Source organism: Pseudooceanicola batsensis HTCC2597 (assembly GCF_000152725.1).
Lineage (GTDB): Bacteria > Pseudomonadota > Alphaproteobacteria > Rhodobacterales > Rhodobacteraceae > Pseudooceanicola > Pseudooceanicola batsensis.
In genome coordinates this window covers 27,009-81,393 of the sequence record NZ_CH724131.1, presented here as the reverse complement: position 1 = coordinate 81,393, position 54,385 = coordinate 27,009, and the positions used below count along the sequence as shown (strand labels likewise).

Genomic DNA, 54,385 nt, shown 5'->3' with positions numbered 1-54,385 from the left:
CCATGTAGCCCGCATGAACCGAGCACATGAAGGCGCAGGTGGCGCCGAATTCGTCGGCCCGGCCGATCCGTCCCGTGGGGTTGGCGTCGTCCCGGGCCTGCGCGGCCTCCTCGACGCTGATCCCCTCGCGCTTGGCGGTGGCCTCGACCAGGGATCTGGCGCGGTCGGTGTCGTGCAGACCGGGCAGGAGGTTGTTGATCCTCACCCCATGCCTGGCCACCTGGCGCGCGGTGCCGGCGACATAGCCCGTCAGCCCGGCGCGGGCCGAATTCGACAGGCCGAGCTGCGCGATCGGCGACCGGACAGAGGCCGAGGTGATGTTGACCACCCTGCCCCATTTCCTCTCGATCATGCCGGGCAGCAGCGTCTTCATCAGCGCGATCGGCGTCAGCATGTTGGCCTCGAGCGCCTGGATGAAATCCTCGCGCTCCCAGTCGGACCACATCCCCGGGGGCGGGCCGCCCGCGTTGTTGACCAGGATGTCGAGAGTTCCCGCGGCGTCGAGAACCTTCGCCCGGCCGTCTTCGGTGGTGATGTCGGCGGCCACGGCGGTGACCTCCACGTCATGCGCGCTGCGGATCTCCTCGGCGGTGGCCTCGAGCGCGTCGGCGCCGCGCGCGTTCAGAACGAGGGACACGCCCGCCTCGGCCAGGGCCATGGCACAACCGCGCCCCAACCCCTTGGACGATGCGCATACCAGCGCGCGCTTGCCTGCAATACCTAGGTCCATATATCCTTCCTCTCGGGCACGGGCGCCCGTTATGCCAATGTTTGCAAGTTGCATGTTATTTCGATTGCCGGCCCGGAACGCAACAATGACGGCAAAACACCCGGGACCCGCCCGGATGCCGCCACAATCGATGCCTAGACATCGGTCCGACCCGCAACGGCCGGAAGATGAAAGGTGCAGGGGACATGATCTCAGCCATCGCGAAACCAAGCGCCTCGGTTCCGGTTTTCCATGCCCGGGACCTGATCTGCGTGCACGGTGCGAACGAGGGCGACGACCTGACCTTCGCACAAGAGCTGACCCCCGACGACGCCTACTGGTTCGCGGACCGGCCGCACAGGCTGCGCCTCGGGATAGAATCCTCGGCCAGCGGCGCGATCACCGTGGGCGAGGATACCGAGACCGGAACGCCCGGCGCCTCGCTGCATCTCGACAGCTGCCTGACGTTCATGTCGCCCGACAGCGCCACGACCGAGGTGCTGGTCCTGGTCGAGGTCGACATGTACGGCGATGCGGCGGCGGTCTACGCCCTGCCCCTCGCGCCGATGACGCCGCGCACCGACTACATGCTGGTCGGGATCGACACGCGCGAGGCTGCGCGCAAGTTCGCCGAGGTCGCCTGCGTCTCGTTCACCCGTGGCACCAAGATCACCATGGCTTCGGGCGCGCAGACGGCGATCGAACGGCTGGCCGTGGGGGATCGCGTCCTGACGCGCGACGACGGACCGCAGGAAATCCGCTGGATCGGCCATTCCACCGTGCGCGCCGTCGGCGATTTTGCCCCGATCTCGATCCGGGCCGGCGCGCTGAACAATGCCAGCGACCTCGTGGTCAGCCCCGATCACCGGCTGTTCATCTATCAGCGCGAGGACGCGATAGGCGCGGGCCGGAAAGAGCTTCTGGTCAAGGCGCGCCACCTCTTGAACGGCGACACGATCACCCAGCAGGACGGCGGTTTCGTGGAATACTACCAACTGCTCTTCGACAAGCACGAGATCATCTATGCCGAAGGTATCGCCGCCGAGACGCTCCTGATCGACACGCGGACCCGCGCGGCGCTGCCTCGCGAACTGGACGAGGTGCTGGCCCGCGCCCTGCCGGGGCACGCGAACGACCTGCATCTCCAGTTCGAGGTTCAGCAGGGCCTGCTGGACAGGCCCGAGACGGCCGAACTGTTGCGCACCGCCTCGCGCCGCGCGGTCGGCCAGTGACGCCCGCGCAACTCCGTTGACGCCGCGTTAGCGGGCCCCTTAACCTCCGGACGGACCATCCCGGAGACGCCGATGACGAATCCCCTTGCCATCTTCGCCCTCATCGCGATGACCGGCGCAGCGGCCGCCGAGGTGGTCCCGCGCGCGGAGCAGACACCCGGCCCGATCTTCGACATGCTCAAGGCCGAGGCGCAAGGCAACGGCGAGGAGATCGACGGGGTGGCCGCATGGGAAATCGACCTCGAGGGCGACGGCACGACGGAATGGCTGGTGCAGCCCGCGCTCTGGACCGGCGGCAATTCGATCTCGGTCCGGACATACCTGTTCGACGGGGCCGATACCGGGTTCGGCACCCATGCGAATATCGGCATGAACCGGTCGCTCAAGCGCGTCGAGCAGGAGGGCCGCACCATCAGCCTCGTTATCTTCGAACTGCTCGAGAACGATCCGCGCTGCTGCCCGTCGGGCGAAAGCACGCGCATCCTGCAGATCGGGGAATGACCGGCCTCATCCCCTGAGCGCGTCGATCAGCTCGTCCTTGCTCATGTCCGACCGCCCGTCGATGTCGAGTTCCTGCGCCCGGTCATAGAGTTCGTCCTTCGTCCAATCCTCGTAGGGTGGCTGCTTGCCCCCCTTCTTCGAGGGGTGCTGGCTGTCGTTCGCCTGCGCGTTGGCGATGCGGGCCGCCTTTTCCTTGGAATAGCCCTCCTTGTCGCGCAGCTCTTCGTAGAGTTCATCGTCCTTGACGCTGTTGGCGTGGTTCTTGGCCATGTCATGCCTCCTTCGATCATCCCCCGGAAAACCCCGAACCCCGCCCGTTCGTTCCGCGGCGCGGCGCCTGTGCCACGGCTCGTCTTGCCGTTTCGCGCGGGGCTGATATATCCGCGCCATGCTCGATACGCCCGCCAACAGGCCCGACCTGCCGCCCGAAATCGCCCGCCGCCGCACCTTTGCGATCATCTCGCATCCGGATGCGGGCAAGACCACGCTGACCGAAAAGTTCCTGCTGTTCGGCGGGGCGATCCAGATGGCCGGACAGGTCCGCGCCAAGGGCGAGGCACGGCGCACGCGGTCCGACTTCATGCAGATGGAAAAGGACCGTGGGATCTCGGTCTCGGCCTCAGCGATGTCCTTCGATTACAGCGACTTCCGCTTCAATCTCGTCGACACGCCCGGTCACTCGGACTTTTCCGAGGACACCTATCGCACGCTGACCGCGGTCGATGCGGCGGTCATGGTCATCGACGGCGCCAAGGGGGTCGAAAGCCAGACCCGGAAGCTGTTCGAGGTCTGCCGCCTGCGCGACCTGCCGATCCTGACCTTCTGCAACAAGATGGACCGGGAAAGCCGCGATACCTTCGACATCATCGACGAGATCCAGGAAAACCTCGCGATCGACGTCACACCGGCCTCGTGGCCGATCGGCGTCGGGTCCGAGTTCCTGGGCTGCTACGACATCCTGCGCGACCGGCTGGAACTGATGGACCGAAAGGACCGCAACAAGGTGGCCGAGTCGATCCGAATCGCCGGACTCGAGGATCCCAAGCTGGCCGAACACGTCCCGCCGCACCTGCTCGACAAACTGGTGGAAGAGGTCGAGATGGCACGGGAACTGCTGCCCAAGCTCGATCCGCAGTCGGTGCTCGAAGGGCACATGACGCCGATCTGGTTCGGCTCGGCCATCAACTCGTTCGGGGTGAAGGAACTGATGGACGGCATCGCCACCTACGGCCCCGTCCCGCAGGTCCAGTCGGCCGAGCCGCGCCAGATCGCGCCCGAGGAAAAGAAGGTCGCGGGATTCGTCTTCAAGGTCCAGGCCAACATGGACCCGAAGCACCGCGACCGGGTGGCCTTTGTCCGCATGGCCTCGGGCCATTTCGAGCGCGGCATGAAGCTGACCCACGTGCGGTCCAAGAAACCGATGACCATCTCCAACCCGGTGATGTTCCTGGCCTCGGACCGCGAACTGGCGGAAGAGGCCTGGGCCGGCGACATCATCGGCATCCCCAACCACGGGCAACTGCGCATCGGCGACACCCTGACCGAGGGCGAGGCGCTGCGCGTCACCGGCATCCCGTCGTTCGCGCCGGAACTGCTGCAATCGTGCCGCGCAGGCGATCCGATGAAGGCCAAGCATCTGGAAAAGGCGCTGATGCAGTTCGCCGAGGAAGGCGCCGCGAAAGTCTTCAAGCCGTCCTTCGGCTCGGGCTTCATCGTCGGGGTGGTCGGCCCGCTCCAGTTCGAGGTGCTGGGCAGCCGGATCGAGATGGAATACGGCCTGCCCGTCCGGTTCGACAGCTCGCAGTTCACCTCGGCGAGGTGGGTCAAGGGAGAGCGGCAAGCTGTTGATAAGTTTGTGAATGCAAACAAGCAGCATATCGCCACCGACCATGATGGCGACGTCGTCTATCTGACGCGCCTGCAATGGGACATCGACCGGGTCGAGCGGGATTATCCCGACGTCACCCTGTCGGCGACCAAGGAAATGATGGTCTGAACGGCCGCGCCCGCGGGCTTGCCAGCGGGCACGCCCCGGGCCAGTCTGCGCGCATGCCGACCCCGTCCGCTTTCCCTGACACGACCTTTCCCGCCCGTGTGGACAAGTCGTGCGGTCCATGGCGGATCAAGACGTTGCCCGGGACAGTTCATACACGCGCCCTGCTCCCTGTGCGGACGGCCGTGCGCAGACGGCCCGCCACATGACGACCTGGGGGCTGGTCTCGACCATCCGCGCGCCCCGGCGCGACGTGCTGGACTTTGCCGCCTGGCACCTGGACCTCGGGGCGCACCGGCTTTTCATCCATCTGGACGAGACGGACCCCGGGACCTTCGCCATCCTCAAGGCACATCCGCGCATCCGGCCCCTCACGACCGACGCCGCCTATTGGGAGGCGACCGGTAAGCCCCGGCCGGAGAAGCACCAGGCCCGTCAGACCCGGAACGCGACCCGGACCTACAGGCGGCGGGCGGACGTGGACTGGCTGGGTCACATCGACGTGGACGAGTTCCTGATCCCCGACGCACCGGTGGAAACCCTTCTGGCCGCGCTGCCCGCCGATTGCCACGTGGCCCGCCTGCGCCCGATGGAGGCGCTCGCTCCGGACGCCCCGGGCGCGGATCACTGGAATTTCAAGATGCTGACGCTCGACCGGAAGGCTCGGCGGCAGCAGGCGCCGGTGATCTGGCCGACCTATGGTCCCTACCTCGACGGCGGCTTCCTGAGCCATGTCGCCGGCAAGATCCTGGTCCGGACCGGCCTGCCCGGCGCGGAATTCCGCATCCACAACATCCTCACGGAACTCGGAGAGAACCCCGGCGCCGTTGAACTTTCCACCCTGGCCCTTGCCCATCTGCATGCGACCGACTGGGCGCAATGGCGCGCGCACTACCGCTTCCGGCACGAACGCGGGTCATACCGGGCGGGGCTGAAACCGAACCGCCCCGTCGATCAGGGGGGCCTGTCGATGCACGATCTTCTGGCGACAATCGAGGCCAAGGGCGGCGAGCCCGCGCTCCGGCACTTTTTCGACGAGGTGTGCGCGGCAACGCCGGGGCATCTCGACCGGCTGGCGCGAGACGGTCTGCTGCGCCGCGTCAAGCTGCCACTCGACGCGGTCAGGGAAAAACACTTTCCCGGGGCGCTGGCCAGCGCATAGCCGTTACATATTTGACCCGACTGCATTTTTCGGGTATGCCCCTTGTCAATTGGACCGATCTGAACTGCTTCAGAGCCACCCGGGCAAGCCGGTCCATCAGCCGCGCGGGCCCAGACGTGTCCGCAAACCACGGATACGCATGACAAAATTTACCGACCTGAATCTGGACCCCAAGGTCCTGCAAGCCATTGCCGACGCCGGCTACGAATCGCCGACGCCGATCCAGCAGGGCGCCATTCCCCCCGCTCTCGAGGGGCGCGACGTCCTCGGGATCGCGCAGACCGGCACCGGCAAGACAGCCAGCTTCACGCTGCCGATGATCACGCTGCTGTCCAAGGGCCGTGCCCGGGCGCGGATGCCGCGCAGTCTGGTGCTGGCCCCGACGCGGGAACTCGCGGCGCAAGTCGCCGAGAATTTCGACACTTACACGAAACACCTCAAGCTGACCAAGGCGCTGCTGATCGGTGGCGTCAGCTTCAAGGAACAGGACGCCCTGATCGACCGCGGCGTCGATGTTCTGATCGCGACGCCCGGCCGGCTGCTTGACCATTTCGAACGTGGAAAGCTTTTGCTGACCGGCGTGCAGATCATGGTGGTGGACGAAGCCGACCGCATGCTCGACATGGGCTTTATTCCTGATATCGAACGGATATTCAGCCTTACGCCGTTCACCCGCCAGACGCTTTTCTTCTCGGCCACGATGGCGCCCGAGATCGAGAGAATTACCAATACCTTCCTTTCGGGCCCCGCCCGCGTCGAAGTCGCCCGGCAGGCCACGGCCAGCGAGACGATCGAACAGGGCGTGGTGATGTTCAAGGGCTCCCGCCGGGATCGCGAGGGATCGGAAAAACGGCAGGTCCTGCGCGACCTGATCGACCGCGAGGGCGAGGACTGTCGCAACGCCATCATCTTCTGCAACCGCAAGACAGATGTGGATGTGACCGCCAAGTCACTGAAAAAGTACGGCTTCGACGCAGCGCCGATCCATGGCGATCTGGAACAATCGCAGCGCACCAAGACGCTCGAAGGGTTCCGCGACGGGTCGCTGCGCTTTCTCGTGGCCTCCGATGTGGCCGCGCGCGGCCTCGATATCCCGAACGTGAGCCACGTCTTCAATTTCGACGTCCCCTCTCATGCCGAGGATTACGTGCACCGGATCGGCCGCACCGGCCGCGCCGGCCGGTCGGGCAAGGCGATCATGATCTGCGTTCCGCGCGACGAAAAGAACCTCGCCGACATCGAATCGCTGATCGAAAAGACCATTCCGCGGATCGACCTGCCGAATGCACCGGCCGCCAAGCCCGAGGGCGACGCGCCGGAGAAGGCCGACAAGCCCAAGCGGACCCGCAGCCGCGGCAAGCCCAAGACCGATACCGCCGAGGCCGAGGCCGCCGAGACCCCCACCAGGGATGACGTACCTACCGAGGTGCCCGCGCCGCAGCAGAAGGCCCGGGGCGGCCGCCGCGGACGCGAGGACGAGTCCAAGGTGGTCGGCATGGGCGATCACATGCCCAGCTTCATCGCCCTCAGCTTTGCGGAACGTCGCACCGGCTGATCCGGTGTCCTTGCCCGCCTTCAGCTTATCGTAAGGTTTTGATGTCAGATCGGCTCCATCCCACCCGGATGGAGCCGTTTTCGTGCCGCTGGAATATTCGACCACCCCCCGCTCCCGGCGGCGCTTCGACCGCTGTTCCGTCGATCTGCTCGGCACGGCGGTGTTCCCGGACCGGTCGATCCTGGTCCGGGTTCTCGATCTGTCGCTCTTCGGGGCGCGGATCGAGATGCCGCTGCACGCCTGCGCCTACGAGCTGTCCGGGCTGGGCGATTTGCGGATCGATCACGTTCTGCTGCTTCGCGTCCGGTGGCGATGGTCGCACGGCCGGCAGATCGGGCTTGAGTTCCAGTCCCCCGCCCTGGTGCGCGACGGCATCCTGCACCTGATGCGCACGGCCGGGTCGATCAGGTCAGCCGGCTGACGACGATGGTGACCTCGGGTTTCTTGCCGATCTCGTTCTGGGCGGTCTGGCGCACCGTGCGGCGCAGCGCCTCCTCGATCTTGTCGTCATCCGTCATGGTCGCCGTCCCGGCGCGGTTCAGGAACTGGCTCAGGTCCTCCTCGAGCACGTCCTGAAGCGGTGCGCGGGACCGGCCGATCTCGGGCAGGCCCATCAGGTCGCACCACGGCTCGCCCAGGGGCTCGTCCTCTTCGTCCAGCACGACCGTCACGGTCACATGCCCGTTCAGCGCCATGCGGATACGGTCGCGCACGATGCCGTCCAGCGCGCCGATCTGCACCGATCCGTCCAGATAGGTCCGCCCGGTCTCGACATAGTCCACGATCTCGGGCGCATTGCCGGAGAGCGAGACCATGGTGCCGTTCACCGCGAGGATGCCCTTACGGCGGTTCCGGTCGGCCAGCTTGGCGTGTTCGCGCAGATGCCGGTGCTCGCCGTGCATCGGGACGATGAATTGCGGATCGACCAGGGCGTGCAGCTTTTCGAGGTCGGGGCGGTTGGCATGGCCGGACACGTGATAGAGCCCCGAGCTGTCGTCGACCACGTCCACGCCCATTTCCGAGAAGGCGTTGATGATCCGGATCACATCGCGTTCGTTGCCCGGGATCGTCTTGGAGGAAAAGAGAAAGGTGTCGCCTTCCTTCAACGCGATACCCAGGTGCTTGCCCCGCGACAGCTGCGCCGAGGCGGCGCGGCGTTCGCCCTGCGACCCTGTGACGATCAGCATCAGGTTTTCCCGGGGGATGTTGCGCGCATCCTCGGGCGAGACGACCGAGGGGAAGTCCGAGAGGACGCCGGTCTGCACCGCCGCCTCGATCATCCGGCGCATGGCCCGGCCCAGCAGGCATATGGACCGGCCGGCGGCGATCCCCGCCTCGGCCAGGGTCTTCACCCGGGCCACGTTGGACGCAAAGGTCGTGGCCACGAACATGCCTGTCGACCTGTTGACCAGCGCGGTGATTTCGGACCCGACGGTGCTCTCCGACCGGCCGGGGTGCCCCGAGAAGACATTGGTCGAGTCGCAGACCAGCGCGCGCACGCCGGGCGCCGCCACGTCGGACCAGAGCTCTTCGTCGAATGCCTCGCCGACCACCGGATCGGTGTCGAGCTTGAAGTCGCCGGTATGGATGACCCGGCCCTCGGGGCTGTCGATGACCAGCGCAGAGCTTTCCGGGATGGAATGCGAGATCGGCAGGAAGCCGACGCGGAAGGGCCCCGCCTCGATCCGGTCGGGCCAGGCATTGGCGACCGTCACCGCGTTGTCTCCCACCCCGTATTCCGCCAGCTTGCCGCGGGCGATGTTGGTCGTGAAGGCGCGGGCGTAGATCTTGGGCGCACCCAGCCGTTCATAGAGATGACCGACCGCGCCCACGTGGTCCTCGTGGGCATGGGTGATGAAGACCGCCTCGAGCCGGTCCTTCCGCTCTTCCAGCCAGGAGATGTCGGCAAAGATCAGGTCCACGCCCGGCGTCGTGTCCATGTCGGGAAAGGTGACGCCGATATCCACGAGGATCAGCCGCTCTTCTCCCGGCGCGCCATAGCCATAGACATAGGCGTTCATGCCGATTTCCCCGGCACCGCCAAGGGGGAGATAGATCAGCCGTTCATTGCTCATGCGTTGCCCTGCTCTCGATTGTAATCGTAGATGATCCGCAATCCGTGGATCGTCAGGAATTCGTCGAATTCATCGTAGAGGGTATCGCCCTGACCGAAGAGCGGCGCAAGGCCCCCGGTCGAAATAACCTTCATGGGACGTTCATATTCGGCCTTGATCCGTTGGGTGATCTCGCGGACCAGCCCGACATAGCCCCAGAAGACGCCGGACTGCATGCAGGCGACGGTGTTGGTGCCGATGACCTTCTGCGGCTTGGTCACGTCCACATGCGGCAGGGCGGCGGCCATCTCGTGCAGGGCCTGCAGTGACAGGTTCACGCCCGGCGCGATGATGCCGCCGACATAGGCGCCGTCCTCGGCCACCACGTCAAAGGTGGTGGCGGTGCCGAAATCGACGATGATCAGGTCCCCGCCGTAGCGGTCAAAACCGCCCGCCGCATTGACCAGGCGGTCGGGGCCGACAACCGTTCCCTCGTCGACGCGGGGCTGCGTGGGCAGCAGGCATTCGGCTTTGCCGACGACATAGGGCCGGCAGTTGAAATAGCGATCGGCCAGCACGCGAAGGTTGAAAACGACACGCGGCACGGTCGTCGAGATGATGACCGCGTTGATGTCCAGCGGGATCTCGTGGTGTTCCAGCAGGGTCGAGATCCAGACGTAATACTGATCGGCGGTCCGCTGATGCTCGGTCGAGGTCCGCAGGGTGCAGAGAAACCGTTCGCCATCCCAGATGGAAAAGACGGTGTTGGTGTTGCCGCAGTCGATCGCAAGAAGCATGGGTGGCCCCCTCTCAGAAATAGATGTCCGCCGCCGCTATGGTCCTGCGGCTCCCGTCCGTGGACAGTACCAGCTGGCCGGTCTCGTCGATGGTTTCGAACCGTCCCGTCGTCTCGCTCATGCCGGTGCGGGCGGTGATGACCTCGCCCAGATGCGCCGCGCGGTCCAGCCATGCGGTGCGGATCGGGGCGAAACCGTAATGCCTGAACTGGGTCTCGTAGCGGTCGAAGGCCTGCGCCAGCAGCTCCAGGAAGTCTTCGGGGGGCGGCGACGCGCCCATCCCGGTCAGCGCCACGGGCCGCAGCGCCCGCTCTTCGACTTCGGACACCTCCGGTGCCGATGCCAGGTTGACGCCGATCCCGATCGCGGCGCCGGCGGTGCGGCCCCCCGACTGCAGCGTCTCGAGAAGGATGCCGGCCAGCTTGCCGCCATTCAGCAGCACGTCGTTCGGCCATTTCAGCGCCAGCCCTTCGGTGCGCCCGGTGGCGCCCACGCAGGCGTCGAACAGCGCGAGAGAGGTGGTGAAGCTGCGCAGCGCGATCCGGTCGGGCCTCTCGGTCGTCGGCAGGATCAGTGTCGCGGCGAAGTTCCCCGGCGGCATGGACCAGGGCCGCCCGCGGCGCCCCCGGGCGGCGGTCTGCGCCAGGGCGAGGATCCAGGTGGGACGGTTGATGCCCCCCGCGAACCGCCGCTGCGCCTCGTTCAGGGTGCTGTCGACCGTCTCCAGCACGATGCGGTCATGACCCTCGGGCCATGCCGGGTCCGCGCCCATCGGATCAGTTGACCAGCGAGGCTGCCGCGGCCTGCGCCATGCCGTCGATCCCGAACAGGTTGACGATGCCGAGGATCATCGCCGCCGCGGGAACCATGAGAAGCGCCCAGAGGACCGGTGACCTGCCCGTCTCGACCTGTGCGCCCTCAGAGCCGAAGTACATGTAGAAGACGATCCGCAGGTAATAGTAGGCCCCGATGGCCGAAGCGACGGCGGACAGCGCCACGAGCCAGACCATGTCGGCGGCGAGCCCGGCCTGCCAGACGCCCAGCTTGGCGAAGAAGCCCAGCATCGGCGGCACGCCGGCCAGCGAGAACAGCAGGATCAGCATGGCCAGAGCGCGCGCCGGCTCGGCCCGGGCGTAGAGGTTGAGCGCGGCGATGTCGGTCACCGGCTCGCCGTCGCGCTGCATCGACAGGATGAAGGCGAAGGTGCCCACGTTCATCGTCACGTAGATGGCGAGATAGGTGAGCATGGCGCCCACCCCCTGCTCGGTCCCGGCGGCGAGGCCGATCAGGGCATAGCCCATGTGCGCGATCGAGGAATAGGCCATCAGGCGCTTGATGTTGGTCTGGCCGATGGCGGCGATGGCCCCGAGGAACATCGACAGGATCGACAGCAGCGCGACGATCTGCTGCCAGTCCGCGACCACACCGCCGAAGGCATCGTGCATGACCCGGGCGAAAAGGCCCATGGCCGCGACCTTCGGGGCGGTGGCGAAGAAGGCGGTGATCGGGGTCGGCGCGCCCTCGTAGACATCCGGCGTCCACATGTGGAAGGGCACGGCGCTGACCTTGAAGGCCAGGCCCGCCAGCATGAAGACGATGCCGAAGAGCAGGCCGATCGGCGCATGACCGCTGTCGCCCGCCGCCGCGACGATCCCCGCGAAGAGCGTGGTGCCCGAGAAGCCGTAGACCAGCGAGGCGCCGTAGAGCAGCATCCCCGAGGAGAGCGCGCCCAGCACGAAGTACTTGAGCCCCGCCTCGGTCGAGCGGACGGAATCCCGGCGCAGCGACGCCACGACATAGAGCGAGAGCGACTGAAGCTCGAGCCCCATGTAGAGCGCCATCAGATCTCCGGCCGACACCATCATCATCATGCCGACCACCGCCAGGGCGACGAGGACCGGGTATTCGAACCGCAGGATGTTGCGGCGCTCCATGTACTCCTGCCCCATGACCAGCACCGCCGCCGCCGAGAGCAGCAGCGTGACCTTGGCAAAGCGGGCAAAGGCGTCGTCGATGAACATGCCGCCGAACGCGGCGCGGTCGCCCTCTCCGGTGAAGCCGACCCAGACGGCCAGCAGGACCAGCACGCCCGCGGTGATCCAGGTCATCGCCGGGGCCAGCCGGTCCTTGCCGGTATAGACCGCGACGATCAGCGCCAGCATGGCGAAGAGGGCCAGGATGATTTCGGGGAGGATGATATTCAGATCGGCCGACATCGGCGGGCTCCCTCAGTGCGACGCGGCGGTGGCGACGCGGCTATCGTCCAGGCGATCCGCGGCGGCCAGGGCCGTGTTGTGGTCTTCGATCAGCGCCTCGACGGAGGGGCCGATCACATCGGTGACGAGGCTCGGATAGACGCCGAGCAGCAGGGTCATGGCGACGAGCGGGGCAAAGATCCACTTCTCCCGCGCGGTCATGTCGGTGATCGACCGCAGGCTCTCCTTGATCAGGTCGCCCATGACGACCCGGCGATAGAGCCAGAGCGCGTAGGCCGCCGAGAGGATCACCCCCGAGGTGGCCACCAGGGCCACCCAGGTGTTGACCTGGAAGATGCCCATCAGGGTCAGGAACTCGCCGATGAAACCGCTGGTGCCCGGCAGGCCGACATTGGCCATGGTAAAGAGCATGAAGATCAGCGCATAGGCCGGCATCTTGTTCACCAGCCCGCCATAGGCGTCGATGTCGCGGGTGTGCATCCGGTCGTAGATCACGCCGACGCAGAGGAAGAGCGCGCCCGAGATGAAGCCGTGCGACAGCATCTGGAAGATCGCGCCGTCGATGCCCTGCTGGTTGGCGGTGAAGATGCCCATGGTGACATAGCCCATGTGCGCGACCGAGGAATAGGCGATCAGCTTCTTCATGTCCTCCTGCACCATCGCGACGAGCGAGGTGTAGACGATGGCGATGGCCGACATCCAGAAGACCAGCGGCGCCAGCAGGTCCGACCCGATCGGGAACATCGGCAGCGAAAAGCGCAGGAAGCCGTAGCCGCCCATCTTCAGCAGGATCGCCGCCAGCACGACCGAGCCGGCGGTCGGCGCCTGGACGTGCGCGTCGGGCAGCCAGGTGTGCACCGGCCACATCGGCATCTTGACCGCGAAGGAGGCGAAGAAGGCCAGCCACAGCAGCGTCTGCATCCCCCCGACGATCTGTATCCCGAGGACCGAGAAGGTCTCGGATCCGAATTCGTGGGTGAGCAGCGCCGGGATGTCGGTGGTACCGGCATCGGCCACCATGGCGACCATGGCCACCAGCATCAGGACCGAGCCGAGGAAGGTGTAGAGAAAGAACTTGAAGCTCGCGTAGATCCGGTTCTTGCCGCCCCAGATGCCGATGATCAGGAACATCGGGATCAGCCCGGCCTCGAAGAAGAGGTAGAAGAGCACGAGGTCCAGCGCCATGAACACGCCCAGCATCAGCGTTTCCAGCAGCAGGAAGGCGATCATGTATTCCTTGACCCGGCTCGTGACGTTCCACGAGGCGGCGATGGTCAGCGGCATCATGAAGGTGGTCAGCAGCACGAACAGGACCGAGATCCCGTCGACGCCCATCTTGTACTTGAGCCCCATGAGCCATTCGCGTTCCTCGACGAACTGGAAGCCCGTGTCCGAGGGATCGAACCCCACGAGGATGAAGAGCGAGACGATGAAGGTCAGCACCGTCGCGATCAGCGCCACCCACTTGGCGTTCCGCTGACCGGCCTCGTCCTCGCCGCGCAGGAAGATCGCGAGGATCAGCGCGGCGATCGCGGGCAGGAAGGTGGTGATGGAGAGAAGATTGCTCATTATTCCGCCCCTCCGCCGATCGTCATCCAGGTCACGAGGATCGCGATGCCGATCACCATGGCGAATGCATAGGTGAAGATGTATCCGTTCTGCGCCCGCCCCGCGAGCCGGGTGAAGAAGGGGATGATCCCCATGGCGAGCCCGTTGATGCCGCCGTCGATCGTGCCCTCGTCACCGCGCTTCCACAGCTGCTTGCCGATCCACATGGCGGGCCGGACAAAGACGACGTGATAGATCTCGTCGAAATACCACTTGTTCAGCAGGAAGAGGTACAGGGGCCGGTTGGCCTCGGCCACGCGGGCGGGCATCGCCGGGTTCCAGACATAGAACCACAGCGCCGTCAGCAGGCCGATGAGCATGGCGACGAAGGGGCTGACCTTGACCCAGACGGGGGCGTGGTGCGCCTCGTCCATGACGTGGTTGTCGGGATGCATGTAGATCGCGCCCTCGGGGGCCATGCCGGCGGCATGGGTGTCGGCCGCGGCGTGCCCGTCCTCCCCGCCGTGCGCCTCTGCGCCGGTGGTCGTACCGTGGTCGCCCTCGGTCACGGTGTCCTCGGTCACGGCCTCGACCGCGCCTTCTCCGTCGCCCTCGGTGGCCTCGACGATGGCCGCGACCGGCCCCTCGCCGTGATCGTCGCCCCCGGCCTCGCCATGGGCGGCATCGTCTTCGGCGTGATGCGCGGGAATGCCGAAGAAGGCGTTCACGCGGTCGTGCGAGCCGAAGAAGGACCCGTACCAGATCATGCCCGCGAAGATGGCGCCAAGCGCCAGCACGCCGAGCGGCACCAGCATGACGGTCGGGCTTTCATGGGCGTGATCGTGGGTGTGCCTGTCGCCCCGCGGCTCGCCGTAGAAGGTCAGGAACATCAGACGCCAGGAATAGAAACTGGTGAACAGCGCCGCGATGACCAGCATCCAGAAGGCGTAGCCCCCCGCCGAGCCGGCCCAGGCGCTTTCGATCACCGCATCCTTGGAGAGGAACCCGGCGAAGCCGATATGGGTCAGCGGAATGCCGACGCCGGTGATGGCCAGCGTGCCGATCATCATCGCCCAGAAGGTGTAGGGCAGCTTCTTGCGCAGGCCGCCATAGTTCCGCATGTCCTGCTCGTGGTGCATCCCGTGGATGACCGAACCGGCGCCGAGAAAGAGCATCGCCTTGAAGAAGGCGTGGGTAAAGAGGTGGAACATGGCGACGGAATAGACGCCCACGCCCGCCGCGACGAACATGTAGCCCAGCTGGGAACAGGTCGAATAGGCGATCACCCGCTTGATGTCGTTCTGCACCAGCCCCACGGTCGCCGCGAAGAAGGCGGTGGTGGCGCCGAGGAAGGTGACGAAGGCCATGGCCTGCGGCGCGTATTCCATCAGCGGCGACATGCGGCAGACCAGGAAGACGCCCGCCGTCACCATGGTCGCGGCGTGGATCAGCGCCGACACCGGGGTCGGCCCCTCCATCGCGTCGGGCAGCCAGGTGTGCAGCAGCAGCTGCGCGGATTTGCCCATGGCGCCCACGAAGAGCAGGAAGGCCAGCAGGTTCGCCGCGTTCCAGTCGGTCCAGAGGAAGGTGATCTGGGTCTCGGCCAGGGTCGGCGCGGCGGCAAAGACATCGTCCAGCTGGATCGAGTCGGTCAGGTAGAACAGCCCGAAGATGCCGAGCGCAAAGCCGAAATCGCCGACGCGGTTGACGATGAAGGCCTTCATCGCCGCGGCATTGGCCGAGGGCTTGCGATAGTAGAAGCCGATCAGCAGATAGGAGGCGACGCCCACGCCCTCCCAGCCGAAGAACATCTGGACCAGGTTGTCCGAGGTGACCAGCGCCAGCATGGCGAAGGTGAAGAACGACAGATAGGCGAAGAAACGCGCGCGATAGCTTTCCTCGCCCTCGCGGAAATTCTCGTCATGCGCCATGTAGCCGAAGCTGTAGAGATGGACGAGCGCCGAGACGGTGGTGACGACGATCAGCATGATCGAGGTCAGCCGGTCCAGCCGGATCCCCCACGAGGTGCTGAGCGTCCCGCTCTCGATCCAGCGCAGGATCTCGACGTGCTGGGTTTCGGGGCCGTGGCTGAAGAAGACGATCCACGAGAGGAGGCAGGCCAGGAACAGCAGCCCGGTGGTGACCCATTGCGCGCCCCGGATGGTGATCAGGCGCCAGCCGAACCCGGCGATGATGGCGCCGATCAGCGGTGCGAAGAGGATGATCGAAACCATGGGGTCAGCCTTTCATCACGTTGATGTCTTCGACCGCGATCGTGCCGCGGTTGCGGAAGAAGCAGACGAGGATCGCCAGGCCGATGGCGGCCTCGGCGGCGGCCACCGTCAGCACGAACAGGGTGAAGACCTGTCCGGCGAGATCGCCGAGGAAGGACGAGAAGGCGACGAGGTTGATGTTCACCGCCAGCAGCATCAGCTCGATGCTCATCAGCAGGATGATCACGTTCTTCCGGTTCAGGAAGAGCCCGAAGATGCCGATGACGAATAGCGCGGCGGCCACCGTCAGGTAATGTTCGATCCCAATCATGTCCATCGGTCCTTTGCGTCCCGGTCTTTCGCGGCAGCCTGACGGCGCCGGTGTTTCATTCGCCCCTGGCGGGCCTCAGAGCCCCTGCCCCGGCTTCACGTCCTTGAGCTCCATCGACTTGGCCGGGTCGCGCCACATCTGGGCCAGGACGTTCTGGCGCTTGATGTCGGTGCGGTGGCGCAGGGTCAGGACGATGGCGCCTATCATGGCCACCAGCAGGATCAGCCCGGCCAGCTGGAAGAGCAGGAAGTACTGGTCGTAGATCAGCAGCCCCAGCCCGGCGGTGTTCTCGCCCTCGGGCATGGCGGCAAGGCGGTTCGAGGCGGCCATGTCCGACGCCTCCCACGAGCCGTAGGCCAGGCCGAACTGCATCAGCAGGATGACCCCGATCAGCAGGGCCAGCGGCATGTATTTCGCCATCTCCGCCTTGAGCGCGGCAAAGTCGATGTCGAGCATCATCACCACGAAGAGGAAGAGCACCGCCACCGCGCCGACATAGACGATGATCAGCAGCATCGCGACGAATTCCGCCCCCAGCAGCACGAAGAGCCCGGCCGAGGACAGGAAGGCCAGGATCAGCCAGAGCACCGAATGCACCGGGTTGCGCGCGATGACGGTAAAGAGCCCGCCGGCGAGCGTCGAAAATGCGAACAGGTAAAAGGCCAGTGCGGCAGCGGTCATTCCTCGTCCCCTTGCTTCTTCGCGTCCTCGTGGCTCTTGACCACGTCGTTCGCGATTTCCCCCGCCCGGGTCATGGCGGGCAGTCCGGCGAACATCGACATCTGGGCGATGCATTCACCGATTTCCTGTTTCGTCGCCCCGGCTTCGAGCAGGTGGCGCACGGTCATGCGGATCTGCGCCTCGGCCTGCGCGCCCTGCATGGTCAGGCCGGCCAGCGTCAGGAACAGGCGCGTCTTGGCATCCAGACCTTCGCGGTTGAAGGCGTTGCCGAAGGCCATTTCCATCCATTCCTTGGGCATGGTCGGCCAGAGGCTGTCGAACCCCTTGGGCGTGAAGGTCTCGAGCGCGGGGTTCATGGCCTTGGCCATCTCCTGCGCCTGCTGCATCATCAGTTCGAACGGGGACTTGGCGTCGCTCATGCGGGCACCTCCCGCGTCTCGACGGCCACGCCGGGCCGTCCGATTGCAGTGCGGAAGGCCGAATGCCCCTCGCCGATCAGGACCCGCGATACCACGGCACGGCCAGCTGCAATGCTCTGCAGATGGCTGCGGACGGAGCGGGTCTCCATCGGGGTGCCGGATTGCGGGGCGTGCGACATGGGGTCGGTTCTATCCTTAGCGGTAGGGCGCGTCGATTTCGAGGTTGCGGGCGATCTCGGCCTCCCAGCGTTCGCCGTTGGCGAGCAGCTTGGCCTTGTCGTAGTAGAGTTCCTCGCGCGTCTCGGTGGCGAATTCGAAGTTCGGGCCTTCGACGATCGCATCCACCGGGCAGGCTTCCTGGCAGAAGCCGCAGTAGATGCATTTCGTCATGTCGATGTCGTAACGCGTGGTCCGGCGCGAGCCGTCCTCGCGCGGTTCGGCGTCGATGGTGATGGCCTGCGCCGGGCAGATCGCCTCGCAGAGCTTGCAGGCGATGCAGCGTTCCTCGCCGTTGGGATAGCGGCGCAGGGCGTGTTCGCCGCGGAAGCGGGGGCTGAGCGGACCCTTCTCATGCGGGTAGTTCACGGTGGCCTTGGGCTTGAAGAAGTACTTCAACCCCATCTTGAACCCCTGCCAGACATCCCAGAGCAGGAAGTACTTGGCGGCGCGGGTATAGTCGATCTGGGTCATTCGTCGTCCTCGCGAAAATTGTCGAAGAATTCCTTTATGGCCTCATCCAAGTCGGTTTCGTCCAAGTCCGTACCATCTTCCGTTCGCTGGCCCAGAACACCCAGGTTTTTTAAGACCGCGTTGAGAAACGCATATTTTTCGCGTTCGCGGAGGTAATCGTAAGATACCGAGAATTCTTTCAACGCCGACATGCCACCCTCACATCATCCAGCGGGCATAGGCCCCGCCAAAAAGTTCGAATTTCGCGAGGAAGGCGACGATCACCACCCATGCCAGCGACAGGGGCAGGAAGACCTTCCAGCCGATGCGCATCAGCTGATCGTAGCGGAAGCGCGGGACCACGGCCTTGGTCAGTGCAAAGACGAAGAACACCAGCAACATCTTGAGAATGAACCACAGGATGCCGTCCGGCAGGAACGGGACCGGCGACAGCCAGCCTCCGAGGAAAAGCAGCGAGGCCAGGGCGCACATCAGCACGATGGCAAAGTATTCGCCGATCATGAAGAGCAGGAAGGGCGTCGAGGAATATTCCACCTGGTATCCCGCCACCAGTTCGGATTCCGCCTCCGGCAGGTCGAAGGGCGGGCGGTTCGTCTCGGCCATGGCCGAGATGAGGAAAAGGAAGAGCATCGGGAAATGCGGCAGCCAGTACCAGCTGAACAGCCCGTAATCGCCGTCCTGCGCCGCCACGATGGCGCCGAAGTTCATCGACCCGGTCGAGATGATGACGCCGATGATGATCAGGCCGATCGACACCTCGTAGGAGATCATCTGCGCGGCCGAACGAAGCGAGCCGAGGAACGGATATTTCGAGTTCGAGGCCCAGCCCCCCATGATCACGCCGTAGACCTCGAGCGAGGAGACGGCGAAGACATAAAGCAGCGCCACGTTGATGTCCGACAGCACCCATCCGTCGTTGAACGGGATCACTGCCCAGGCGACCAGCGCCAGCACGAAGGACAGAAGCGGCGCCAGAAGAAAGACGAACTTGTCGGCGCCGGCGGGGATCACCACCTCCTTGGTGATGTACTTGCCGAAATCGGCGAAGGACTGGAGCAGGCCGAAGGCCCCCACCACGTTCGGCCCCTTGCGCAGCTGCACCGCGGCCCAGATCTTGCGGTCCGCGTACAGCAGGAAGGCCAGCGCGACCAGCAGGGGGACAACCAGCAGCAGGACCTGACCCAGTGTCAGGAGGAGGATGCCGAGGGGGTGAGTGGTAAAGAAGTCAGCCATAGGTCCTCACACCGTGGGTATTCCGTTGCTCTTGCAGTTCTCGACGGTCACTTCGGCGTCGATCGTGCGCAGTCCGGCGGGGATGGCCGCCGAGATGGTATAAATCGCATCCGCCTGCCAGAGGCCAGAGACTTCGGCAGTTTTTGTGCGCAAATGCCGCGCGAATCCGAAGCCGCGGATCAGCGTGTACTGCGCGGCGGCGCATTCGGCGTAATCGGTGACGTCCTGCGCGCCGCGCGCACCGCGCATCTTGACGTGAAAGGCCACCAGATCGTTGTCGAGAAGCCGCGTCTCGATCCCCTCATAGGACGCACCGGCTGGCGCGGGCGCGCGGGCCAAGGCCGCGCGCGACACCTCGTCCTGCGCGGTGCAGGCGGCCGACAGGCCGGCCACGGTTATGAGGGCGAACCGGATCACTCGGCCGCGACCCGGGGCGGGACGCGTGACGCGGCGTTCGACGACAGTTCCGCCATGATTTCCGACGCGCGTGCGATCGGGTTGGTGAGATAATGGTCCTTCACGGCGTTCACGAAGGTCGCGTCGCCCAGCTCGCCCCCGGGCAGCGCGGTCCAGTCGTTCTCCGGCACCTGGTCGATCTTCTTCAGATGCGGCACGGCCTCGATCAGCGCCTTGCGCAGCTGCGCCATGCTGTCGAAGGGCAGTGCCTCTCCGATCTCGGCGCTGAGCGCGCGCAGGATGGCCCAGTTCTCCTTGGCCTCGCCCGGCGCGAAACCGGCGCGCAGCGCCAGCTGCGGACGGCCCTCGGTGTTGACGAAAAGGCCGTTTTCCTCGGTATAGGCCGCGCTCGGCAGGATCACGTCGGCACGGTGTGCGCCCCGGTCCCCGTGCGAGCCCTGGTAGATGACAAAGGCGCCCTCTCCGATTTCGACCTCGTCCGCGCCGAGGTTGTAGATCACCTCGGCCCCGTCGATGGCGGCCGAGATGCCGCCCTCGGTGACTGCGCCGATGTCCATGGCCCCGACGCGGCTGGCGGCGGTGTGCAGGATCAGCAGCTTTGCCTTGCGGGCCTCGGCGATCTCCATGGCGGCGGCCAGCACGGCCTCGCCATCGGCCTCGCGCAGGGCGCCCTGCCCCACGATCACGATGCCGCGCTCGTCCTCACCCACGGGTTCGGACCTGGCGGTCTTGACGTGCTCGGCGAGGGCCGCGCGGTCGGATCCGAAATGATGCGTGTCGAAGGTCAGATCGACGTCTTCGCCGATCACGCCCACGGTCGCGCCGTTGATCCAGGCCTTGCGGATGCGGGCGTTCAGCACCGGGGCCTCGGCACGGGGATTGCAGCCGATCAGCAGGATGCCGTTGGCCGTGTCGATGTCTTCGATGGTCGCCGTGCCGACATAGGCCGAGCGGTTGCCGGCGGGCAGTTTCGCGCCATCGGTGCGACATTCCACCGAACCGCCCAGGCCCTCGACCATCTGTTTCAACGCGAAGGCCGCCTCCACGGGGACGAGATCCCCGATCAGGCCCGCGACTTTCTTGCCCTTGATCGCCTCGGCCGCCCTGGTCAGCGCCTCGGGCCAGGTGGCGGGGCGCAGCTTGCCGTTCTCGCGGACATAGGGCCGGTCGAGCCGCTGGCGGCGCAGCCCGTCCCAGACAAAGCGCGTCTTGTCCGAGATCCATTCCTCGTTCACGCCGTCATGGTTGCGCGGCAGGATGCGCATGACCTCGCGCCCCTTGGTGTCCACCCGGATCGACGAGCCGAGCGCATCCATAACGTCGATGGTCTCGGTCTTGGTCAGCTCCCACGGGCGGGCGGTAAAGGCGTAGGGCTTGGAGACCAGTGCACCGACCGGGCAGAGGTCGATGATGTTGCCCTGAAGCTCGGATTCCAGCGTCTGGTTCAGGTAGGAGGTGATCTCGGCATCCTCGCCGCGGCCGGTCTGGCCCATCTGGTGGATGCCCGCGACCTCGGTGGTGAAGCGGACGCAGCGGGTGCAGGAGATGCAGCGCGTCATGTGCGTCTCGACCAGCGGGCCGAGGTTCAGGTCGTCCACGGCGCGCTTGGGTTCGCGATAACGCGAGAAATCGACGCCATAGGCCATGGCCTGATCCTGCAGGTCGCATTCGCCGCCCTGGTCGCAGATCGGGCAGTCCAGCGGGTGGTTGATGAGCAGGAACTCCATCACCCCCTCGCGGGCCTTCTTGACCATCGGCGAATTGGTGCGGATCACCGGCGGCGCGCCTTCCGGCCCGGGCCGCAGATCCTTGACCTGCATCGCGCAGGAGGCGGCGGGCTTGGGCGGGCCGCCCACCACCTCGACTAGGCACATCCGGCAGTTGCCGGCGATCGAAAGCCTTTCGTGATAGCAGAAGCGCGGCACCTCGATGCCCACCTGCTCGCAGGCCTGGATCAGGGTGAGCTTGGGATCGACCTCGACCTCTTGGTCGTCGATGATGATCTTGCGCAGGTCAGACATGGTCTCTCACTTTGCTTTCGTCTCTGCCCGGCCTGTCCGTCGGCCGGGCTTATGTCCGGATGCGGCCGCGGGGCCGCGCGTGTCTACCTCAGGAAGGCCCCGATCTGGCTGTTCGCGGCCATTTCCATCTGGCCAAGCTTGCACAAATCCGCGGTCTCCTGCGGATCCAGCCCCTTCTGGCGCATGTAGGCTTCCCCTTTTGCGCGCATCCGGGCCTTTTCCGCATCGCTCTTGCGATAGGCGTCGATCTCGGCCCTGGTATAGCCCATGTCGCGGGCCCTGTCGGCCAGTTCCCACAGGAAGGCGAGGCCCTTGACCGTGCGGGGGCTGATATCGTCGCACTTGTCGCTGATCTCGATCGCCATCGCGACCGAGAACATCGGATTGTCGAGTTCCGGGACATCCCGGATGGGTGTCTTGGCCGCCGCCGTGGTGGCGGTCAGGGCCAGGACGAGGATGCTGAGCGTCATGCGCATGCGGATCTCCCTTGCTTGCAGCGCGGGGCGGCCGACCGGGCCGCCCCATCTGCTGCGCAGATGGGGGTTGCCCCGTCCGATATGCAATAACGTGGGCCGCAAGTCACTGTTATCGGGGACAATCCGCTCATTCCGCGACCGCCCGGAAAACGTGCTGCACCCCGTCCGGCATACGCCTGCCCGCCCGCTTCGCGCGGCTGCGCGTGGCGTCGGGCGACGCGACGAGCCGGCCCTGATCCGGCTCGGCCAGGCGATATGCGGACCTCACCGCCATCCTTCGCACACCCCGCTCAGAACCAGTTCGCGGTCGATGATCGGCAGCGCCGCGTCCTCGGCATCTGGCGAGATGTCCCACTCGATGTCGGACAGGCCGTACTGACGGATGCAGTACTCGTTGGCCTTGTGCCGGGCCGCCTCGCGCGCACCGACGAGCGACCGGCCCGGGTCGCGGACCGTGACCACGAAGGCGGCGCGATTTTCGCGGTCGCTGCTTACCCGCGTGCGGAAATACTGGCCGTCGAACTCGACCCGGTTGCCCAGGAGATTCCGGCCGCCGCCCTGGCGGGAACAGGCCGAGAGAGCCGTGACGGCGACGAGCGCCAGGATGAGGATTCGCGTCATGCCGCCGCTCCGAATTGCTGCGCGACCCGGCCGGTCGCCTGTTTCCCCTTGCAGGCCCGGAAGCCCCTGCCCGCGCGAGAGCCGCCGGGGGCGGCCGCCTCGTGGCGCGGCAATCCGATGCCGGATCCCGTCGGCCGCCTCATTTGCAGACCCCCAGAAGCACCCAGGCGCCGCCGGTCAGATAGCCGGTGCCGTAATAGCGCGTCGCATCCTCGCGGGCGACGGGGCGCGCGATGGCGGCGGCCTTGGACGGGGTCCAGCCGGGCCGGTCCGAGCATCCCGCCGAGGCGGCCGCGACCGCATCCTGGTGGTCGGCCCGCGTCATTGCCTGGCCGTCCAGCCGCGAGACGCGCAGCCCCGGCACGCCGCCGTCCGACATGGTAAAGGGCGCAGAGACGCCGGGCCCGAAGACCCAGGCCTCCGCCTGCCGGCCCGGAGGCGAGGCGAGCGGCAGGAAGGCCACCTTGTAGGATCCCTCGGGGATGAAGACCTCGACCGAGCCGGATTCGCGGTTCATCCAGTCCTGCCGGATGGATTGCGCGGAACAGGCCGACAGGGCGGCCACGAGGGCCGCGCCGATCAGCGCGCGTCCGGCGGGGATATGCGGCAGGCGCAGGGTCACGTCACTCGGCCGCCACGGCCGTCGCGGCCCGCTTGTGCTTGATCCGGTCCTCGATCACGTCGCGGAAGTTGCGGATCAGGCCCTGGATCGGCCAGGCCGCCGCATCGCCGAGCGCACAGATCGTGTGGCCCTCGACCTGCTTGGTCACGTCGAAGAGCATGTCGATCTCCTCCACGCTCGCCTCGCCCTTCACCAGCCGGTCCATGACGCGCATCATCCAGCCGGTGCCTTCGCGACAGGGCGTGCACTGGCCGCAGCTTTCGTGCTTGTAGAACTTGGACAGCCGCCAGATCGCCTTGATGATGTCGGTCTGCTTGTCCATCACGATGACCGCCGCGGTGCCCAGGCCCGAGCCCAGTTCGCCCCGCAGGTAGTCGAAGTCCATGATGGCGTCCTTCATCTTCTCGCCCCGCACGCAGGGCACGGACGATCCGCCGGGGATCACGGCCAGGAGATTGTCCCAACCGCCGCGGATGCCGCCGCAATGCTTTTCGATCAACTCCTCGAACGAGATCGACATCGCCTCTTCGACGACGCAGGGGTTGTTGACGTGGCCCGAGACGGCAAAGAGCTTGGTGCCGGCGTTGTTCTCGCGCCCGAAACCCGCGAACCACTCGGGCCCGCGCCGCAGGATGGTGGGCACGACCGCGATGCTCTCGACGTTGTTCACCGTGGTGGGGCACCCGTAGAGGCCCGCGCCCGCCGGGAACGGCGGCTTCATCCGGGGCATGCCCTTCTTGCCTTCGAGCGATTCGAGCAGCGCGGTTTCCTCGCCGCAGATGTAGGCCCCGGCGCCATGGTGCAGGTAGAGATCGAAGTCCCAGCCGGATTTCGCGGCGTTCGCCCCCAGCAGGCCCGCATCATACGCCTCGTCGATGGCGGCCTGCAGCGCCTCGCGCTCGCGGATGTATTCGCCACGGATGTAGATGTAGCAGGCGTTGGCGTTCATCGCGAAGGACGCGATCAGGCACCCCTCGATCAGCGTGTGCGGATCGTGGCGCATGATCTCCCGGTCCTTGCAGGTGCCGGGCTCGGATTCGTCCGCGTTGACGACCAGGTAGGCCGGGCGCCCATCGGATTCCTTGGGCATGAAGGACCATTTCAGACCCGTCGGAAAGCCCGCGCCGCCGCGGCCGCGCAGGCCGCTGGCCTTCATCTGGTCGATGATCCAGTCGCGGCCCTTCTTGATGATGTCCGCCGTGCCGTCCCAATGCCCGCGGTCCCGCGCCCCTTGCAGGGTACGGTCGTGCATCCCGTAGATATTGGTGAAGATGCGATCCTGATCCTTGAGCATGCTCTACCCTTCGTCGTCCCGGCGTGCGCGCCAGATTTGTGCTGCGACCACCAGCGCCCAGATGAAGGCGGCGATGGCGATAAAGTCGATGAGGAACGCGAACCGGAGCGGCATGTCCAGTTCCGAGCGCAGGAACTGCCCGCCGATCCAGAACATCATGGCCCCTGCGATCACCAGAGCCACGATCCGGCCCTTCCTCGCTATGGCGTCGTCTCTCTTCGTCATCGCGCCACTCAATACACGTCACCCTTGTCGACGCGCTTCGAGAAATCCGTTTCCTCGCCCGAGGCAAGCCGGCCGGCCTGCTCCACCCAGTTGTCGCGGCTGACCCGGCCCTTGAAGCCCTTGAGGTTCTGGTCGACCCAGGCCACCTCGTCGGCGGTCCAGGCGGCGATCTGGTCGAAATGGTAATAGCCCATGTCGTTCAGCATGCTCTCGAGCTTGGGTCCGACGCCCTTGATCCGCTTGAGATCGTCCGCCGCGCCGGCGCGCGGGCCGCTCAGGCCCTCGGGACGGGTTCCGTCGGTCCCGGCTGCCCCGACCTCGGTCACGTCGGCCACCTCGGGCTCTTCCGCCGGAAGATCCGCGGCGGCGGCCGGGTTGGTCCCGCCCCCCTGCTGAGGGTCGATGATATCGCCGGTCTCGGGGGATGTCTCGGCCGGGCCCGCGCTGGCGGCGCCCTCGTTCGCGGGTCGGTTGGCCTCGGCGGCGGTCGTTGTAGCGGCTGCGGTCGTGGTAGCGGCTGCGGCCGGCGTCATGGATGCGGTGGACGGCGTCGTGCCTTTCGGGGCCTCGGCGGGCCTGGGGGCCGACACGGCGCCGGGCGACTTCTCATGCTGCTTGCTGCCGAAGGTATTGGCGAGCGTGGCCTCCTCCTCCTTGCAGATTAGCGAGGTCAGGGCGTAGCCGGCGATGGCCGCGATGATGACAGCGAGGATCAGGGCCAGCAGGACGGCGACACCGGGGCGCATGAGGACATAGGCCAGCAGTCCGACGACCACGGCCACGATCCAGCAGATCAGCTTGCAGTTGTTCCCCATCTTTCCGTCCCCCTAAAGTTGCATATCAGTCGTAGACATCGCCCTTCTTGACGCGGGTCGAGAATTCGGTCGTGCCGCCCGAGGCCAGGATCCTGGCCTGGTCGATCCAGTTGTCGCGGCTGGCGCGCCCCTTGAACCCCTTGAGGTTCCGGTCGATCCAGGCGAGTTCGGCGCCGCCCCAGGCCGCGATCTGGTCGAAGTGGTAGATCCCCAGATCGTTGCACAGCTGTTCCAGCGCCGGTCCCACGCCCTTGATCTGTTTAAGGTCGTCCGGCTGGCCGTCGCGCGCGGCCGACAGGCCCACGGGTTTCCGGCCCTCGCCCTCTTCCGGGGTGACGCTGCCCGGCCCTTCGGCGGCAGCCGCCGCTGCGGCGCGGGTTTCATCCGCGGCGCCCGTCTGACCGGGGGCGCGCGACGCGTCGTCGGCGGTGGCGTCCGCGGCGTTGGTCGCGTCGTCGGCGCCGGTCTCCTGCGGGGTGCCGGCGTCGGCCTTGCCCGCCTCCGAGGTTGCGGCGGTGTCCGCCTTGGGTGCCGGATCGTCCTTGGCATCCGCGCCGACCCCGGCCGGCTCCCGCTTGGAGGGCGGATTGGCGCCCGAGGTGGCCTCGGCCTCCTGCTCGGTGACGCCGGTCTTGTCCACCGGTTCGCCCCTGGCCGGGCGCGGTTCGCTCCGGCCGTTCTCGACCTTGTCGGCGCGGCCGTCGTCCAGCCACGGCGTCAGCAGCGGAACCTCGGTCCCGTCGATCCGCTTGACCGTGTCGTTCAGGTCCGTCGCCAGCGCCACCGAGGCGTTGTACTGGGTCCGGCCGCTGTCGTATTCCGTCAGCGATGTCAGGCCCTTGAGCGGTTCGGCGGCATAGCGGCCATTTTGCGGGCCCGGCACCGGAACCTTGCCTTCGGCCAGTTCCCCAAGGATCTCGCGCAGGCGCTCGGCGGTCAGGTCCTCGTAGTAGTCCTTGCCGATCTGGGCCATCGGCGCATTGGCGCAGGCGCCGAGACACTCGACCTCCTCCCACGAGAACTTGCCGTCGGCAGAGACCTCATGGGCCTTCGGCGCGATCATCTCCTGGCAGACGGCGATGAGATCCTCGGCACCGCAGATCATGCAGGATGTGGTGCCGCAGATCTGCACATGCGCCACCGAGCCCACGGGAGCGAGCTGGAACATGAAGTAGAAGGTCGCGACCTCGAGCGCCCGGATATACGCCATATCGAGCATCGCCGCGATATGTTCGATCGCGGGACGGGTCAGCCAGCCCTCCTGCTCCTGCGCGCGCCACAGCAGCGGGATGATCGCGCTGGCCTGGCGACCCTCGGGATACTTGGTCATCTGCGCCTCGGCCCATTTCTGGTTCTCGGGCGTGAAGGCAAAGCTTTCGGGTTGGTCCTTGTGAAGGCGGCGCAGCATCAGGCACAGGCTCCGGTCGTCAGTTTCACGCTGCCATCCTCAAGCTTCTCGGCCTTGTCGGTGGCAAGTTTGAAGGCGGTCATCTCGAGCACCTGTTCGCGGGTCATGCCGGTCTGGATCTCGACGGGCAGGTAATCCTTTTCCGAGCGCAGCGTGCACCCGACCGAGGCCACGGCCTCGTCATAGGCCGAGACTGCGTCCGCCGGAACGTCCCGGGGCGGCATGGCGCAGGCGGCGAGAAGGCCGGCGATCGGCAGCAGGAACAGGGTTTTCTTCACCGGTCGATCTCTCCGAACACGATATCCAGCGTGCCGATGATCGCCGCGACGTCCGCCAGCTGGTGGCCCGTCGCGATGTGATCCATCGCCGCGAGGTGGGGATAGCCCGGCGCGCGCAGCTTGGCGCGGTAGGGGCGGTTGGTGCCGTCCGAGACGAGGTAGACGCCGAATTCGCCCTTGGGCGCCTCGACGGCTGCATAGACCTGGCCCTCGGGCACGCGGAAGCCCTCGGTATAGAGCTTGAAGTGGTGGATGAGCGCCTCCATCGAGGTCTTCATCTCGATACGTTTCGGCGGGGTGATCTTGCCGCGGCTCAGGATGTCGCCCTGCCCTTCCGGCGCGCGCAGTTTTTCCAGGCACTGCAGGATGATGCTGGTCGACTGGCGCATCTCTTCCACCCGGCAGAGATAACGGTCATAGCAGTCGCCGTTCTTGCCGACGGGGATCTGGAAGTCGAACTCGTCGTAGCATTCGTAGGGTTGCGCGCGGCGCAGGTCCCAGGCCAGCCCCGAGCCCCGCACCATGACACCGGAAAAGCCGTAGCGCTGGATGTCGTCCTCGGTCACGATGCCGATGTCGACATTGCGCTGCTTGAAGATGCGGTTTTCCGTCAGCAGGTTGTTCAGATCGTCGAGAAAGCCGCCGAACCGTTCGGACCATTCCTCGATATCGTCCAGCAGCTTGGGCGGCAGGTCCTGGTGAACGCCGCCGGGCCGGAAATAGGCCGCGTGCAGGCGCGCGCCGCAGGCCCGTTCGTAGAAGATCATCAGCTCTTCGCGATGCTCGAACCCCCAGAGCGGCGGGGTCAGCGCGCCCACGTCCATCGCCTGCGTGGTCACGTTCATCAGGTGGTTCAACACGCGGCCGATCTCGGAATAGAGCACCCGGATCAGCGAGGCGCGGCGCGGGACCACCACGCCGGTCAGCTTCTCGATGGCCAGGCACCATGCATGTTCCTGGTTCATCGGCGCCACATAATCGAGCCGGTCGAGATAAGGCAGGTTCTGGAGATAGGTCCGGCTCTCCATCAACTTCTCGGTGCCGCGGTGCAGCAGCCCGACATGCGGGTCGCAGCGCTCCACGATCTCGCCGTCCAGCTCGAGCACGAGGCGCAGCACGCCGTGCGCCGCCGGGTGCTGCGGCCCGAAGTTGAGGTTGAAGTTGCGGATCTTCTGCTCGCCCGTCTGGGCGTCGCCGAACTGGTTTGAGCCGTCCATCATGCCATCACCTCGCCCGGGCCTCAGCCCAGCATCGCCGGGCCGTCCTCGACCCGGTAGAGTTTCGTCACCAGTTGCCAGCCCCCATCGGTGCGCAGGAACCCGAGATAGTCGCGGAACCGGCGCGGCGGGACCGCGACCACGACTTCCGCATGGGCCATTTCGGGACCGGCGAGCCGCAGCTCGGCAATCGAATAATCCGGGTCGCCCGCAAAGGCGTCACGTCCGCCGACACGCGAGACAAAGGCCGCCTTGTCCAGCGTTCCGGTCTGCCCGTTCTCCGAGCAGGTCATCAGGAATTGCTCGTGACAGAGCGTGTCGAGCGCCGCCGCATCCGCAGTGTGAAGCGCCGTCGCATAGGTACCAAGGGCCTCGCGGACCTCGGCCTCGATCGCGGAAAGATCGGCGTCCTTCACTTCGCCTCCTCCTTCTTCTCGTCACCGGGAAGAATGTAGTTCGCGCCCTCCCAGGGCGACATGAAATCGAACTGGCGGTATTCCTGCACCAGCTTCACCGGCTCGTAGACGACGCGCTTGGTGGTCTCGTCATAGCGGACCTCGGTATAGCCGGTGGTCGGGAAATCCTTGCGCAGCGGGTAGCCGCGGAACCCGTAGTCGGTCAGCAGACGGCGCATGTCGGGATGGCCCGAGAAGATGATCCCGAACATGTCGAAGACCTCGCGCTCGTACCAGTTGGCGCTCGGATGAACCTCGGTGATGGTGGGCACCATCTCGTCCTCGCGGGCGGCCAGGCGCAGGCGCACGCGGTGGTTCTGGTACATCGACAGGAAGTGGTAGATCAGGTCGAACCGCTTGGGCCGCTCGGGATAATCGACGCCGGTGATGTCGATCAGGGTGGTGAACCGGCAGGTCGCGTCGGTGCGCAGGAACTCGACGAACCCGGCGATGTTCGCCGGGGTCACGTCGATGGTCAGCTCGTCCAGCGTGATCTCCCACCCCAGCACGCAGTCGGGGCGCTTCATCTCGATATGGCTGCCGAGTTCCTTGAGGGCTTCTGTCATCGGTTCCTCGTGCCCCTATCTCGTGATCGTGCCGGTGCGGCGGATCTTCCGCGCCAGCTGCATGATGCCGTAAAGCAGCGCCTCGGCGGTCGGCGGGCAGCCGGGGACATAGATGTCCACGGGCACGATCCGGTCGCAGCCGCGCACCACGGAATAGCTGTAGTGATAGTAGCCCCCGCCATTGGCGCAGGAGCCCATGGAGACCACATAACGCGGCTCGGGCATCTGGTCGTAGACCTTGCGCAGCGCGGGCGCCATCTTGTTGGTCAGCGTGCCGGCGACGATCATCACGTCCGACTGGCGCGGAGAGGCGCGCGGCGCGATGCCGAAGCGCTCCGCGTCGTAGCGCGGCATCGAGGTATGCATCATCTCGACCGCGCAGCAGGCCAGCCCGAAGGTCATCCAGTGCAGCGACCCGGTGCGCGCCCAGTTGATCAGATCCTCGGTCGAGGTCAGCAGAAAGCCCTTGTCCTGCAACTCTTTGTTCAGCGCCTGCGTGGCCATCTCGGGATCGGGGCCGGCGCCGTGCGGGCCATAGGCCGCGACCGCCGAGGGGCCGGTCTTGACCCGGTCCGACTGCATCCCGTCGCCCAGAACCGGCGTGACCAGGGCGTCGTCGTCCTTGTCCTTCACTGCCATTCCAGTGCCCCCTTCTTCCATTCGTATGCGAAGCCGACCGTCAGCACCGCGAGGAAGACCATCATCGACCAGAAGCCGACCATGGAGATGTCCTTGAAGGCGACGGCCCATGGAAAGAGCATCGCGATCTCCAGGTCGAAGATGATGAAGAGGATCGACACGAGGTAGAACCGCACGTCGAACTTCATCCGCGCGTCGTCGAAGGCGTTGAAGCCGCATTCATAGGCCGAGACCTTTTCCGGGTCCGGATTGCGGACCGCGATGATCACGGCGGCGATGATGAACACGAGGCCCAGTCCGATGGCGACGGCAAGGAAAACGAGGATGGGAAGATATTCCCGAAGCATCACTTCCACTTGGATGGCTCCTTTCCTGACTGCGGACAAATGCTCTCGCGCCTTGTCCACACTGTGAGCGGTTTACTCCCCGCCCTTGGCAGGGTCAACCAAACTGGCCCATATTCCGCAAAATGAATGCTGCACCTGCGAATGGCCGCTCGGGACAACACAGCAAGGATTTCCAATGTGTTACGCATCGTAACCTGACTCTTTCAGTAGGGATTTGGAGGCGGATTTGCCGCGCAGCGGGCGGGGCCGGTGCTTCTGAGCGATGCGGGCCGCGACGCCGGGCGCGACAGAGGATCGTCGTGGCGACAGGTCCCGCGAGACGCGGGGGACGGACCTGGGCATTTCGCTCACGCGGACCGACCCAGTTCATGGCCCCGGTCGCCCCCAGGATGAACGGCCGGGATCATCCCGATCGGCGTCCCGGCCCGCACCGCGTTGCCCGTGGCACCGCTGTGTACCTCAGGGGCCGACCCGGACGCGGCCCTGAGATCTCCCGGCACCCCACAACCCAGAGTTGACAGCTGTCAACTTTGCCAGGACGGCTTTTCCTTGGCAAAGAAGGCGCCGATCCCCTCGGGCGCCTCGGTTCCTTCCCAGCAGGCGACAAGTTCCCCGATGGAATGTTCGATGATCTCGTCGGTGATCGGCGGCCCGAGGTGGCGCAGCAGGGCCTTGGCCCGGGCCACGGCGCCGGGCGCGGTCTGAAGATAGGGCGCGACCTCGGCCTCGACCGCCTCGTCCAGCGCGTCCGGGGCAACGGCGCGGGACAGCAGGCCCAGATCGACCGCCTCCGCCCCCTTGAAGGCGCGGCCGGACATGAAGACCCGGCGGGCACGGGCCTCGCCCATGCGGGCGGCGACGTAGGGGCCGATGGTCGCCGGGATCAGGCCCAGCCGGGTTTCGGTCAGCGCCATGGTCACCTCGGTCGTGCCGACGGTCACGTCGCAGACCGAGGCCATGCCGACCCCGCCGCCGAAGGCGTTGCCGTGGATGCGCCCGATGACCGGCTTGGGGATCAGGTTGATCGCCTTGAGCATCCAGGCCAGCGCCCCGGCCTCGCGCCCTCTTTGCTCGGGCGTGGCGTCGAACTGCTCGCGCATCCAGCCGAGATCGCCACCGGCGCAGAAGGTCCGGCCCTTCGCGGCCAGGACGACGACCCGGACCGCATCGTCCCGCGACAGCGCCGTCGCGGCTTCGTGCAGTTCACGGATCATCTGCGCGTTCAGGGCGTTGTGCTTCTCCGCCCGGTCGAGCCAGAGCGTCGCCACGCCGCGGTCGTCGGTGTCGATTGTGACGATGTCATGCGCCATTGCTGCTGTCCTTTCACTGGAAACCTTTCGCGCGACCCGAATGGTGGAGTTTTCACCCCACCCTCTCCCGATCGTGCCCCCGGCATGGGGCGGGCTGGTCCCCCACCCTACGATCCCGCTCCGCGGACGGGGCGCATCGCCCGGGCCATCTCTGCCGCCGCGACGAGAACCTCGCGGTCGAGCCCCGTCTCGTAGCCGAGCGTCACGAGTCGGTCATGCACCGCCTCGGTCGCGACGTTGCCCGCGGCGCCGGGCGCGTAGGGGCAGCCGCCGAGCCCGCCGACGGCGGCGTCGAAGACCCGCAGCCCCCGGTCGAGCGACACCTCGATATTGTCCAGCGCCCGGCCGGCGGTGTCGTGGTAGTGCCCGGCCAGGCGGGCGGCGGGCAGTTCCTCGAGCACGGCGTCCAGCATGGAGGCGATGCTTTCGGGCGTGGCCTGCCCGATCGTGTCGCCGAGCGAGATCTCGTAGCACCCCATCTCGCGCAGGGCCGCCGCCACGCGGGCCACCGCGCCGGGCGGGGTGGCGCCGTCATAGGGGCAGTCGGTCACGCAGGAGATGTAGCCCCGGACCGGCAGCCCCTCTTCCATCGCGGCGCGGGCGACCGGGGCGAAGCGCTCCAGGCTCTCGGCGATGGAGGCGTTGATGTTGGCCTTCGAGAACCCCTCGGAGGCCGAGCCGAAGATCGCCACCTCGTCCGCCCCCGCCTTCACCGCATCCTCGAAGCCGCGCATGTTCGGCGTCAGCGCCGCGTAGCGCACCCCCTTCGCGCGCGAGATGCCGGCCAGCACCTCGGCCGAGCCGGCCATCTGCGGCACCCATTTCGGACTGACGAAGCTGGCGCATTCGATCCGGTCGAAGCCCGCGCGCGACAGGCAGTCGACCAGCGCGATCTTGTCGGCGACCGGAATGTCGCGTTTCTCGTTCTGCAGGCCGTCGCGCGGCCCCACCTCGAATATCTCGACCCGGTCAGCCATTCATGTCTCCCATGCCGGATAGAAGTCCTGCGTGTATATGCCCGCGCCCTCGCGCGGCAGCGCTTCGCGGAAGGCCGGGCGCGCGGTGATCCGTTCGTACCATTTCGCCGTTTCGGGAAAATCGTCGAGTTTCGCGAAGAACCGGGCCTGGTAGACCGCCTGCCCCACGGCGATATCCGCGGCCGAAAAGCCCGAGGTCAGCAGGTAGTCGCGGTTCTCCACCGGGGTGGAGAGCCGCCCCTCGATCGCGGCATAGCATTTCTTCAGCCGCGCCGCCTCCAGCTTCATCACCACGGGCGAGCGCATCGCGTCGTCGTAGAGCGCGATATGCTGCTGGGTCAGCGCCGCCGAGTGCTGGGTGATCGTCTCGGCAAAGTGCAGCCAGACCAGCCAGTCGGGCCGGTCGAGATCGCCGGCCAGCCGGCCCAGACCGCGGTCGGGAAAGCGTTCGCAGAGGATCTCGATGATGGCGCCGGATTCGAAATAGGTCTCGCCGTCCATCTCCAGCGCCGGCACGCGACCGGCGGGGGATCGGCTTAGAAATTCCGGCGATCTCAATGACTTGTCGAATGCATAGGGGGTGACGTGGAACTCCACCCCCAGCTCGTTCAGCAGCCAGAGCACGCGCATGGACCGGGTCTGGTGGCAGTGATGCAGAACGATCAAGACGCGACCTCGTAGAAGTCCTTGACCGGGAAGTTGCGTTCGCCGTCCAGCTCCGTCGCCGCCTTGTGGGCCGGACGCGCCGCCATCCGGTCGAGATAGGCGAGGATGTTGGGAAACCGGTCGAACCGTACATAGCGCTGCGACGCGGTCAGGGAAAAGCCCATCATCGTGTCGGCGGCCGAGAACCCGCCCGCCAGCATGTGCTCCTGCCGCGACAGCAGGTCCTCGATCGGCGCCAGCGTCGCGGCGAGCCGCCGCGCCTCGATCTTGACCACCGTGTCGGACCGGTCGGCGGGATCGCGCAGAAAGACCCATTGCAGGTTCAGGTTCGCGATCAGGTGCCCCGAGGTCTCGGCATAGTGCATCATCTCGAGGAACGGGATGCGCTCCGGGTCGCCGGTCGGGCGGCCCAGCCCGTGTTCGGGCCGCGTCTCGCAGAGATATTCCGTTATCGCGCCGCTTTCGTGGATCACCTCTCCGTCGATCTCGAGCGCGGGGATGCGTCCGGCGGGCGACTTGCACAGGAAATCCGGCGACCGCATCGATCCGTCCTGGATCGTCCATTCGCGGATCTCGGGGGTGATGCCCATTTCCTGAAGCAGCCACAGGATGCGGAAGGACCGCGCCCCGGGCACATGGTGCAGGATCGTCGTCATTCGTCGTCCTCCAGTCGGATGAGAGGCGCGCCGGCCTCGACCTGCGCACCTTCCTCCACCAGAACCTCGGCCACAACCCCGTCGCGCGGCGCGGTGAGCGCATGTTCCATCTTCATCGCCTCGAGGACGGCCAGCCGCGTGCCCGCCGTCACCGCCTGCCCCGGCTCGGCGAGCATGGCCTTGACCAGACCGGGCATCGGCGCCTCGATCAGGTTGCCGCCCGCCATCGCCTCGGCCGCACGGTCGAGCGGGTCGATCAGGTCGAATTCCAGCCCGTAGGCTTCGAAGACGGTGACGTGATGCCCCGCGCGGTGGACCGCCGGGGCCTTGTCGCCGTCCAGCCGCCAGCCGCCATCGAACCGCGCCTCGACCGTGCCGCCCGTGGGCAAGGCGATCGTATGCGCGGTGCCGGAATGGCTGACCACCGTGACCTCGCGGTCCTCGCCGTCCTGGCGCAGGGTGATCCGGCGCGTCTGCGGCGCCCAGAGGGTGAAGCCGGTCAGCGCATCCGGCGCCGCGTCCAGCCCCAGCGCCACCATCGCGGCCCAGGCCATCGCGCTCTCCGGCCGCTCCGGCACGGCGGACAGCGCATCTATGTCGCGGCCGATCAGGCCGGTATCCACGTCGCCCCGGGCAAAGCCCTCGTGCCGCGCGAGCGCGCCCAGGAAGGCGAGGTTCGTCACCGTCCCCGCCACCTGCGTGCCCGCCAGCGCCCGCGACAGGCGTTTCAGCGCGATCTCGCGCGTGGGGCCATGGGTGATGAGCTTGGCGATCATCGGGTCGTAATGCGGGCTGATGGCATCGCCCGACCTGACACCGGTATCGGCGCGCGCGCCCTGCGGGAACGCCAGGTGCGCCAGGCGCCCGGTGGCCGGCAGGAACCCGGCCGGCACATCCTCGGCATAGAGGCGCGCCTCGAAGGCATGGCCGGCGATCCCCAGATCCTCCTGCCGTTTCGGCAGGGGTTCTCCGGCGGCGACGCGCAGCTGCCATTCGACGAGGTCGATCCCGGTGATCGCCTCGGTCACGGGATGTTCGACCTGCAGGCGCGTGTTCATCTCCATGAACCAGAAGCCGTCGGGTCGCAGCCCGTCCGACCCGTCGACGATGAACTCGATCGTGCCCGCGCCGGCATAGCCGATCGCCTCGGCCGCGCGGACCGCCGCCGCGCCCATGGCCTCGCGCATCTCTTCGGTCATGCCCGGGGCGGGCGCCTCCTCGATCACCTTCTGGTGGCGGCGCTGGAGCGAGCAGTCCCGCTCGAAGAGATGCACCGCGCGGGTGCCGTCGCCGAAGACCTGCACCTCGATATGGCGCGGTTTCTCCACGAACCTCTCGACCAGAACGTCCGGGTTGCCGAAAGCGGTCCGGGCCTCGCTCCGCGCGCTCTCCAGCGCCTCCGCGAACGCGCCGGCGCGCTCGACCAGCCGCATCCCCTTGCCGCCACCGCCCGCCACGGCCTTGATCAGCACCGGATAGCCGATCTCCTCGGCCGCCTTCGACAGCGTCCGGTCGGACTGGTCCGCGCCATGGTAGCCCGGGACCACCGGCACGCCCGCCTCTTCCATCAGAGCCTTGGCGGCGTCCTTGAGCCCCATGGCCCGGATCGCCCTTGCCGAGGGTCCGATGAAGGTCAGCCCTGCGGCCTCGACCGCCTCGACGAAATCGGGGTTCTCGGAAAGGAAACCGTAGCCCGGGTGGATGGCCTGCGCGCCCGTCTCGGCGGCGGCCGCCAGGATCGCCTCTGTGCGCAGATAGCTTTCGGACGGGGCCGGCCCGCCGATATGCACCGCCGCGTCCGCCATGGCCACGTGGCGGGCCGCGGCATCGGCGTCGGAATAGACGGCCACGGTCCGGATGCCCATGGCGCGGGCCGTCTCGATCACGCGGCAGGCGATCTCGCCCCGGTTGGCGATCAGGATCTTGTCGAACATGCTCTTTCCTTTCCGGATGGGCCCTTCATTGCCGGTGGCGCTCCAGCGCGTCCCGCAGCGTGGCGGCGGCCCCGGCGTCGAAGGCGACCAGCGTGACCTGCCAGCCGGTGCGCCCCTTCAGCCAGGCGCACAGCGTTTCGGCGGCGATGGCGGCGGCCCGGCCGGCGGGAAATCCGTAGACGCCCGTCGAGATCGCCGGAAAGGCGATGCTGCGGGCGCCCGCCTCCTCGGCCAGCGTCATCGCATTGCGGTAGCAGGCGGCCAGCAGCTCCGGCTCGCCCCGCCCGCCGCCCTGCCAGACCGGCCCGACCGTGTGGATCACGTGGCGCGCGGGCAGGTCGTGGCCGCCGGTGATCCGCGCCTCGCCCGTGGGGCAGCCGCCGAGGGTCCGGCACTCCTCAACCAAGCCGGGACCGGCGGCGCGGTGGATCGCCCCGTCCACGCCGCCGCCCCCCAGGAGGGAGCTGTTCGCGGCATTGACGATCGCATCGACACCGAGCGTGGTGATGTCGCCCTGCCAGACCCGGATCATCGCCGCCACCCCCCGCCCAGCAGGGCCTCGGCCTCGGCCGCCATGCGGGCAACGATCTCGCCCGCGGGGGCCACGTCATGGATCAGCCCGACCGCCTCGCCCGCGATCGGGGGGGCCAGCGTCGCATCGCCGTCGCGTGCCGCCACGGCATAAGCCGCGTGCAGGTCCGCCCGCGCCCGCAGCCCCTCGGGGTCCGCCGCCCAGTCGCGGGTAAAGGCGTTCTCCACCGTGCGGATGGTGAAGGGCGCGGGCCAGTCCAGCCGCCGCGCGATGTCGGGCAGGGACGAGCGCAGGGTCGCGTCGCCGTCAGCCGCCAAGCCCGCCGCGCGGATGGCCTCCGGCACCAGAGCCTCGCGGCTCGCCCAGAGGCGTGTGCCCACCAGCACGCCGTCCGCCCCCAGCATCAGCGCCGCCGCCAGGCCGCGCCCGTCGGCGATACCGCCCGCCGCCAGCAGCAGCACCTCCGGCGCCTCGCGCGCCAGCAGGTCGGCCACCTCCGGAACCAGCGTCATCGTCGCGCGGGTGGCGCCATGCCCGCCGGCCTCGCCCCCCTGTGCCACGATCACGCGCGCCCCCGACGCCAGAGCATGGCGCGCATGCTCCAGCGTCTGCACCTGGCAGATCAGCGGCACGCCCGCCGCCGCGATCTCGTCCGCGAAGGGCGCGGGATCGCCGAAGGACAGGAAAAGCGCCGCCGGATCATGCGCCAGCGCCCGCGTCAGGACCTCCGGCCGCTCCGCCAGCTTCCAGGTGATGAAGCCGCAGCCGACGCGCGCGTTGCCCGCGTCCCGGAACGCCGTCTCGACCCAGTCCGCATCGCCATAGCCGCCGCCGATCAGCCCCAGCCCGCCGGCCGCCGTCACCGCCGCCGCGAGGCCGCCGCCCGCGGCCAGCGCCATCGGCGCCGAGACGACCGGATGCCGCAGACCGAATTCCCTCGTGAGCCGGGTCCCGATCATGCGCCGCCCCCCTGCTTCATCTTGCCGGAAATACTCCGGGGGTGACCGACAAAGCGCGCTTTGTCGGGAGGGGGCGGCGCCCCCTTGCCCGGCCGGGACGGATCACATGCGGAACACGCCAAAGCGGGTCTCCTCCACCGGGGCGTTCAGCGCCGCCGTCAGGCTCAGGGCCAGGACCTCGCGGCTCTTGCGCGGATCGACGATCCCGTCGTCCCAGAGCCGCGCCGCGGCATAGAGCGGGTGCGACTGGCGCTCGAACATCTCGATCGTTGGGCGCTTGAACGCGGCCTCCTCCTCGGCCGTCCAGGACCCGCCCGCCCGTTCGATCCCGTCGCGCCTGACCGTCGCCAGAACCCCCGCCGCCTGTTCGCCGCCCATCACGGAGATGCGCGAGTTGGGCCAGGTCCAGAGGAAGCGCGGCGAATAGGCCCGGCCGGCCATGCCGTAGTTGCCCGCCCCGAAGGAGCCGCCCACCAGCATGGTGATCTTGGGCACGTTGGTCGTGGCCACCGCCGTCACCATCTTGGCGCCGTGCCGGGCGATGCCCTCGTTCTCGTATTTCCGGCCGACCATGAAGCCGGTGATGTTCTGCAGGAAGACCAGCGGGATGCGGCGCTGCGAACAGAGCTCGACGAAATGCGCGCCCTTCTGGGCGGCCTCGGAAAAGAGCACGCCGTTGTTGGCGATGATGCCCAGGGGGATGCCCATGACATGGGCGAAGCCGGTCACCAGGGTCTCGCCGAAGCGCGGCTTGAACTCGTCGAAGCGCGAGGCGTCGACGATGCGCGCGATGACCTCGCGGATGTCGTAGGGCGTGCGCAGATCGGCCGGCACCACGCCGATGATCTCGTCCGGGTCGTAGGCCGGGTCCTCCGGCGTCTCCAGGCGCAGGGCGGGCGTCCGAGCCGCCGTCCCCAGCGAGCCGACCGCGCGCCGCGCCAGGGCCAGGGCATGGGCGTCGTCCTCGGCCAGGTAGTCCGCCACGCCCGAGAGCCGGGTGTGCACGTCGCCGCCGCCCAGATCCTCGGCCGAGACGACCTCGCCGGTCGCGGCCTTCACCAGCGGCGGCCCGGCCAGGAAGATCGTGCCCTGTTCCTTCACGATGATCGTCACGTCCGACATGGCGGGCACATAGGCGCCGCCCGCGGTGCAGGAGCCCATGACCACGGCGATCTGGGGGATCGCCTTCGACGACATGCGCGCCTGATTGTAGAAAATGCGGCCGAAATGCTCGCGATCGGGAAAGACCTCGTCCTGGTTGGGCAGGTTCGCACCGCCGCTGTCGACGAGGTAGATGCAGGGAAGGTGGTTCTCCTCGGCGATCTCCTGGGCGCGCAGGTGCTTCTTGACCGTCATCGGGTAATAGGTGCCGCCCTTCACGGTGGCGTCGTTGCAGACCACCATCACCTCGCGCCCCTGCACGCGCCCGATGCCGGTGATGATCCCCGCGCAGGGGGCGGCGTCGTCGTACATGCCATGCGCGGCGGTGGCCGAGAGTTCCAGAAAGGGCGAGCCGGGGTCGAGCAGGCCGGCGACGCGGTCGCGCGGCAGCATCTTGCCGCGCCCGACATGGCGATCGCGCGCCTTCTGCCCGCCACCGGCCGTGGCGGCCTCGGCGGCGGCGCGCACGGTGTCCAGCGCGGCGAGGTGGCCCTCGCGGTTGGCGCGGAACTCCTCGGAGGTGGTGATGGCTTGCGAGACGAGTTTCATGCCCGTGTCTCCTCGGTGGTGCGTCGGTTCGTCCCCGGCCGGATCCCGTGGCCGGAGGCGCATGCCGGCAGGGCCGCCGAAACGGCGTCTGACGGGCGGGCCTTCGCAGGGTCAACGGGATCTTTCCCGGTTTCGGGCGAAAGATCAGAAGCGGGACGCAAGGCCCTGCGGCTGTTGAGACTGGGCGCGCCGGACGGCCCGGGTCCGCCCGCGATCCCGGTCGGAGCCGCCGTCGCGCGGGAGGTCGCGGATCGGACGGTGGCGCCCGGGGCCGCCGGGCGCCCGGCACGGGTCGCGCCGGCGCCGGCCGCCACCTGTCGGTCGGTCCGGACGGCCACCGTGCCGGACCTCGCGCGCAGGGCGGCGCAGGACAGATCGCGGCGGGTCGCGCCGGTCATGCGGATGATCGCGGCGCGCGCCGGCTGCTCCTGCCGGAGCTGCGCGACCATACCCGGCGGCTCGTCGCGCCAGGCGCGACCGGCGCGCGGGGCGGTGCAGACGGCGGCGCAAGCCCGCATCACGAGCGGTACTCCGGGTTTTCGAAGCCGAAGCGCGTGCCGGCCTTCCAGGCGTTGCGGTCGTTGCCTTCGTTCGGATAGCCGCCCGCATCGCGCAGGATCCGGGCGAGGTGCATCAGGTTCCAGGTCATGATCGTGGTGTTGCGCTGCGTGAAGTCGTTGTCGAAGCCCGCGCGGCTGCCGTCGTCGAGGTCGTCGCCGTAGGACGGCCCCGGCCCCGCCTCGCCGATCCAGCCGCAGTCGGCCTGGGGCGGGATGGTGTAGCCCAGGTGATTGAGCGCGAAACCGAGCGTCATGGCGACATGCTTTATGCCGTCCTCGTTCCCGGTGATCACGCTGCCGCCGACCTTGCCGTAGAAGACCGACTGGCCACGGTCGTTGAGCTCGCCGCTCATGGCGTAGAGCCGTTCGATCAGAACGCGGCAGACCGAGCTTTCCTCGCCCAGCCAGAGGGGCGTGCCGATGACGAGGATGTCGGCGGCCTTCACCTTTTCCCAGATCTTCGGCCAGTCGTCGCGCTCCCACCCGTGGTCGGTCATGTCCGGGTAGACCCCGGGCGGCACCTGGTGATCGAGCAGGTAGAGATGTTCGATCTGTACCCCCTGCCCCTGCATGATCGCGGAGGAGGCCGCGAGCAGCAGGGCGGTGTGGCTCTCCGACGGCTGCTTCTTGAGGGAGGTGTTGATGTAGAGCGCCCGCAGGCCGATAAAGTCGGTCATTCGCCCAGTTCCTTCTTCAGCTGGTCGAGTTCGCGTTCGAGGAAGTAGGAGGTGATGGAGCGGATGATAACCAGAAGCAGGAGGAACAGCAGGTCCGAGAAGGCGAGGCTGAGGGCGGTGTGGATCACGTCCGAGACGATGAAGAGTTCGAGACCGGCCAGGATGTAGCGCCCCAGTTCGATGCGCTGCCGGTTCGTGCGCCTGATGCGGTTCTCGCCCGCGCCAAGTTCGGCCCGGACGACGCCGACGATGAACCGGATCGCGCCGACCAGAAGCAACAGGATGGCGAAGAGGTCGATGACCGCCGCCGCCCATTCCAGCACGTGGACGGCCCAGGCCAGGTCCTGGTGCAGAATGCCGCCGCCGCTCTCCATCTCGATCAGGCTGTCCATGCCGCGCCGCTCACTCCATGCTTGTCATCAGTTCGCGCCCGATCAGCATGCGGCGGATTTCCGAGGTGCCGGCGCCGATCTCCATCAGCTTGGCATCGCGGAAGATGCGCCCGACCGGGTTGTCGTTGAGATAGCCCGCGCCGCCCATGGCCTGTACCGCCTGATGGGCGACGACCATCGCTTCCTCGCTGGCGTAGAGCACGCAGGCGGCCGCGTCCTGGCGGGTGACCTCGCCGCGGTCGCAGGCCTTTGCCACCTCGTAGGTATAGGCGCGGGCGGAATTCATCTTGGTGTACATGTCGGCGATCTTGCCCTGCATGAGCTGGAAGTTCCCGATGCTCTGACCGAACTGCTTGCGCTCCACCATGTAGGGCATGATCTCGTCCAGGCACGCGGCCATGATGCCGGTGCCGATACCGGACAGAACGACCCGTTCGTAATCCAGCCCCGACATCAGGACGCGCACGCCCTTTCCCTCTTCGCCGAGGACATTCTCGAAGGGAACCTCGACATCCTCGAAGATCAGTTCGGCGGTGTTCGAGCCGCGCATTCCGAGTTTGTCGAAATGAGGAGAGGTCGAGAAGCCCTTCATATCCTTCTCGATTATGAATGCGGTGATGCCTTTCGATCCGGCGTCGGGATCGGTCTTGGCATAGACCACCAGCGTGTCGGCGTCCGGGCCGTTGGTGATCCAGTACTTGTTGCCGTTCAATCGGTAATGATCGTTCCGCTTCTCGGCGCGCAGCTTCATCGAGACGACGTCGGAGCCGGCGGAGGGTTCCGACATGGCCAGCGCACCCACGTGCTCGCCCGAGACGAGACCGGGCAGATAGCGGGCCTTCTGCTCCTCGGTTCCGTTCAGCTTGATCTGGTTCACGCAGAGGTTGGAATGCGCGCCGTAGGAGAGCGACACGGAGGCCGAGGCGCGGGCGATCTCCTCGACCGCGACGACATGGGCGAGATAGGACAGCCCGGTGCCGCCGTATTCCTCGGGCACGGTGATGCCGAGCAGGCCAAGCTCGCCCATCTCTTGCCAAAGCGGAGCGGGGAAGGTGTTGGACCGGTCGATCTCGGCGGCCTGCGGCTTGATCCGCTCCTGCGCGAAGCGGTGTACCAGGTCGCGCAGGGCGTTCACGTCCTCGCCCAGATCGAAGGACATGGATGCGGTGAACATGGGAACCTCCTCCCGTTTATTGAACATCCGTTCATATAACAATCACAGCCCGCGAGTCGGGTCAAGCGCGCAGGAACTGGCCCGGGCCGGGTGACGTTGGAGGGGAAAGGGCCGATGTCCGGCCCGTGCCAGGAGGATATCATGAAGGACCACGCCAATTCGCTGAACGAGATTTTCTGGAACCGCATCGACGACGCCCGCGCCGTGATGCTCGAGGTCGGGGGGCGGTCGCTGCCGATGGCGCCCTATGCCGACAAGGCCGAAGGGGTGATCTGGTTCATCACCTCCGAGGGGACCGACGCCCACGAGGCCGCCACCTCGGCCGGGCGGATCCGGCTGATCGTGGGCGATTCCGGCGCGAAGCTGTATGGCGACGTGGAAGGTAGCCTGACGGTCGCGGACAATCCCGACAAGCTGAACGAGCTCTGGTCCCCCATGGCCGCCGCCTGGTTCGAGGACGGACGCGAGGACGAAGACGTGCGCCTGCTGGCCTTCCGTCCGACCTCGGGCGAGATCTGGGCCACCGACGGTGCCGCCGGTTTCCTCTACGAGATCGCCAAGGCGAACATGACGGACGAGACGCCGGACGCCGGGGACCACGGGCGCGTGTCGTTCTGAGGGGGGTGCATGCGTCGGGCACGGTCGCGCGTCCCGGGATGGACGGTGTGGCGGTGCGCGGTGCGTGCGAGCACGCACCCTACGGGGGGTCCTGTGGGGGCGTGTCTTTCTGAACCGCGATTTGGGCCGTGCGTGGTGCGCAGGCGGTAGAGCGGCGCGCACCAGCACGCGCCGCACAAGGGTCATCCTCGGGCTCGGCCCGAGAATTTTCTGTCACAGGGTGCGCGGGGCGTTGAAAGCCCTCGCACCCGAGGAGGGCGGTGGTCGGCGCCAGCGTCGGGAAAATGCCGGCGACCCCGGCACGGGATCAGGCGCGGGAGCCCTGCCAGACAGCGCCGACCTCGGCGCGGATGATCCCGGCGAGCAAGGCGCAGTCCTCGATCGAAAAGGTCAGCGGCAGGCGCATGTCGAGGATGGCCCGGAGGACGCGGTCGCTGTTCGGCAGCCTCTCGGCCGGGGCATAGCGCCAGCTGTCGTAGCGGGACGTGAAGCCGGACGGCTCGGCGCCGCCGAACCATTTCAGTTCGACCCCGCGGGCGGCGCAACGGCGCAGGACCTCGGCGATGGCGCCTTCGGACCAGTCCAGCAGGAGGAACTGGATCGAGGAGCCGACATAGCGCTCCTTCTCGGGGCGTTCGATCACGGTGAGACCGGGGGTGCCGCGCAGCCCGGTCTCGACCGTGTCGTAGCGTTCGTTCCAGCGCGCGCATTGCGTGGCGAGGTCGCGCAGCTGCGGGCGCAGGATCGCCGCGCGCAGATTGTCCATCCGGCCCGAGACGTTGGGCGTGACGTACTTGACCTTTTCGAACACCTCGGGCGCCGGCGCGGCGAGGTGGCGGTCGTACAGCATGTAGCTTCCCGACAGGATCACCGCGCGGGCCATCAGATCGGGATCGTCGGTGGCGAGAAAGCCCCCCTCGCCCGAGTTCAGGTGCTTGTAGGTCTGGGTCGAGTAGCAGGCGGCGCGGCCGTGGCGGCCCGAGAGCGTGCCGTTCCAGCTGGCGCCCATGGTGTGGGCGCAGTCCTCGATCACCACGATACCGGCGGCGTCGCAGATCTGCATCAGGCGGTCCATGTCGCAGATATGTCCGCGCATGTGGCTGAGCAGGAGAACCTGGGCGTCGCCCTGCCCCGCCAGGTCGCGAAGGTGGTCGAGGTCGATCACCAGCCCCTCGGTCACGCCCACGTAGACCGGCACCGCGCCGAGCGATGCGATGGCCCCCGGCACCGGGGCCAGGGTGAAGGCATTGGTCAGCACCCGGTCGCCCGGCGACACGCCGGCGGCACGCAGGGCGGTCGCGATGGCCGACCCGCCCGAGGCCGTGGCGAGGCAGTACCGCGCGCCCATGGCATCGGCGAATTCCCGTTCCAGCAGCGCCACCTCGCCCGGCTCGCCCTCGGCCACGTTGTAGCGGTGCAGACGACCGGAGCGCATGACGGCGAGGGCGGCCGAGATGGCCTCGTCGGGGATGGGTTCCTGCTGGGTGAAGGACCCCTTGAAGATCTCGGTCATGGCACCTCCTGCCCGACGATTGTGCGGGGCACGGAGGGCGGGGTCAATCCGCCGTGCCCGCGGCCGCGCGGCCTGACGGCCAGGTAGATGAGCAGGGTGAGGGCCAGCAAGCCACCGGTGATCAGGAAGGGGGCGCCCGGCATGGGGCTCGCGGCCTCGGGACGGACGAACCAGGAGAAGACTTGGGTGTAGAAGATCACCGCGGCGAGGGTGGCGATGTTGGTGAGGCTCGCCAGGCCGCCCTGCAGTTCACCCTGAGCGTCGTCGGGCACGTCGCGCGTCATCAGCGAGACGAGGCAGGGATGGACCAGCCCCTCGAACGCGACGAAGACCAGCAGGATCAGCACGACGGCGAGCGAACCGGCGAGGCCGAAGCCGACCGCACCGAGCGCGGCGACGATCAGGCCGGCGACGATGACGCGGCTTTCCCCCATCCGGCGGACGAGCGGCCCCGAGAGCAGGCCCTCGGTCAGGGCCGACATGATGCCGAAGAGCGCGAGGGTGGCGCCGATGGTCGCCTCGGTCCAGCCGAAGGCGGCGATGCCCCAGAAGGTCCAGAGGGTGGGATAGACCTGGCCGGCGAAGAAATAGAGCATGAGCACCATGGTCAGCGGCAGGACCGAAGGATAGCCGCGGAACACCCTGAGCACGCCGAAGGGGTTGGCGCGCCGCAGGCTGAGCGGGCGCCGTTTTCCGGGCGGGAGGGATTCGGGCAGCACGGCGTAGCCGAAGGCGAAATTCGCGGCGGCGAGCGCGGCTGCCGCCCAGAAGGGCACGCGCGGGCCGAACTCGCCCAGCAGACCGCCGAGCGCCGGTCCGATGACGAAACCCAGCCCGAAGGCCGCGCCAATCATGCCGAAGGCGCGGGCGCGGCCCTCGGGCGGGGTGATGTCGGTGAGATAGGCGGTGGCGATGATGTGCGAGGCGCCGCAGATGCCTGCGATGATCCGCCCGAGGATCAGCAGCCAGAAGGTCGGCGCGAGGGCCGAGAAGACATAATCGACGGCCAGTCCGCCGATGGCCAGAAGCAGCAGGGACCGGCGGCCGTAGGCGTCCGAGAGGCTGCCGATCAACGGCCCGAAGAGGAACTGCGCAAGCGCGTAGGCGGCGAACATCCAGCCGCCGATCACCGAGGCATCGGCCAGCTCGGCATGGCCCACATCGCGGAGCAGGGCCGGGATGACCGGCCAGATCAGCCCCACCCCGATCATGTCGATCAGCACGGTGGCGAATATGAAGACCGTGGCCTTGCGGGTGACCGCGGGCCGCAGGGGATCGGTCATGGCGCCCCTCCTGCCCGGCGACTATGCCCGGCCGCGCGCCCCGTCAAGCGCCGGCAGGTCGGCGTCGCGCCAGAAGCCGGCCACGGCCGAGGGAAGTTCGTCGAAATGGCCGATCAGGGCCTCGGGGGCGAGCGCGGCCATGTCCTCTCCTGAGGGGCCGAAGGTGACCAGGACCGAGGGCACGCCGGCCGCGCGCGCGGTGTTGCGGTCGGTGTCGCTGTCGCCGACGAGACAGGCGATGCGCGGATCGCCGCCCGCGCGGCGCACGGCCTCGCGCAGGGGTTCGGGATCGGGCTTGCGCACGGTGAGCGTATCGGCGCCCACGAGGGCGGGGAAATCGCCCATGATGCCGAGGTCGGTCAGCAGCTGCCGGGCCAGACCCTCGGGCTTGTTGGTGCAGATGGCCACCGTATGCCCCTGCGAGCGCAGCATCTCGACCGCCTGCATCGCGCCCGGGAAAAGCCGCGTGTGCACCGAGATGGCCCCGGCATAGGCCTCGAGAAGAAGGGGATAGAGGCGGTCGATCTCGTCTTCGCCCCGGGCGTGGCCGAGGCGCTCCATCCCCAGGCGGAGCATGGCGCGACCGCCCCGCAGAGCCGTGGCGGCATCGGCCAGCGTCAGGACCGCGCCGGCGCCGATCGTGCCGAAACAGTGGTTGGCCGCGGCCAGCAGATCCTGGCTGGTATCGGCCAGGGTGCCGTCGAGATCGAAAACGATGGTTGCCATGGCCGTCCTGCCACCCTGTTACGGGCCGAAACCCAAGTTGATCCCACCCGCCCTTGCACGCAGGCCGCATCCGGATAAAACGAGCGGGACCGAAAGGCAATCGGGGACAAGGGGCAGAGATGGGCATCGCACTGGTCATACTGGCGGCGGGGCAAGGGACGCGGATGAACTCCGACCTGCCCAAGGTGCTGCACAAGATCGGCGGCGCGCCGATGCTGGTGCATGCCATCCGCGCGGGCGAGACGCTCGGGCCGGGGCGTATCGTCGTGGTGACGGGGCATGGCGGCGCGGCGGTCGGCGCGGCGGCGCGGGCCTATCAGCCCGCCGTCGAGATCGCCGTTCAGGATCAGCAGCTCGGCACCGCCCACGCCGTGGCGCAGGCGCGCGAGGCGCTGGCCGGGTTCGAGGGGGACGTGATCGTGCTTTATGGCGACACGCCCTTCATCCGCCCCGAGACGCTGGAGCGGATGCAGGCGGCGCGGGCGGCGCATGACGTGGTCGTGCTGGGGTTCGAAGCCGCCGATCCGGGGCGCTACGGGCGGCTGGTCATGGACGGCCAGAACCTTGAGCGGATCGTCGAGTTCAAGGATGCGACCGAGGACGAGCGGCGGATCACCCTGTGCAATTCGGGCGTTGTCGCCGCCGATGCCCGGGTGCTCTTCGAACTGATCGACGGGGTGGGCAACGACAATGCCTCGGGCGAGTATTACCTGACGGATATCATCGGGCTGGCGCGGGCGCGCGGCCTCTCGGCGGGGGCGGTGACCTGCGCGGAGGCCGAGACGCTGGGCGTGAATTCACGCGCGGAACTGGCCTCGGCGGAACGGCTGTTCCAGGCCCGGATGCGCGACGAGGCGATGGCGGACGGGGTGACGCTGGTCGCGCCCGAGACGGTGTTCTTCGCCTATGACACGGTGGTGGGACGCGACACCGAGATCGAGCCGAACGTGGTCTTCGGGCCGGGCGCAAGCGTGGAGTCGGGAGCCACCATCCGGGCGTTCTCGCATCTGGAGGGCTGCCACGTCAGCCGGGGCGCGGTGGTCGGCCCCTACGCCCGGCTGCGCCCCGGGGCGGAGCTGGCCGAGGACGTGCGGATCGGGAACTTCGTCGAGATCAAGGCGGCGCGGGTGGATCGCGGCGCGAAGATCAACCATCTCACCTATGTGGGGGATGCGGAGATCGGCGAAGAGGCGAATATCGGCGCCGGAACGGTGACCTGCAACTATGACGGCGTGATGAAGCACACCACTCGGATCGGGGCACGGGCCTTCATCGGGTCCTCGACCATGCTCGTGGCGCCCGTGTCGGTCGGCGACGACGCCATGACCGGGTCGGGGTCGGTGATCACCGAGAACGTGGAACCGGGGGCGCTGGCCATCGGGCGGGCGCGGCAGGTGACCAAGCCGGGGCTGGCCCGGCGGTTGTTCGAAATGCTCAAGTCGCAGAAGCTGAAGAAAGACCAGGGGGCGCATTAATGTGCGGAATCATCGGGTACCTGGGCAGCCATGAAGCTGCGCCGTTTCTGGTCGAAGCGCTGAAGCGGCTGGAATATCGCGGCTATGACAGCGCCGGGATCGCGACGGTGCACGATGGCGCGCTGGACCGCCGCCGCGCGGTCGGCAAGCTGGTGAACCTGTCGGACCTTCTGGTGCACGACCCCCTGCCGGGCAAGTCGGGGATCGGCCACACCAGATGGGCCACCCATGGCGAGCCCTCGACGCGCAACGCGCATCCGCATCGCGCGGGTCACGTGGCCGTGGTCCACAACGGCATCATCGAGAACTTCCGCCAACTGCGCGCCGAGCTTTGCGAACTGGGCGCCGAGATCCAGACGGAAACCGATACCGAGACCATCGCGCTGATGGTGGATCACTACGTGCAGCAGGGCGACAGCCCGCGTGCCGCCGTCGAACGGATCCTCGACCGGCTCGAAGGGGCCTTCGCGCTCGCCTTTCTCTTCGAGGACGAGGAGGACCTGATCATCGCCGCCCGCAAGGGATCGCCCCTCGCCATCGGGCATGGGTATGGCGAGAATTACGTGGGCTCCGACGCCATCGCGCTGGCGCCGCTGACGGACCGGATCACCTATCTCGAAGAGGGGGACATGGCGATCGTCACCCGGACATCGGTCGAGATCCGGGATTCCGAGGGACAGCTCGCCAATCGCGAGATGCACGAGATCCAGAAGGACCGGGCGCGCGTCGACAAGGGCGGATACAAGCATTTCATGGCCAAGGAGATCGCCGAGCAGCCGCAGGTGATCTCGGAGGCCGTCGGCCATTACTTCGGGTCGAGCGGACACGAGATCCGCCTGCCCTCGGACCAGCTGGACTTCACGGGTCTGGACCGGGTCGTGCTGGTCGCCTGCGGCACGGCCTATTACGCCTGCCTGACGGCGAAATACTGGATCGAGCGCCTGGCCGGGCTTCCGGTCGAGGTCGATGTGGCCTCGGAGTTCCGCTATCGCGAACCGCCGATCGGCGAGAACACCCTGGCGCTGTTCGTCAGCCAGTCGGGCGAGACCGCCGATACGCTTGCCGCGCTGCGCTATTGCCGCGACAAGGCCCGGCGCATCGTGGCGGTGGTGAACGTGCCGGAAAGCTCGATCGCGCGCGAAAGCGACGTGGCGCTGCCGATCCTCGCGGGGACCGAGATCGGGGTTGCCTCGACCAAGGCCTTCTCGTGCCAGCTGACCGTGCTGCTGACCGTCGCGATGGAGGCGGCGCGACAGCGCGGCCGGCTGAGCGAGGAGCGGCAGGCCGATATCGTCGCCGCGCTGCGGGGCCTGCCGGCGCGGATCAACCTCGCGCTCGACTTCGAGGAGGTGACCGAGCGGGTCGCGCACGAGCTGGCCGAGGCCCGCGACGTGCTGTTCCTGGGGCGCGGCCAGATGTATCCGCTGGCGCTGGAAGGCGCGCTGAAGATGAAGGAAATCAGCTATATCCACGCCGAGGCCTATGCCAGCGGAGAGCTGAAGCACGGACCGATCGCGCTGATCGACCCGAATGTGCCGGTGGTGGTCATGGCCCCGCGCGACGCGCTGTTCGACAAGACCGTGTCGAACATGCAGGAGGTGATGGCCCGCGGCGGCAAGGTGCTGCTGATCTCGGACCGCAAGGGGATCGAGACGGCGGGCGACGGCATCTGGCGCAGTGTCGAGATGCCCGAGGTCGACACGCTTCTGGCGCCCATCCTCTATGCCATTCCGGCGCAGCAACTGGCCTATCACACGGCCGTGGCCAAGGGCACGGATGTGGACCAGCCGCGCAACCTGGCGAAGTCGGTCACGGTGGAATGAGCGCGCCCGACGGCGTCGCGGCGGCGCTCGAGGCGCTGCGGGCGCGGGCCGAGCCGGGGCGCGCCGAGGGATCGGCCGCCTGCCACAAGGCTCCGCGCGTCTATCTGGGCACGCCCAATCCGGCGCTCAACGATCTCGCCCGCGACTGGCGGCGGGCGCTTGGCGTGGAGGAGCGCGTGGTGCTGGCGCGCGATCTCTGGTCGACGGACATACACGAGGCGCGGATCGCGGCGGCCAAGCTGCTGACGCAGGCGCGCATCCGGCCCGACGGTGCGGTCTGGGACCTGCTGGCAGGCTGGGTGCCCGATTTCGACGCCTGGGCCATCGCGGATCACGCCTGCAGCGCCCTCGGCCGGCGGATCGAGGCCGATCTCGCGCGGCTGGACGCGGTCGAGGTCTGGACCCGGTCGGACCATATGTGGAGCCGGCGGGCGGCGCTGGTCTCGACCCTCTTCCTGGCCAAGCCGAACCATCCCACGCCCGCCCAACTGGCCGCGCGCGAACGGGTGCTGGGCTGGGCGGCAGGCTATGTGCCCGACCGTGACTGGTTCATCCAGAAGGCGGTGGCATGGTGGCTGCGCGACCTCTCGAAGCACGATGCCGACCGCGTCCGGGCCTTCCTTGCAGAGCATGGCGACGCGATGAAGCCCTTTGCCCGGAGAGAGGCGGCCAAGTACCTCAGCGACTGACGGCAACCTCCGGCAGGCCCGTGAGCGGCGCGCCGAGGGCCTGCATGAGCTGCAGAGACGCCCGCGAGCCCGAGCCCGGTTCGCCGGGGATGGGGATCAGCTCGGCCTCGACCGACTGCCCCTGATAGCTGACCTGACCCGGCGCGCGCACCCTGACCAGCGGCGTCCTGAGCCAGACGCCCGGTTCCGCCGCATTGCCCAGCGACGCGATGGTGGTGCCGAGCGTGCCCGTCGCCGGGGCCGAGGGCGTCGCCACCTCCTTGGGGTCATCGCCCGGCCGGCCCTGCGGACGGACGGCGGCGAGGGGGCCGGTCCCTGCCGGGGCGGCGGTCTCGGTCGGTGAGCCGCGCAGCGAAAAGGGCGAATCGGCGCAGGCGGCCAGCAGGAGCGGGGTGAGGAGGATCAGACGAGTCATGACGGAATGGTGCGCTCTTCCCGCGCCGGGTCAATCCCCCGTCTCGGACTTCTCGCTGGCTTCGGTGCCCCGATCACCCTTGCCCCGCCCCTGCCCCGGGCTTAAGTTCCGGCCATGACAGCGCCCCTGATCGATCCCTTCGCCCGCGCCATCACCTATCTCCGCGTCTCGGTCACCGACCGCTGCGATTTCCGCTGCGTCTACTGCATGGCCGAGAACATGACCTTCCTGCCCAAGAAGGAGCTTCTGACGCTGGAGGAACTCGACCGGCTGTGCTCGACCTTCGTCGGCCTGGGGGTCGAGAAACTGCGGATCACCGGCGGCGAACCGCTGGTGCGGCGCGACATCATGACCTTCTTCCACGGCATGTCGCGGCACCTCGACAGCGGCGCGTTGAAAGAGCTGACGCTGACCACCAACGGCTCGCAGCTCGAACGGTTCGCCAAGGCGCTTCATGCCGCCGGGGTGCGGCGGGTGAACGTCTCGCTCGACACGCTGGACGAGGACAAGTTCGCCCGCGTGACGCGTTGGGGCCGCCTGCCGCAGGTGCTCCGCGGGCTGGACGCGGCGCAGGCGGCGGGTCTTCAGGTCAAGCTGAACGCCGTGGCGTTGAAGGGGTTCAACGAGGACGAGCTCTTTACCCTCGCAGAGTTTTGTGCCGAACGCGGCATGGACCTGACCTGGATCGAGGTCATGCCGATGGGCGATCTGGGCAACGAGGACCGGATCGGCCAGTACTGGTCGCTGCGGGATCTTCGCGCGCAGCTGGCCGAACGCTACACGCTGATCGACCTGGCCGAGCGGACCGGCGGCCCGGCGCGCTACGTGCAGGTGCAGGAGACGGGCCAGAAGATCGGCTTCATCACGCCCCTCACGCATAATTTCTGCGAAAGCTGCAACCGCGTCCGCGTGACCTGCACCGGCGAGATCTATATGTGTCTCGGCCAGGAGGACGTGGCGGATCTGCGGGCGCCCTTGCGCGCCCATCCCGGAGATGACGGGCCGCTGGAGGACGCGATCCGCGCCGCCATCGCGATGAAACCCAAGGGGCACGACTTCGACTATTCGCGGCAGCGCGCCGACGGTCAGGTGACGCGCCACATGAGCCATACCGGCGGCTGACGTGGCGGCGCGGCAGCCGCAGGGCACGGTTTTCTACCAGTTCTATCGCGGGATCGCGGCGCTGACGGCGCCGCTGGTCTGGCGGCGCGTGTCGCGCAAGCTGGCCCGGCACGGCGTGAGCGCACCGCGCCGCCGCGAACGGCTGGGCGAAGCGACGCTGCCGCGCCCCGAGGGCCCGCTGATCTGGTTTCACGCCGCCAGTGTCGGCGAAAGCCTGTCGGTCCTCACGCTGGCCTCGCGGCTCCAGGCGCTGCAGCCGGGGTCGCATGTGCTGATCACCTCGGGCACCGCCAGCTCGGCCGAGATCCTCGGCAAGCGGATGCCCGAGGATTTCATCCACCAGTTCGCGCCGCTGGATCAACGGGCGGCGCTGCGCCGGTTTCTGGATCACTGGCGGCCCGATGCGGGGATCTTCGTCGAAAGCGAGATCTGGCCGCAGATGCTGGCCGAGGCGCATGGTGCCGGCGTGCCGCTGGCGCTGGTGAACGCCCGGATGTCGCGGGCGAGCCTGAAGAACTGGGCGCGGTTCGACCAGACCGCCCGCTATCTGCTGGGTCTCTTCCGCGTGATCCGCACGCAGGACCGGGCCACGCTGGAGGGGCTGCTCGGGATCGGCGCCGACCCTTCGGTCACCGCGCTCGGCCCGAACCTCAAGTCGGTCGCCCTGCCCCTGCCCGTCGACCCGCAGGAGGTGCGGCGCCTCGGCGCGCGCCTTCCCGCGCAGCGCTGGCTGGCGGCCTCGACCCATCCGGGCGAGGAACGGATCGTGCTGGAGGCGCATCGCCAGGCCCGCGAGGCCCTGCCCGACCTGGGTCTGATCCTCGCCCCCCGCCACCCCGAGCGGGCCGGCGCCATCGCCGAGGAGGTCCGGGCCGCCGGCCTCACCCTCGCGCGGCGCAGCCTGGGCGAGGATCCTGCCTCGGCCGAGGTCTACCTCGCCGATACGCTGGGCGAGATGGGCCTGTGGTACGACCTCTGCCCGGTGGTCTTCCTGGGCGGCTCCTTCGTCTCCGCCGGCGGCCACAACCCGTTCGAACCGGCGCAGGCGGGATGCGCCGTCATCACCGGGCCGCGGCACGCCAACTTCGCCGATGTCTACCGCGACTTCACCGACCGCCGCGCGGTGGAGATCGTGCCGCGCCCGAAGGGCCTGGGCGGCACGGTCGTCCGGATGCTGCGCGAGCCGGCGGCCGTCGCGGCCCAGTCCGAGGCCGCCGCGCGGCTGGTCTCGACCCAGGACGATGCGGTGGACGCGCTGGCCGCGCTTCTGGCGGAGAAGCTGCTCGGCTGACGCCGGACCTTTCGCGCCGACCGCCGCCGCGCTAGAGGAGGGCGACCCGGAACAGGAGCCGCCGTGCCACGCCCCGAGATTTCCCAGATCGACGTGATCGCGCCGAATTTCAAGCGCCGCCTCTCCGGCGTGACGGCGACGGTCGTGCGGCTCGTCCCGCTCCAGGCGCGGTGGATCGCCATCGCCGCCGCCGCCCCCGCCCTGCCGGACGAGGTGCCGCAGATCCCCCTGCGCGCGCTGGTGACCATGTCCCGCTCCGGGCCCTCCGGCCCCCGGGTCTGGCATGCCCGCCGGAATGTCGAGATGATCGCGGGGCTGGCGCTGAAACACCTGCTGCGCAAGCGGCTGCAACTGCTCTTCACCTCGGCCTCGCAGCGGCAGCACACCGGCCTGACGAAGTGGCTGATCCGGCGCATGGACCACGTGGTCGCCACCTCGGCGCGCACCGCCGCCTATCTCGAGCGCGACGCCACGGTGATCCACCACGGGATCGATGCGGACCAGTTCTCGCCGCCCGCCGACCGGGCCGCGCTGCGCCGCGCCCTCGACCTGCCGCAGGATGCGGTCATCGCCGGCTGCTACGGCCGCATCCGCGCCCAGAAGGGCACGGATGTCTTCACCGATGCCCTGCTGAATGCGATGGACCGCGACCCGCGGGTGGTGGGCATCGTCATGGGGCGCGCCACCGACCGGCACCAGGCCTTCGAGGCAGGGCTGCGGGACAGGATCGCGGCGCGCGGGCACGCCGACCGGCTGCTCTTCAGGCCCGAGGTCCCGGTCTGGCAGATGGCCGACTGGTACCGCGCGCTCGACCTCTACATCGCGCCGCAGAGATGGGAGGGTTTCGGCCTCACCCCGCTCGAGGCCATGTCCTGCGGCGTCCCCGTCCTCGCCACCCGCGTCGGCGCCTTCGAGGAACTGGTCGCCGAGGGCACGACCGGCCGCCTGGTGCCGCCCGACGACCTTACGGCAATGACCGAGGCCGCCGCCGACCTCCTCTCGGATCCGGCACGCCTCGCGGCCCTGGGCGCGGCGGCCCGGCAGCACGTGCTGCAGAACTTCCGCATCGAGACCGAGGCCCGGGCGCTCGTCGCGATCTACCGCGACCTCCTGGCCCGCGCCTGACCGCCCCCTTCTTTGGTCCGGAA

At 67.7% G+C, this 54,385-nt stretch carries 58 protein-coding genes (1 of these 58 running past the window's edge); 13 read left to right on the top strand and 45 right to left on the bottom strand.

Annotated features, from left to right (window positions below):
* Nucleotides 1–730, bottom strand: partial view of an SDR family oxidoreductase gene (locus OB2597_RS04515; RefSeq protein WP_040609113.1) — the 5' portion only. It extends 50 nt beyond the left edge of the window; the window shows 730 of its 780 coding nt (coding positions 1–730); it begins with the start codon at nucleotides 728–730; its stop codon lies off the left edge, out of view.
* A gap of 185 nt (nucleotides 731–915) precedes the next feature.
* Here OB2597_RS04515 and OB2597_RS04510 point away from each other — a divergent pair, with 185 nt between their 5' ends.
* Together OB2597_RS04510 and OB2597_RS04505 are read left to right on the top strand one after the other, a co-directional pair.
* Nucleotides 916–1,941, top strand: a complete 1,026-nt coding sequence (locus tag OB2597_RS04510; RefSeq protein WP_009804335.1) for a Hint domain-containing protein — start codon at nucleotides 916–918, stop codon at nucleotides 1,939–1,941.
* Nucleotides 1,942–2,013: 72 nt separating this feature from the next.
* Nucleotides 2,014–2,442 carry a hypothetical protein gene (locus tag OB2597_RS04505; protein WP_009804334.1) on the top strand — a complete coding sequence of 143 codons (429 nt, stop codon included), beginning with the start codon at nucleotides 2,014–2,016 and terminating at the stop codon, nucleotides 2,440–2,442.
* A gap of 6 nt (nucleotides 2,443–2,448) precedes the next feature.
* Here the strand turns inward: OB2597_RS04505 and OB2597_RS04500 are convergent, their stop codons facing one another.
* Nucleotides 2,449–2,712, bottom strand: coding sequence for a DUF7218 family protein (locus tag OB2597_RS04500; protein WP_009804333.1), 264 nt, complete (start codon nucleotides 2,710–2,712; stop codon nucleotides 2,449–2,451).
* 118 nt (nucleotides 2,713–2,830) lie between these two features.
* On the opposite strand from OB2597_RS04500, the gene OB2597_RS04495 reads away from it, so the two are divergent.
* From OB2597_RS04495 to OB2597_RS04480, 4 genes are all read left to right on the top strand, one after another.
* On the top strand, nucleotides 2,831–4,438 hold the full coding sequence (locus tag OB2597_RS04495) for a peptide chain release factor 3 (RefSeq protein WP_009804332.1): 1,608 nt from the start codon (nucleotides 2,831–2,833) through the stop codon (nucleotides 4,436–4,438).
* A gap of 202 nt (nucleotides 4,439–4,640) precedes the next feature.
* Complete coding sequence (locus OB2597_RS04490; protein ID WP_009804331.1) at nucleotides 4,641–5,597, top strand: glycosyltransferase family 2 protein; 957 nt, start codon at nucleotides 4,641–4,643, stop codon at nucleotides 5,595–5,597.
* Nucleotides 5,598–5,736: 139 nt separating this feature from the next.
* The gene (locus OB2597_RS04485; RefSeq protein WP_009804330.1) at nucleotides 5,737–7,152 is read left to right on the top strand and encodes a DEAD/DEAH box helicase; all 1,416 of its coding nucleotides are present in this window, start codon (nucleotides 5,737–5,739) and stop codon (nucleotides 7,150–7,152) included.
* An 82-nt stretch (nucleotides 7,153–7,234) separates the two neighbouring features.
* Nucleotides 7,235–7,573, top strand: coding sequence for a PilZ domain-containing protein (locus tag OB2597_RS04480; protein WP_009804329.1), 339 nt, complete (start codon nucleotides 7,235–7,237; stop codon nucleotides 7,571–7,573).
* Here OB2597_RS04480 and OB2597_RS04475 read toward each other — a convergent pair.
* From OB2597_RS04475 to OB2597_RS04280, 39 genes are all read right to left on the bottom strand, one after another.
* On the bottom strand, nucleotides 7,557–9,227 hold the full coding sequence (locus OB2597_RS04475; protein WP_009804328.1) for a ribonuclease J: 1,671 nt from the start codon (nucleotides 9,225–9,227) through the stop codon (nucleotides 7,557–7,559). The two genes, OB2597_RS04480 and OB2597_RS04475, sit on opposite strands and share 17 nt — an antisense overlap.
* Nucleotides 9,224–10,003: a type III pantothenate kinase gene (locus OB2597_RS04470; protein WP_009804327.1), complete on the bottom strand. Its 780-nt coding sequence runs from the start codon at nucleotides 10,001–10,003 to the stop codon at nucleotides 9,224–9,226. Before OB2597_RS04470 ends, OB2597_RS04475 begins: the two co-directional genes overlap by 4 nt.
* A gap of 13 nt (nucleotides 10,004–10,016) precedes the next feature.
* Entirely contained in the window at nucleotides 10,017–10,775 is a 759-nt protein-coding gene (locus OB2597_RS04465) for a biotin--[acetyl-CoA-carboxylase] ligase (RefSeq protein WP_009804326.1), read from the bottom strand.
* Between the two features lie 4 nt (nucleotides 10,776–10,779).
* Complete coding sequence (gene nuoN / locus OB2597_RS04460) at nucleotides 10,780–12,219, bottom strand: NADH-quinone oxidoreductase subunit NuoN (RefSeq protein WP_009804325.1); 1,440 nt, start codon at nucleotides 12,217–12,219, stop codon at nucleotides 10,780–10,782.
* Nucleotides 12,220–12,231: 12 nt separating this feature from the next.
* Entirely contained in the window at nucleotides 12,232–13,788 is a 1,557-nt protein-coding gene (locus OB2597_RS04455) for an NADH-quinone oxidoreductase subunit M (RefSeq protein WP_009804324.1), read from the bottom strand.
* A complete protein-coding gene (nuoL, locus tag OB2597_RS04450; protein ID WP_009804323.1) occupies nucleotides 13,788–16,001 on the bottom strand; it encodes an NADH-quinone oxidoreductase subunit L in 2,214 nt (737 codons plus the stop codon). The genes OB2597_RS04455 and nuoL overlap by 1 nt, the downstream gene beginning before the upstream one ends.
* A gap of 4 nt (nucleotides 16,002–16,005) precedes the next feature.
* Nucleotides 16,006–16,311, bottom strand: coding sequence for an NADH-quinone oxidoreductase subunit NuoK (nuoK, locus tag OB2597_RS04445; RefSeq protein WP_040609480.1), 306 nt, complete (start codon nucleotides 16,309–16,311; stop codon nucleotides 16,006–16,008).
* Between the two features lie 75 nt (nucleotides 16,312–16,386).
* Nucleotides 16,387–16,992, bottom strand: a complete 606-nt coding sequence (locus tag OB2597_RS04440; RefSeq protein ID WP_009804321.1) for an NADH-quinone oxidoreductase subunit J — start codon at nucleotides 16,990–16,992, stop codon at nucleotides 16,387–16,389.
* A complete protein-coding gene (locus OB2597_RS04435) occupies nucleotides 16,989–17,411 on the bottom strand; it encodes a carboxymuconolactone decarboxylase family protein (protein WP_009804320.1) in 423 nt (140 codons plus the stop codon). The genes OB2597_RS04440 and OB2597_RS04435 overlap by 4 nt, the downstream gene beginning before the upstream one ends.
* Nucleotides 17,408–17,590 carry a hypothetical protein gene (locus OB2597_RS04430; protein ID WP_009804319.1) on the bottom strand — a complete coding sequence of 61 codons (183 nt, stop codon included), beginning with the start codon at nucleotides 17,588–17,590 and terminating at the stop codon, nucleotides 17,408–17,410. The genes OB2597_RS04435 and OB2597_RS04430 overlap by 4 nt, the downstream gene beginning before the upstream one ends.
* A 16-nt stretch (nucleotides 17,591–17,606) precedes the next feature.
* Nucleotides 17,607–18,101: an NADH-quinone oxidoreductase subunit NuoI gene (gene nuoI / locus OB2597_RS04425; RefSeq protein ID WP_009804318.1), complete on the bottom strand. Its 495-nt coding sequence runs from the start codon at nucleotides 18,099–18,101 to the stop codon at nucleotides 17,607–17,609.
* Nucleotides 18,098–18,292, bottom strand: a complete 195-nt coding sequence (locus tag OB2597_RS04420; RefSeq protein WP_009804317.1) for a hypothetical protein — start codon at nucleotides 18,290–18,292, stop codon at nucleotides 18,098–18,100. Before OB2597_RS04420 ends, nuoI begins: the two co-directional genes overlap by 4 nt.
* Before the next feature lie 7 nt (nucleotides 18,293–18,299).
* Nucleotides 18,300–19,334, bottom strand: a complete 1,035-nt coding sequence (nuoH, locus tag OB2597_RS04415) for an NADH-quinone oxidoreductase subunit NuoH (RefSeq protein WP_009804316.1) — start codon at nucleotides 19,332–19,334, stop codon at nucleotides 18,300–18,302.
* Nucleotides 19,335–19,340: 6 nt separating this feature from the next.
* Nucleotides 19,341–19,751, bottom strand: a complete 411-nt coding sequence (locus OB2597_RS04410; RefSeq protein ID WP_009804315.1) for a hypothetical protein — start codon at nucleotides 19,749–19,751, stop codon at nucleotides 19,341–19,343.
* Complete coding sequence (gene nuoG / locus OB2597_RS04405; protein WP_009804314.1) at nucleotides 19,748–21,772, bottom strand: NADH-quinone oxidoreductase subunit NuoG; 2,025 nt, start codon at nucleotides 21,770–21,772, stop codon at nucleotides 19,748–19,750. The genes OB2597_RS04410 and nuoG overlap by 4 nt, the downstream gene beginning before the upstream one ends.
* A gap of 83 nt (nucleotides 21,773–21,855) precedes the next feature.
* The gene (locus tag OB2597_RS04400; RefSeq protein WP_009804313.1) at nucleotides 21,856–22,248 is read right to left on the bottom strand and encodes a DUF5333 domain-containing protein; all 393 of its coding nucleotides are present in this window, start codon (nucleotides 22,246–22,248) and stop codon (nucleotides 21,856–21,858) included.
* Between the two features lie 264 nt (nucleotides 22,249–22,512).
* A complete protein-coding gene (locus OB2597_RS04395; RefSeq protein ID WP_009804311.1) occupies nucleotides 22,513–22,869 on the bottom strand; it encodes a hypothetical protein in 357 nt (118 codons plus the stop codon).
* A 139-nt stretch (nucleotides 22,870–23,008) separates the two neighbouring features.
* Complete coding sequence (locus OB2597_RS04390; protein WP_009804310.1) at nucleotides 23,009–23,491, bottom strand: hypothetical protein; 483 nt, start codon at nucleotides 23,489–23,491, stop codon at nucleotides 23,009–23,011.
* A gap of 1 nt (nucleotide 23,492) precedes the next feature.
* Nucleotides 23,493–24,785, bottom strand: a complete 1,293-nt coding sequence (gene nuoF, locus OB2597_RS04385) for an NADH-quinone oxidoreductase subunit NuoF (RefSeq protein WP_009804309.1) — start codon at nucleotides 24,783–24,785, stop codon at nucleotides 23,493–23,495.
* Nucleotides 24,786–24,788: 3 nt separating this feature from the next.
* Entirely contained in the window at nucleotides 24,789–25,010 is a 222-nt protein-coding gene (locus OB2597_RS04380; RefSeq protein WP_009804308.1) for a DUF5337 domain-containing protein, read from the bottom strand.
* Between the two features lie 8 nt (nucleotides 25,011–25,018).
* Nucleotides 25,019–25,825, bottom strand: a complete 807-nt coding sequence (locus OB2597_RS22695; protein ID WP_009804307.1) for an NADH:ubiquinone oxidoreductase 41 kD complex I subunit — start codon at nucleotides 25,823–25,825, stop codon at nucleotides 25,019–25,021.
* 25 nt (nucleotides 25,826–25,850) lie between these two features.
* The gene (gene nuoE / locus OB2597_RS04370) at nucleotides 25,851–27,233 is read right to left on the bottom strand and encodes an NADH-quinone oxidoreductase subunit NuoE (protein WP_009804306.1); all 1,383 of its coding nucleotides are present in this window, start codon (nucleotides 27,231–27,233) and stop codon (nucleotides 25,851–25,853) included.
* Nucleotides 27,233–27,511, bottom strand: a complete 279-nt coding sequence (locus OB2597_RS04365) for a hypothetical protein (protein WP_009804305.1) — start codon at nucleotides 27,509–27,511, stop codon at nucleotides 27,233–27,235. The genes nuoE and OB2597_RS04365 overlap by 1 nt, the downstream gene beginning before the upstream one ends.
* The gene (locus OB2597_RS04360; protein ID WP_040609111.1) at nucleotides 27,508–28,728 is read right to left on the bottom strand and encodes an NADH-quinone oxidoreductase subunit D; all 1,221 of its coding nucleotides are present in this window, start codon (nucleotides 28,726–28,728) and stop codon (nucleotides 27,508–27,510) included. The genes OB2597_RS04365 and OB2597_RS04360 overlap by 4 nt, the downstream gene beginning before the upstream one ends.
* 23 nt (nucleotides 28,729–28,751) lie before the next feature.
* The gene (locus tag OB2597_RS04355) at nucleotides 28,752–29,144 is read right to left on the bottom strand and encodes a nuclear transport factor 2 family protein (RefSeq protein WP_009804303.1); all 393 of its coding nucleotides are present in this window, start codon (nucleotides 29,142–29,144) and stop codon (nucleotides 28,752–28,754) included.
* Complete coding sequence (locus OB2597_RS04350; RefSeq protein WP_009804302.1) at nucleotides 29,141–29,749, bottom strand: NADH-quinone oxidoreductase subunit C; 609 nt, start codon at nucleotides 29,747–29,749, stop codon at nucleotides 29,141–29,143. Before OB2597_RS04350 ends, OB2597_RS04355 begins: the two co-directional genes overlap by 4 nt.
* 15 nt (nucleotides 29,750–29,764) lie before the next feature.
* On the bottom strand, nucleotides 29,765–30,331 hold the full coding sequence (locus tag OB2597_RS04345) for a NuoB/complex I 20 kDa subunit family protein (RefSeq protein WP_040609477.1): 567 nt from the start codon (nucleotides 30,329–30,331) through the stop codon (nucleotides 29,765–29,767).
* Between the two features lie 47 nt (nucleotides 30,332–30,378).
* Nucleotides 30,379–30,744, bottom strand: coding sequence for an NADH-quinone oxidoreductase subunit A (locus OB2597_RS04340; protein WP_009804300.1), 366 nt, complete (start codon nucleotides 30,742–30,744; stop codon nucleotides 30,379–30,381).
* A 515-nt stretch (nucleotides 30,745–31,259) separates the two neighbouring features.
* Nucleotides 31,260–32,045 (bottom strand): crotonase/enoyl-CoA hydratase family protein, encoded by a 786-nt coding sequence (locus OB2597_RS04335; protein ID WP_009804299.1) that lies wholly within the window; start codon nucleotides 32,043–32,045, stop codon nucleotides 31,260–31,262.
* Between the two features lie 107 nt (nucleotides 32,046–32,152).
* Nucleotides 32,153–33,022, bottom strand: coding sequence for a hydroxymethylglutaryl-CoA lyase (locus OB2597_RS04330; RefSeq protein WP_009804298.1), 870 nt, complete (start codon nucleotides 33,020–33,022; stop codon nucleotides 32,153–32,155).
* Nucleotides 33,023–33,688, bottom strand: coding sequence for a glutathione S-transferase family protein (locus OB2597_RS04325; RefSeq protein WP_040609110.1), 666 nt, complete (start codon nucleotides 33,686–33,688; stop codon nucleotides 33,023–33,025). It abuts the gene before it with no gap.
* The gene (locus tag OB2597_RS04320; protein WP_009804296.1) at nucleotides 33,685–34,344 is read right to left on the bottom strand and encodes a glutathione S-transferase family protein; all 660 of its coding nucleotides are present in this window, start codon (nucleotides 34,342–34,344) and stop codon (nucleotides 33,685–33,687) included. Before OB2597_RS04320 ends, OB2597_RS04325 begins: the two co-directional genes overlap by 4 nt.
* Entirely contained in the window at nucleotides 34,341–36,278 is a 1,938-nt protein-coding gene (locus tag OB2597_RS04315; RefSeq protein ID WP_009804295.1) for an acetyl-CoA carboxylase biotin carboxylase subunit, read from the bottom strand. The genes OB2597_RS04320 and OB2597_RS04315 overlap by 4 nt, the downstream gene beginning before the upstream one ends.
* A 25-nt stretch (nucleotides 36,279–36,303) precedes the next feature.
* On the bottom strand, nucleotides 36,304–36,810 hold the full coding sequence (locus tag OB2597_RS04310) for an O-acetyl-ADP-ribose deacetylase (protein WP_040609476.1): 507 nt from the start codon (nucleotides 36,808–36,810) through the stop codon (nucleotides 36,304–36,306).
* Nucleotides 36,807–37,769 (bottom strand): NAD(P)H-dependent flavin oxidoreductase, encoded by a 963-nt coding sequence (locus OB2597_RS04305; RefSeq protein ID WP_009804293.1) that lies wholly within the window; start codon nucleotides 37,767–37,769, stop codon nucleotides 36,807–36,809. The genes OB2597_RS04310 and OB2597_RS04305 overlap by 4 nt, the downstream gene beginning before the upstream one ends.
* Before the next feature lie 102 nt (nucleotides 37,770–37,871).
* A complete protein-coding gene (locus OB2597_RS04300; protein WP_009804292.1) occupies nucleotides 37,872–39,479 on the bottom strand; it encodes a carboxyl transferase domain-containing protein in 1,608 nt (535 codons plus the stop codon).
* Between the two features lie 517 nt (nucleotides 39,480–39,996).
* A complete protein-coding gene (locus OB2597_RS04290) occupies nucleotides 39,997–40,716 on the bottom strand; it encodes a flavodoxin family protein (RefSeq protein WP_009804290.1) in 720 nt (239 codons plus the stop codon).
* Nucleotides 40,713–41,108 carry a DUF1622 domain-containing protein gene (locus OB2597_RS04285; RefSeq protein WP_009804289.1) on the bottom strand — a complete coding sequence of 132 codons (396 nt, stop codon included), beginning with the start codon at nucleotides 41,106–41,108 and terminating at the stop codon, nucleotides 40,713–40,715. The genes OB2597_RS04290 and OB2597_RS04285 overlap by 4 nt, the downstream gene beginning before the upstream one ends.
* Before the next feature lie 10 nt (nucleotides 41,109–41,118).
* Nucleotides 41,119–42,282 carry an isovaleryl-CoA dehydrogenase gene (locus tag OB2597_RS04280; RefSeq protein WP_009804288.1) on the bottom strand — a complete coding sequence of 388 codons (1,164 nt, stop codon included), beginning with the start codon at nucleotides 42,280–42,282 and terminating at the stop codon, nucleotides 41,119–41,121.
* A 141-nt stretch (nucleotides 42,283–42,423) separates the two neighbouring features.
* On the opposite strand from OB2597_RS04280, the gene OB2597_RS04275 reads away from it, so the two are divergent.
* Nucleotides 42,424–42,900, top strand: coding sequence for a pyridoxamine 5'-phosphate oxidase family protein (locus tag OB2597_RS04275; protein WP_040609109.1), 477 nt, complete (start codon nucleotides 42,424–42,426; stop codon nucleotides 42,898–42,900).
* Between the two features lie 307 nt (nucleotides 42,901–43,207).
* On the opposite strand, the gene OB2597_RS04270 is transcribed toward OB2597_RS04275, so the two are convergent.
* From OB2597_RS04270 to OB2597_RS04260, 3 genes are read right to left on the bottom strand one after another with little or no spacing between them, the layout of a single operon-like run.
* Nucleotides 43,208–44,413 (bottom strand): DegT/DnrJ/EryC1/StrS family aminotransferase, encoded by a 1,206-nt coding sequence (locus tag OB2597_RS04270; protein ID WP_009804286.1) that lies wholly within the window; start codon nucleotides 44,411–44,413, stop codon nucleotides 43,208–43,210.
* Nucleotides 44,410–45,696, bottom strand: a complete 1,287-nt coding sequence (locus OB2597_RS04265) for a tetracycline resistance MFS efflux pump (protein WP_009804285.1) — start codon at nucleotides 45,694–45,696, stop codon at nucleotides 44,410–44,412. Before OB2597_RS04265 ends, OB2597_RS04270 begins: the two co-directional genes overlap by 4 nt.
* A 21-nt stretch (nucleotides 45,697–45,717) precedes the next feature.
* Nucleotides 45,718–46,422: an HAD-IA family hydrolase gene (locus tag OB2597_RS04260; protein ID WP_009804284.1), complete on the bottom strand. Its 705-nt coding sequence runs from the start codon at nucleotides 46,420–46,422 to the stop codon at nucleotides 45,718–45,720.
* Nucleotides 46,423–46,541: 119 nt separating this feature from the next.
* Here OB2597_RS04260 and glmU point away from each other — a divergent pair, with 119 nt between their 5' ends.
* From glmU to OB2597_RS04245, 3 genes are read left to right on the top strand one after another with little or no spacing between them, the layout of a single operon-like run.
* Entirely contained in the window at nucleotides 46,542–47,897 is a 1,356-nt protein-coding gene (gene glmU / locus OB2597_RS04255) for a bifunctional UDP-N-acetylglucosamine diphosphorylase/glucosamine-1-phosphate N-acetyltransferase GlmU (RefSeq protein ID WP_009804283.1), read from the top strand.
* Complete coding sequence (glmS, locus tag OB2597_RS04250; protein WP_009804282.1) at nucleotides 47,897–49,720, top strand: glutamine--fructose-6-phosphate transaminase (isomerizing); 1,824 nt, start codon at nucleotides 47,897–47,899, stop codon at nucleotides 49,718–49,720. The genes glmU and glmS overlap by 1 nt, the downstream gene beginning before the upstream one ends.
* Entirely contained in the window at nucleotides 49,717–50,409 is a 693-nt protein-coding gene (locus OB2597_RS04245) for a DNA alkylation repair protein (RefSeq protein WP_009804281.1), read from the top strand. The genes glmS and OB2597_RS04245 overlap by 4 nt, the downstream gene beginning before the upstream one ends.
* On the opposite strand, the gene OB2597_RS04240 is transcribed toward OB2597_RS04245, so the two are convergent.
* Nucleotides 50,399–50,824: a hypothetical protein gene (locus OB2597_RS04240; RefSeq protein ID WP_009804280.1), complete on the bottom strand. Its 426-nt coding sequence runs from the start codon at nucleotides 50,822–50,824 to the stop codon at nucleotides 50,399–50,401. The two genes, OB2597_RS04245 and OB2597_RS04240, sit on opposite strands and share 11 nt — an antisense overlap.
* A gap of 114 nt (nucleotides 50,825–50,938) precedes the next feature.
* Here OB2597_RS04240 and moaA point away from each other — a divergent pair, with 114 nt between their 5' ends.
* The 3 genes from moaA to OB2597_RS04225 all read left to right on the top strand — a co-directional run bounded on the left by moaA (nucleotide 50,939) and on the right by OB2597_RS04225 (nucleotide 54,362).
* Nucleotides 50,939–51,946 (top strand): GTP 3',8-cyclase MoaA, encoded by a 1,008-nt coding sequence (gene moaA / locus OB2597_RS04235; RefSeq protein ID WP_009804279.1) that lies wholly within the window; start codon nucleotides 50,939–50,941, stop codon nucleotides 51,944–51,946.
* A 1-nt stretch (nucleotide 51,947) separates the two neighbouring features.
* Nucleotides 51,948–53,237, top strand: a complete 1,290-nt coding sequence (locus OB2597_RS04230) for a 3-deoxy-D-manno-octulosonic acid transferase (RefSeq protein ID WP_009804278.1) — start codon at nucleotides 51,948–51,950, stop codon at nucleotides 53,235–53,237.
* A gap of 63 nt (nucleotides 53,238–53,300) precedes the next feature.
* Complete coding sequence (locus tag OB2597_RS04225; RefSeq protein WP_009804277.1) at nucleotides 53,301–54,362, top strand: glycosyltransferase family 4 protein; 1,062 nt, start codon at nucleotides 53,301–53,303, stop codon at nucleotides 54,360–54,362.
* Nucleotides 54,363–54,385 lie beyond the last annotated feature (23 nt).

Excerpts from the sequence above, each read along its gene's own strand:
- glmS (WP_009804282.1), top strand. The coding sequence starts at position 47,897 with ATGTGCGGAATCATCGGGTACCTGGGCAGCCATGAAGCTGCGCCGTTT.
- OB2597_RS04265 (WP_009804285.1), bottom strand. The coding sequence starts at position 45,696 with ATGACCGATCCCCTGCGGCCCGCGGTCACCCGCAAGGCCACGGTCTTC.
- OB2597_RS04305 (WP_009804293.1), bottom strand. The coding sequence starts at position 37,769 with ATGATCGGGACCCGGCTCACGAGGGAATTCGGTCTGCGGCATCCGGTC.
- nuoK (WP_040609480.1), bottom strand. The coding sequence starts at position 16,311 with ATGATTGGGATCGAACATTACCTGACGGTGGCCGCCGCGCTATTCGTC.
- OB2597_RS04285 (WP_009804289.1), bottom strand. The coding sequence starts at position 41,108 with ATGGACAGCCTGATCGAGATGGAGAGCGGCGGCGGCATTCTGCACCAG.
- nuoH (WP_009804316.1), bottom strand. The coding sequence starts at position 19,334 with ATGGCTGACTTCTTTACCACTCACCCCCTCGGCATCCTCCTCCTGACA.
- OB2597_RS04290 (WP_009804290.1), bottom strand. The coding sequence starts at position 40,716 with ATGACCGACTTTATCGGCCTGCGGGCGCTCTACATCAACACCTCCCTC.
- OB2597_RS04510 (WP_009804335.1), top strand. The coding sequence starts at position 916 with ATGATCTCAGCCATCGCGAAACCAAGCGCCTCGGTTCCGGTTTTCCAT.
- nuoI (WP_009804318.1), bottom strand. The coding sequence starts at position 18,101 with ATGACCCAGATCGACTATACCCGCGCCGCCAAGTACTTCCTGCTCTGG.
- OB2597_RS04310 (WP_040609476.1), bottom strand. The coding sequence starts at position 36,810 with ATGATCCGGGTCTGGCAGGGCGACATCACCACGCTCGGTGTCGATGCG.
- OB2597_RS04455 (WP_009804324.1), bottom strand. The coding sequence starts at position 13,788 with ATGAGCAATCTTCTCTCCATCACCACCTTCCTGCCCGCGATCGCCGCG.
- nuoL (WP_009804323.1), bottom strand. The coding sequence starts at position 16,001 with ATGGTTTCGATCATCCTCTTCGCACCGCTGATCGGCGCCATCATCGCC.
- OB2597_RS04430 (WP_009804319.1), bottom strand. The coding sequence starts at position 17,590 with ATGTCGCACGCCCCGCAATCCGGCACCCCGATGGAGACCCGCTCCGTC.
- nuoE (WP_009804306.1), bottom strand. The coding sequence starts at position 27,233 with ATGCTGCGCCGCCTTCACAAGGACCAACCCGAAAGCTTTGCCTTCACG.
- moaA (WP_009804279.1), top strand. The coding sequence starts at position 50,939 with ATGACAGCGCCCCTGATCGATCCCTTCGCCCGCGCCATCACCTATCTC.
- OB2597_RS04490 (WP_009804331.1), top strand. The coding sequence starts at position 4,641 with ATGACGACCTGGGGGCTGGTCTCGACCATCCGCGCGCCCCGGCGCGAC.
- OB2597_RS04505 (WP_009804334.1), top strand. The coding sequence starts at position 2,014 with ATGACGAATCCCCTTGCCATCTTCGCCCTCATCGCGATGACCGGCGCA.
- nuoN (WP_009804325.1), bottom strand. The coding sequence starts at position 12,219 with ATGTCGGCCGATCTGAATATCATCCTCCCCGAAATCATCCTGGCCCTC.
- glmU (WP_009804283.1), top strand. The coding sequence starts at position 46,542 with ATGGGCATCGCACTGGTCATACTGGCGGCGGGGCAAGGGACGCGGATG.
- OB2597_RS22695 (WP_009804307.1), bottom strand. The coding sequence starts at position 25,825 with ATGGGGAACAACTGCAAGCTGATCTGCTGGATCGTGGCCGTGGTCGTC.
- OB2597_RS04435 (WP_009804320.1), bottom strand. The coding sequence starts at position 17,411 with ATGAGCGACGCCAAGTCCCCGTTCGAACTGATGATGCAGCAGGCGCAG.
- OB2597_RS04465 (WP_009804326.1), bottom strand. The coding sequence starts at position 10,775 with ATGGGCGCGGACCCGGCATGGCCCGAGGGTCATGACCGCATCGTGCTG.
- OB2597_RS04260 (WP_009804284.1), bottom strand. The coding sequence starts at position 46,422 with ATGGCAACCATCGTTTTCGATCTCGACGGCACCCTGGCCGATACCAGC.
- OB2597_RS04475 (WP_009804328.1), bottom strand. The coding sequence starts at position 9,227 with ATGAGCAATGAACGGCTGATCTATCTCCCCCTTGGCGGTGCCGGGGAA.
- OB2597_RS04420 (WP_009804317.1), bottom strand. The coding sequence starts at position 18,292 with ATGTCGGCGTTGAAAGAATTCTCGGTATCTTACGATTACCTCCGCGAA.
- OB2597_RS04400 (WP_009804313.1), bottom strand. The coding sequence starts at position 22,248 with ATGCGCATGACGCTCAGCATCCTCGTCCTGGCCCTGACCGCCACCACG.
- OB2597_RS04275 (WP_040609109.1), top strand. The coding sequence starts at position 42,424 with ATGAAGGACCACGCCAATTCGCTGAACGAGATTTTCTGGAACCGCATC.
- OB2597_RS04360 (WP_040609111.1), bottom strand. The coding sequence starts at position 28,728 with ATGGACGGCTCAAACCAGTTCGGCGACGCCCAGACGGGCGAGCAGAAG.
- OB2597_RS04350 (WP_009804302.1), bottom strand. The coding sequence starts at position 29,749 with ATGACAGAAGCCCTCAAGGAACTCGGCAGCCATATCGAGATGAAGCGC.
- OB2597_RS04395 (WP_009804311.1), bottom strand. The coding sequence starts at position 22,869 with ATGACGCGAATCCTCATCCTGGCGCTCGTCGCCGTCACGGCTCTCTCG.
- nuoG (WP_009804314.1), bottom strand. The coding sequence starts at position 21,772 with ATGTCTGACCTGCGCAAGATCATCATCGACGACCAAGAGGTCGAGGTC.
- OB2597_RS04345 (WP_040609477.1), bottom strand. The coding sequence starts at position 30,331 with ATGCAGTCGGACCGGGTCAAGACCGGCCCCTCGGCGGTCGCGGCCTAT.
- OB2597_RS04280 (WP_009804288.1), bottom strand. The coding sequence starts at position 42,282 with ATGTTCACCGCATCCATGTCCTTCGATCTGGGCGAGGACGTGAACGCC.
- OB2597_RS04320 (WP_009804296.1), bottom strand. The coding sequence starts at position 34,344 with ATGACGACGATCCTGCACCATGTGCCCGGGGCGCGGTCCTTCCGCATC.
- OB2597_RS04495 (WP_009804332.1), top strand. The coding sequence starts at position 2,831 with ATGCTCGATACGCCCGCCAACAGGCCCGACCTGCCGCCCGAAATCGCC.
- OB2597_RS04470 (WP_009804327.1), bottom strand. The coding sequence starts at position 10,003 with ATGCTTCTTGCGATCGACTGCGGCAACACCAACACCGTCTTTTCCATC.
- OB2597_RS04380 (WP_009804308.1), bottom strand. The coding sequence starts at position 25,010 with ATGACGAAGAGAGACGACGCCATAGCGAGGAAGGGCCGGATCGTGGCT.
- OB2597_RS04270 (WP_009804286.1), bottom strand. The coding sequence starts at position 44,413 with ATGACCGAGATCTTCAAGGGGTCCTTCACCCAGCAGGAACCCATCCCC.
- OB2597_RS04335 (WP_009804299.1), bottom strand. The coding sequence starts at position 32,045 with ATGGCGCATGACATCGTCACAATCGACACCGACGACCGCGGCGTGGCG.
- OB2597_RS04240 (WP_009804280.1), bottom strand. The coding sequence starts at position 50,824 with ATGACTCGTCTGATCCTCCTCACCCCGCTCCTGCTGGCCGCCTGCGCC.
- nuoF (WP_009804309.1), bottom strand. The coding sequence starts at position 24,785 with ATGCTCAAGGATCAGGATCGCATCTTCACCAATATCTACGGGATGCAC.
- OB2597_RS04440 (WP_009804321.1), bottom strand. The coding sequence starts at position 16,992 with ATGACCGCTGCCGCACTGGCCTTTTACCTGTTCGCATTTTCGACGCTC.
- OB2597_RS04330 (WP_009804298.1), bottom strand. The coding sequence starts at position 33,022 with ATGGCTGACCGGGTCGAGATATTCGAGGTGGGGCCGCGCGACGGCCTG.
- OB2597_RS04485 (WP_009804330.1), top strand. The coding sequence starts at position 5,737 with ATGACAAAATTTACCGACCTGAATCTGGACCCCAAGGTCCTGCAAGCC.
- OB2597_RS04500 (WP_009804333.1), bottom strand. The coding sequence starts at position 2,712 with ATGGCCAAGAACCACGCCAACAGCGTCAAGGACGATGAACTCTACGAA.
- OB2597_RS04245 (WP_009804281.1), top strand. The coding sequence starts at position 49,717 with ATGAGCGCGCCCGACGGCGTCGCGGCGGCGCTCGAGGCGCTGCGGGCG.
- OB2597_RS04315 (WP_009804295.1), bottom strand. The coding sequence starts at position 36,278 with ATGTTCGACAAGATCCTGATCGCCAACCGGGGCGAGATCGCCTGCCGC.
- OB2597_RS04300 (WP_009804292.1), bottom strand. The coding sequence starts at position 39,479 with ATGAAACTCGTCTCGCAAGCCATCACCACCTCCGAGGAGTTCCGCGCC.